This is a genomic window from Lentzea sp. NPDC059081 (assembly GCF_042738015.1).
Classification (GTDB): domain Bacteria; phylum Actinomycetota; class Actinomycetes; order Mycobacteriales; family Pseudonocardiaceae; genus Lentzea.
Window position 1 is genome coordinate 1 of the sequence record NZ_JBHYGW010000028.1, and the last position, 54,378, is coordinate 54,378.

A 54,378-nucleotide genomic window follows, 5' to 3' on the forward strand; every position below is an offset into this window, starting at 1 on the left:
GGCGTGCCATCAACCCGCTAACGGCGCTGGGCGGTCTTTGATCAGTTGGCGGGGTCCGGGGCAGAGCCCCGCGCCCGAAACAGGAACCCGAACGCCAAACAGCACCCACCCCAACCCACGCGACCCAAAAGATCCGCGAGAACCCCAGCGCTACGACACCACAACACCCGCAGCGAGCAGCTCCTCCACAGCGGCATCACGAGTGGTCACGGCCACCGCCGCCGTGAGATCCACCAGCACCCGAGTGCGGAACCCGTTGCGGTGCGCGTCCAGAGCCGTGGCCCGCACGCAGTGGTCGGTCGCGATGCCCACGACGTCCACTTCGGTCACACCCTTGGTCGTCAGCCAGCCCGCGAGGTCGTTCTCCGCCTCGAAACCCGAGTAGGCGGCGGCGAACCGGCCCTTCGAGAAGACCTGCTCGATGCCGGACACGTCGAGCTCCGGGTGGAACGACGCGCCGGGCGAGCCCGCCACGCAGTGCACCGGCCACGAGTCGATGAAGTCCGGCGTCAGCGAGAAGTGGTCGCCGGGGTCGACGTGGTAGTCCCGCGTCGCCACCACGTGGTCGTACGCCGACGCGGCGATGTGCCGCGAGATGGCGGCCGCGACGGCGGCGCCACCCGCGACGGCCAGGGAACCGCCTTCGCAGAAGTCGTTCTGCACGTCGACGACGATCAACGCCTTGGTCATGTCAGCCTTCCAGGTAGATCGTCGGGATCGCGGGCTCGCCGCGCGAGAGCTTGAGACCTTCCCACGGCACGCTCACCAGAGCCGCGCGCAAGCGTTCGCGGCTCTGCTCCAGGGTCGGAACCTCGTCGGTCGTGCGGCCGTCGCGCATCAGCGGGAGCTGCACGAGCCGGTCGTGCTCGGCCAGCTCCGGCTCGGACGAGGCCTGGAACACGACCTCCTCGATGGCCGTGCCGGTGTCCTTGTGGCGGCGCAACGCCTTCTTCCAGCCGCCGCGCGACTGCTTCGAGGTGCTGCGCTTCTCGACGTGCCTGCCGTCGACCTCGACCAGCTTGTAGACCATGCCCGCGGTCGGGGCGCCGGAGCCGGTCACGACCGACGTGCCCACGCCGTACGCGTCCACGGGCTCCGCGCGCAGGGCGGCGATGGCGTACTCGTCGAGGTCGCTCGACACGACGATCCGGGTGTTCTTCGCGCCCAGCGAGTCGAGCTGGTCGCGGGCCTGCCTGGCCATCACGCCGAGGTCGCCGGAGTCGATCCGGATCGCGCCGAGCTCGGGGCCCGCGACCGCGACGGCCTTCTTGATGCCCTCGGAGATGTCGTAGGTGTCGACCAGCAACGTCGTGCCGACGCCCAGCGCCTCGATCTGGCTGCGGAAGGCCTCTTCCTCGGTGTCGTGCAGCAACGTGAACGCATGCGCGCACGTGCCGGCCGTGGGGATGCCGTGCCTGCGGCCCGCTTCGAGGTTGGAGGTCGCGTGGAAGCCCGCCAGGTAGGCCGCGCGGGCGCACGCCACGGCGGCTTCCTCGTGCGTGCGGCGGGATCCCATCTCGATCATGTGCCGGCCGTTCGCGGCGCTCACCATGCGGGCGGCGGCGGACGCGATGGCGCTGTCGTGGTTGAGGATCGAGAGCGCGAGCGTCTCCAGCACAACCCCCTCCGCGAAGGACGCCCTGACCGTCAGCACCGGGGATCCGGGGAAGTAGAGCTCGCCCTCGGGGTACCCGTCGATCTCCCCGGAGAACCGGTAGTTCGCGAGCCATTCCAAAGTCGAATCGTCGACCACGGCGTTGCGGCGCAGCTGGTCGATCTCCTCCTCGCCGAAGCGGAACTCCTCGATCGCTTCGAGCAGCCGGTTCACCCCGGCGACGACGCCGTAGCGGCGGCCGTCGGGCAGTCTGCGGGCGAAGACCTCGAACACGCACGGACGGTCACCGGTACCGTCACGCAGCGCGGCCGCGAGCATCGTGAGCTCGTAGTGGTCTGTCAGCAACGCCGTCGAGTTCATGGTCACCAACCCTAAGGTCGCATCCGGTTTAGTCGCATGCGGTCTCCGCCACTGCGGCGAACATGACACCATTGGCGGTATGACCACGCCCGTCGAACAGGAACGGACGCAGCCAGAGGCCGTCGGCGCGGAGATCGCCGCGGAGGACCGGCCCTGGCAGACCGTGGTCTGGAACGACCCGGTCAACCTCATGTCGTACGTGACGTACGTGTTCCAGAAGTTGTTCGGCTTCAGCAGGGACAAGGCGACCAAGCTGATGCTCGACGTGCACCACAAGGGCAAGGCGATCGTGACATCGGGCACCAAGGACAAGGTGGAGGCCGACGTGGCGAAGCTCCACGCGGCAGGGCTCTGGGCGACCATGCAGCGGGCCTCGTGAAGCGGTGGATCCGCGACGGTGACGTCGTCGTCGGCCGTCTCGACCAGCAGGAGGCCGCGGTCGTGCGCGGTCTGGTCAGCCAGATCCAGGACATGCTGCTGGCCCGCGCCGAGGAGGCGCCGCAGGACGAGCTCGCCGAGCTGACGGGCATCAGAACAGGCCCGTCGGAGGCTCCGGACGACCCCATCCTCGGCCGGTTGCTGCCCGACTTCCACCGGCTCGACGACGACGCGCCCGACCCGGACGAGGTGAACTCGGCGGCGGCGTTGCGCTCCCTGCACGAGCCGGAGCTGCTCGACCACAAGACCGGCGCGGCCGAGACCGTGCTGCAGACCTGCTCGCCCGACGGCGGTGAGATCCGGCTCTCCATCGGTGAGGCCGAGGCGTGGCTCGCGTCGCTCAACGACGTGCGGCTGGCCCTCGGGACGGCGCTGGACGTGACGGAGGACATGCCGGACGAGCTGCCGCCGGAGGACCCGCGCTCGCCGCACCTCGGCGTCTACCACTGGCTGACCTGGGTGCAGGACACCCTGGTCGAGGCGATGATGCCGTGATCCCCGGCGTGCTCGTCGGGCACCACCACCGCGTCGAACCCGGTTGGGCGACCGGGACGACCGTGGTGCTCGTGCCCGCCGGGGCCGTCGGCGCCGTCGACGGCCGTGGCGGTGCGCCCGGCACCAGGGAGACCGACCTGCTGGATCCGTCGAACCTGGTTCAGCAGGTGCACGCGGTGTGCTTGAGCGGCGGCTCCGCCTACGGGCTCGCCGCGGCCGACGGCGTGATGCGCTGGCTGTCCGAACGCTCGATCGGGTTCCGGGTCGGCGCCGAGCCGCACCACGTCGTGCCGATCGTGCCGGGTGCCGTGATCTTCGACCTGCCGATGTCCGAGTGGGGCAACCGGCCGGACGCGTCGTTCGGCCACGCGGCCTGCGAGGCGGCCGCCGAGGAGTTCGAGCTGGGCTGCGTCGGCGCGGGTGCCGGTGCGCGCGTCGGGTCGTTGAAGGGCGGTGTCGGCGTCGCCTCGACGACGGTCGGTGCGCACCAGGTCGGCGCGCTGGCCGTGGTGAACGCGGCCGGTGAGGTGGTCGACCGCGCGTCCGGCCTGCCGTGGCTGCCGTCGCTGGGCACCACCGCCGTCGCGCTGCCCGAACGCAAGCCGGACGGCCTCAACACCACGATCGGGGTCGTCGCGGTGGACGCGGAGCTGTCCAAAGCGGAGTGTCAGCGGCTCGCGATGGCCGCGCAGGACGGCCTCGCCCGCGCGGTGCGACCAGCGCACTCGATGTTCGACGGCGACACGGTGTTCGCGTTGGCCACGGGTGCGGTGCCGCTGGCCGAGCCGCGCGCGTTCGCGTTGGACGCTTTGTGCACGGCCGCTGCCGACATGTTCGCCGAGGCCGTGGTGTCCGGTGTGCGCGAGGCGACGACGTTGAACGGTGTGACCGCATTCCGCGACCTCTGAGCGGGTAGTCCTCCGGCATGGCCGATGTCATCGATCAAGCAGCAGGAGTCGTCACCGAGCTCGCCCCGCCCGGTGCGGCGCGCGAGATCCCCGGCAGGGAGCTGGCGGTGGTCGCACCCGCCGGGCTCTTCGTCGCGTCGTTCCTCGTGCCGCCGGGGTTCGGGAAGGTGCTGATGAAGCTCGGCGTGGCCGTCACGCCCCTGGCCGCGTGGGCGGAGCTGGCCGCGTGGCGCGGCCTCGACCAGGCACAACGGCGGCGCGGAGTGGCGTTGCTGGGCCTCTACCTCGTGGTGGTGCTCAGCAGGCGTCGATGAACGCCTTGAAGCTGTCGACGTTGCGCTCGACCTGCTCGCGCAGCGTCCTCTCCACCACCTTCCTGCCGAGCTTGAGCAGCCCGGACAGCTCGAACTCGTTGTCGCAGACCAGCAGGGTGTGCTGGTCGTCGACGACCGAGTACCGGTTGGTGATGGTGTGCACCATCCCGGTCGTCGCGTAGCGGGAGATCCGCTCGTCGGCGGTCGCGGACAGCACCGTCTCCTCGAGCGTGAACTTGCGGTACTCGAGCGTCGCGGTCGAGCCGGCGGCACCGGGCGTGTCGCCGTGCTGGGTGATGCTGACGAGGTCCGGCTGCCAGTGGTGCAGGTGGCCGGGGTCGGACGTGAGCACGCGGACCCGGTCGATGGGCTTGTCGAGCACGACTTCCTTGGTGAACCTCATCCGAGCACCTCTTCCCAGGCGTCGCTGATCTGCTGCGCCTGGACACCCGCCGCGACCAGGTCCTCGTGGGACGCGGTGGCGATCCAGTCCTGCGCGGCGCCGTCGGGCAGGCTGCCGTCGAGGAACTTCTCCAGCGCGTTCAGGCCCATCTCCCAGCCCGCGCCGAGGCCCCACGTCGTCGGCGAGGCGTTCGGGATGAGCTCGCCGGGCACGGGGGAGTGCGAGAGCGTCAGGACGGTGGAGTCGCCCTGGTCTTCGAGCGCGACGAGCACCTCCGTGACGCCGCCGCCCATCTCCCAGGTCAGGCCGATCTCGCGGGGCCGGTCACAGCGGACGATCTCGCCGCCCGCGTTGCCCTCCAGCTGGTAGCGGCCGCCGACCCGCAGGTCGCCCGTGATCGGCAGGAACCACCTGACCAGGCGTTCCGGGGTGGTGATGGCGTCCCAGACGTCCTCCCGCCCCGCCTTGTAGTGCCGCCGGACGACGAGCTTGCCGTCCTCGAAGCTGCGATCAGTCACCCTCTGCCTCCAGCCTGCGTTCCCGTTTGCCGCGCGCCAGCTCGGTCGCGAGCGCGTCGAGGTGCGGTTCCCAGAACCGCCGGAAGTGGTCGAGCCACGCGTCGACCTCCCGCAACGGGTCGGGCGCCACCGCGTAGACCCGCCGGGTGCCCTCCGGCCTGACCTGGACGAACCCGGCCGAGCGCAACACCTTCAGGTGCTGCGACACGGCGGACTGCGTGATCCCGAACTCCTCCTGGACCGCCGCGCCGACGTCACCCGCCGCCCGCTCGCCGGTCGCGAGCAGCTCGAGGATCCGCCGGCGCACCGGGTCGCCGAGTACGTCGAACGCGTGCACGGCGGCCACTGTAGTAGTCGTCCCTAATATAAGCCAGATCTAAATCAAGCAGGGTGACGTGGGTATCTCGCATACCGAGACAACTCCTGCCAGCCCGTAGGATTGAGCGCGTGCTGGTGATTCGCCGTGACCTGGTGGACGCGATGGTGGCCCACGCGCGCCGCGACCATCCCGACGAGGCGTGCGGGGTGATCGCCGGGCCGTACGGGTCCGACCGTCCCGAGCGGTTCGTCGAGATGGAGAACGCGGAGCGGTCGCCCACGTTCTACCGGTTCGACGCCGCCGAGCAGCTCAAGGTGTGGCGCGAGATGGACGCGAACGACGAGGTGCCGGTGGTCATCTACCACTCGCACACCGCGACGGAGGCGTACCCGTCCCGCACCGACATCTCGTTCGCGGGCGAGCCGGAGGCCCACTACGTGCTGGTCTCGACGCGTGACCCGATCGAGCACGAGCTGCGGTCGTACCGCATCGTCGACGGTGTCGTGACCGAGGAACCGGTCAAGATCATCGAATCCTGAGTTACGTTTCTGCGGAGGTAGAACCATCATGGCCGTCACCGTGTCGATCCCGACCATCCTGCGCACCCACACCGGGGGCGAGAAGTCGGTGTCCGCCACCGGCACGACGCTCGCCGAGGTCATCGACGACCTGGAGAACAACCACGGCGGCCTCAAGGCCCGCCTGGTCAAGGAGGGTGCGCTGCACCGCTTCGTCAACGTCTACGTCAACGACGAGGACGTGCGCTTCGCCGGCGGCCTCACCGCTCCGGTGAAGGACGGCGACAACGTCACCATCCTCCCGGCCGTCGCGGGCGGCTGATCTCCCCATGGCCCGCTACGACTCGCTCCTGGACGCGCTCGGCGGCACCCCGCTGGTGGGCCTGCCGCGGCTGTCGCCGTCCGAGAACGTGCGCATCTGGGCGAAGCTCGAGGACCGCAACCCGACCGGCTCGATCAAGGACCGGCCAGCGCTGGCCATGATCGAGGCGGCGGAGCGGGACGGCGTGCTGCGTCCCGGCGCGACGATCCTGGAGCCGACGTCCGGCAACACCGGCATCTCGCTGGCGATGGCCGCGAAGCTCAAGGGCTACGGCCTGGTCTGCGTGATGCCGGAGAACACCTCGACCGAGCGCAAGCAGCTGCTGCAGGCCTACGGCGCCCGGATCGTGTTCTCGCCGGCCGCGGGCGGGTCGAACCAGGCCGTCGCCACGGCCAAGGAGCTCGCCAAGCAGAACCCGGACTGGATCATGCTCTACCAGTACGGCAACCCGGCGAACGCGGAGGCGCACTTCCGCGGCACCGGCCCGGAGATCCTGGCCGACCTGCCCACGTTGACGCACTTCGTGGCCGGGCTGGGCACCACCGGCACGCTGGTCGGGGTGGGGCGGTACCTGCGCTCGGCGAAGCCCGACGTGCAGATCATCGCCGCCGAACCCCGCTACGGCGAGCTGGTCTACGGGCTGAGGAACCTCGACGAGGGCTTCGTGCCGGAGCTCTACGACGAGTCGGTGCTGACCGGCCGCTACTCGGTCGGCTCGTACGACGCGCTGCGCCGCACCCGGCAGCTGCTGGAGACCGAGGGCATCTTCGCGGGCATCTCGACGGGCGCGATCCTGCACGCGGCGCTGGCCGTGGCGCAGAAGGCGGAGGTCGCGGGCAAGACCGCGGACATCGTGTTCGTGGTGGCGGACGCGGGGTGGAAGTACCTGTCGACCGGGGCTTACGCGGGGACGTTGGACGAGGCCGCCGCGAAGCTGGACGGGCACCTCTGGGCTTAGCCCGACGATCTTGTCGGGGGTGCCGAGTACGTTGTGACGCAGGGGTTCCCGGCTCGGGGGGACGCCTGCGTCAGCGTGCGCACGGGCCGTTCACACGGGCGCGGCTCAGCTCGGCGGCGAGACACCGGGCGGCTGCTTCCGGCTGGGGCTCGGGCTTCCGGCTGGGCACCGGGGCGGTGGCCTTCGGCTCGGTTCCCCTGCTGGGCCGGCCACGTCGGCCACACCGCGTGGCGGACTCGCGGTTCCCGCGAACGGCTCGCCGACGCCCTTGGCCGATCCCCGACGCCTACCCCACCGCCGACCCCGCCGAACGCAGCCGCCCCCGGCGTCAGCCCGCGAACGCGACGCCCGGCAGCCCGGTCCCCACCCCGGGCAGCACCAGCACCGACCCGTTCAGCTCCCGCTCCGCCAACGCCTGGTCCGACAACCCGACCCGAGCCGACGTGACGTACAGGTCCGTGAAGTCCTGCCCGCCGAAGCAGCAGGCCGTCGGGTTGTCCACCGGCAGCGCGATCTCCCGGTCCAGCTCCCCGGCCGGCGTGTAGCGGCGCACCGCCCGGCCGCCCCACAGCGCGACCCACACGCACCCGTCGGCGTCGACGCACAGCCCGTCCGGCCAGCCGTCGGTGTTGCCGACGTGCGCGAACGGGCGGCGGCGAGCGATGGTGCCGGAGTCGTTGTCGAAGTCCAGGACGTCGATGCGGCGGGTCGGGGTGTCGATGAAGTACATGAGCGACGCGTCGGGACTCCAGCCGACGCCGTTGCTCGTGTTCACCTCGTCGACCATGACCTTCGCGGCGCCGTCGCCGGTGACCCGCGCGAGCCAGCCCTCGTCCGCCGCCTGGTCGTAGCGCATCGTGCCGGCCCACAGGCGACCCGAGGGGTCGATGCCCGCGTCGTTGCCGCGCACGCCGTCGCGGGCCCAGTAGACGAGCCAGCTCTTGTTGCCGTCTCGGTCGATCAGCGCGATGCCGTCGCGCAGGTTGCAGACGATGCCGCCGTGCGCGCGTGGCTTGGCAGCGCCCACGTGCTGGGGCACGGAGAGCACCGCGTCGTCGTCTCTCGCGGGCGCGTAGCGGTGCACCTCGGAGGCGAGGATGTCCACCCACAGCAACGTGGAGCTGCTGTGGTCCCACGTGGGGCCCTCGCCGAGCTGGGCCGATGCGCGCACCGCTACTTCAATCGACACCTGATCAGCTTATGTCCACGTACTCTGGACTTGTGGACCGCACTGCCGCCCTCGCGAAACGGGTCATCCCGCCGCACCCCGTGCTGTCGCTGCTCGTCGTGGCCGGGTTCGTCGGCTTCCTCTACGTCGTCGAGGCGTTCGACGTCGCCACCGGTGGCTCGCTCGAGGACGACGGCGTGCGGCCGCGCGACTTCAGCGAGTGGGACAACCTGCTGTGGATGCCCCTGATCCACGGCGACTGGAGCCACCTCACCGGCAACGCGGTTCCGTTGCTGCTGCTCGGTTTCCTCGCGAGCTCGGGTGGGCTCAAGCAGTTCTTCCAGGTTACCGCCGTCATCTGGCTGACGTCCGCGCTCGGCGTGTGGGTGTTCGGCAGCCCCGGCAGCCACATCGGCGCGTCCGGGCTCGTGTTCGGGTTCCTCGCCTTCCTGCTCGTGCGCGGGCTGTTCGCGCGCTCGTGGCTGCAGCTCGTCATCGCGGTCGGCGTGTTCGCGTTGTACGGGGCCGCTTTGTGGGGTGTCCTGCCCGGACAGCCGGGTGTGTCGTGGGAAGGCCACCTGTTCGGCGCAATCGGTGGAGTAATGGCGGCGTGGGGTGTCTCGCGCGACAACCGCAGGACCAGCTCACCGGCTACATTCACGGCGTGACGATCGGGATCATGGACTCGGGCGTCGGAGGCCTCACGGTCGCCCGCGCGATCATGGACCAGTTGCCGGGCGAGTCGATCCACTACATCGGCGACACGGCGAACGGTCCCTACGGGCCGCTGCCGATCGCGCAGGCCCGCAAGCACGCGCTGGAGGTCTGCGACCGGCTCGTCGACGAAGGCTCGAAGATGCTCGTCATCGCGTGCAACACCGCGTCCGCCGCCTGTTTCCGCGACGCCCGCGAACGCTACGACGTGCCCGTGGTCGAGGTGATCCTCCCCGCGGTGCGGCGTGCGGTGATGACGACGCGCAGCGGGCGCATCGGCGTGATCGCCACGGTAGGCACGATCAACTCGCACGCCTACCAGGACGCGTTCCAGGCGGCGCGCGACGCGACGGTGACGGCGGCGGCGTGTCCCCGGTTCGTCGACTTCGTCGAGCGCGGCATCACCTCGGGACGGCAGGTGCTCGGACTGGCCCAGGCCTACCTGGAGCCGTTGCAGCGCGCCGACGTCGACACGGTCGTGCTCGGCTGCACGCACTACCCGCTGCTCACCGGCGTGATCCAGATCGTCATGGGCGAGCACGTGACGCTGGTGTCGAGCGCAGAGGAGACGGTCAAGGACGTCGTGCGGCTGCTGACCGAACGCGACGAGTTCGCGTCGGAACCGCCGGTGCACCGCATCACGTGCACCGGGCCGCCGGAGCGGTTCGCGAAGCTCGCCGCCCGGTTCCTGCCGACCTTCGAACAGTGGGGCTGACGTGCTGCTGACCGTGCTCGGCTGCTCCGGCAGCATTCCCGGACCCGGCGCGGCGGCGTCGGGATACCTCCTGGAGGCCGACGGGTTCACGTTGGCGCTGGAGTTCGGCAACGGGGTGCTGTCGCGGTTCCAGGAAGAACGCCCGCTGTTCTCGATGGACGCCCTGCTGCTCTCGCACCTGCACCCGGACCACTGCATCGACGTGTCGTCGTTGTACGTGGCGCGCAAGTACCACCCGACGCCGCCGGAACAGCCGCTACCGGTCTACGCGCCCGCCGAGGCGCCTTCGCGGTTCGTCGCCGGCTACGCGCCCGATGCCGCCGAACGGTCGTCATTGGACTTCAGCGACGTCTTCTCCTTCCACCCGCTCGGCGCCCCGGTCCACATCGGACCGTTCATCGTGGAGCCCGCCCTGGTGGCACACCCCTGTGAGGCCTACGGGTTCCGCATCTCGCACGGCGGAGTGTCCCTCGCCTACACCGGCGACAGCGGGCCCTGCGAGGCGCTCGACTCCCTGGCGTCCGGCGTGGACGTGCTGCTGAGCGAGGCGAGCTGGACGCACACCCCGCAGCGCCAGCCGGACCTGCACCTGTCCGGGCGGCAGGCGGGCGAGCTGGCGGCCCGCGCGGGCGTCGGACGGTTGCTGATCACGCACGTACCGCCGTGGACGTCGCGCGAGGACGTGCTGAAGGAGGCCGAGTCGGCCTTCGACGGACCGTGTGAGCTGGTCGTAGAGGGCGGCCGGTACGAGGTGGTGGGGGAGCGGACATGATCAACGTGGAGCGCGTCGGCGAGCACGAGTTCGTCGCGAAGAACGACAGAGGCGCGTCGGTGCGCATCGGCCGCAAGGGCCAGGAGGGTTCGTTCAGCCCGGTGGAGCTGCTGGTGGCGGCCGCCGCCGGCTGCGCGCTCGTGACGTCCGAGACACTCGTGCTGCGCCGAACAGGCACGGACGAGCTCTCCGCGACCGCGGACGCCGTCCAGTCCGAGAGCGGCAACGAGGTGATCTCCATCCCGGTGACGCTCTCGTACGACCTGTCCGGCGTGGACGACCCGGAAGCGCTCGAAACCGTCGTCCGGCGCGCCGTGGAGCAGTTCTGCACGGTCACGCGGACGTTGAAGCAGTCGGCGACGGCGCCGCTTCAGCTCCCCGTGCCCCTCCAGACGGCCCCGGACCCGCTGTGACCGGTGCGCACGGTCTGCACGGTCGCCCCGACCGCGAGCAGCACCACCAGCACGGACACCACGACTGAGATCACCCGCCACGTCTTCGTGGTGGGTGCGTCGGCCTGCCGCTCCCTGTCCGCGAGCCGCCCCGCGACCAGCAGCGCGATCACCGCGACCCCGAACCCGAGTGCGATGGGCAACAGCAGGTCGCCGAGCTCGGCGTGCGCCTGGATGGCGGGGTTCTGCACGCCGTTCTTCTCGAGCGCGCTCATCAGGTCCTCACCGGCCTGCTTGGCGGCGGGAACAGCGGCGACACCGGCCAGCGTGACCCCGAGAACAGGCCACGCGTACCTGCGCCGCCAGCTCGGGACCAGCGCGATCGCGACCGCGCTGAGCGCCGCGAGGGGCAACAGCACGACCACCGCGTGCACCAGCAACGGGTGAAGCGGAATACCGTCGATCGTCAGCATGTCTCTCCCTACGCCATGGCGCTCCGCAGGGTTCATTAGGGTAGGCCCCGTGGTGCGAAGCGATGGCCGATACGACGACGTGTTGCGTGACATCCGAATCACGCGTGGATACCAGACCTGGCCGGCGGGCTCGGTCCTGATCGAGTTCGGGAACACCCGCGTCCTGTGCGCGGCGAGTGTCACCGAAGGCGTCCCCCGCTGGCGCCAGGGCTCCGGCCTCGGCTGGGTGACCGCCGAGTACGCGATGCTCCCGTCCGCCACCCACTCGCGCAGCGACCGCGAGTCGGTGAAGGGCAGGATCGGCGGCAGGACGCACGAGATCTCCCGCCTGATCGGCCGCTCGCTGCGCGCCTGCATCGACCTCGCCGCTCTCGGCGAGAACACCATCGTCATCGACTGCGACGTGATCCAGGCAGACGGCGGCACCCGCACCGCGGCGATCACCGGCGCCTACGTGGCCCTGGCCGACGCCGTGACGTACCTGGGCGCCGCCGGCCGCCTGGCCGACCCCTCCCCGCTCTCGTGCGCCGTGTCCGCCGTCTCGGTGGGCGTGGTCGACGGCCGCGTCCGCCTGGACCTGCCGTACGAGGAGGACTCACGCGCCGAGGTCGACATGAACGTCGTCGCCACCGACGCGGGCACGCTGATCGAGGTCCAGGGCACCGGCGAGGGCGCCACCTTTGCGCGCTCCACTTTGGACCGGATGCTGGACATCGCCCTGCAGGGGTGCGCCGAGCTGAACCGGATCCAGGCCCGCGCGTTGGCCGAGCCCTATCCGGGTGTGCTGCCGGAGCCGAAGTCGGGTGGCAAGCGATGAAGCTCCTGCTGGCTTCGCGCAACGCCAAGAAGCTTCGTGAGTTGCAGCGGATCGTCGTCGCCGAAGGGTTGGCGGGGATCGAGGTGCTGTCTTTGTCGGACGTGCCGTCGTTTCCGGAGGCTCCCGAGACCGCGCCGGACTTCGAGGGCAACGCGCTGGCCAAGGCTCGTGACGCCGCTGCTGCTACCGGACTCGTGTCGGTCGCGGACGACTCCGGGCTTGCCGTCGACGAGCTGAACGGCATGCCGGGAGTGCTGTCCGCCCGGTGGTCCGGCCGCCACGGCGACGACGACGCGAACCTCGACCTGTTGCTGGGCCAGCTCGGCGACGTGCCGGACGAACGCCGTGGTGCGGCGTTCGTGTCGGTGGTGGCTCTTGTTGTTCCTGGCGGCGAAGAGGTCGTGGTTCGCGGTGAGTGGCGTGGCTCGTTGCTGCGGGCTCGGCGGGGGACCGGTGGCTTCGGCTACGACCCGATCTTCGTGCCCGAGGGGTTCGAGATCACCTCGGCTGAGATGACGGCTGAGGAGAAGGACGCGGAGTCGCACCGGGGGCGGGCGTTGAAGCTGCTGGTCCCGTACCTGCGCAAGCTGGGCTAACCGATCCACTCGATGCGCACATCGGGGCCGAGACTATCGACTCCGATGTGCGTGTTGAGTCGATGCAATCTCAGTCTCAGCTGTCTTCCCTTGAGCGGCCGCAGGTCGATCGGCCTGCTCGAGTTGCCGATGAAGATCGAATGCAAGTGCGGCAGCGGAGGAAGTGCGTCCAAGTTCGTCCACCGGCTGCAAGTGAGCCGACGCAAGCGGGACACTTCTGTGATCACGTTCAAATCGCAGCTGTCCGCCACCGGGCTCAAATAGAGGTGCCGGAGCGTTCGGCCGCGTAAGAATTCCAGATTCGTCCACGGCTCTTGTTGATACAGGCCCAGTGACCGCGCGATTGGAGGCAGGCGTTCGAGGTTCACGAACCTCCTGGCGCCCAGAAGAAACACCTGGCGTGGCGTTGTCTCGCTGAGCGGGCTGACGTCCGCCTCTCCTTCCACCACTGCGTCGAGATCGCGAAGTCCTGTCGTCCACCGGATGAATCTCAGATCCGATTGCATTTCGTGTCGTGGCAGGACCGCGTCGGTGCTCACCAGGTGCTGAAGTCGTGGCAGATGGGGGAGTTGGCGTGCGGACTTGATTACGGCTCGGCCGCGAACAAGGGGTGCATCGGCCAGCACTTCTTCCGCGTAGATCTTGGGGTCGAAATGCTGCCATGCGTCGAGTAATTCTCTCTGTACGCAGGTTCGGCTATCACGTGCGTAGCCGGCCAGGCGTGCCATCGACTCAGGCGAACCAACCAGCCCACTGCTGCGAACCGTTGCGCTCGCCGCAGCATCAGACAGACCTGATAGGTCGCCGGGAAGGTAGCGGAGCACGCGAGGACCGATGGTGGCCAGAGACGCCGTCTCCTTGGTACTGCGCGGCGGTACCAACCGGCCCCTGATCATCGAGTCGACGCGCTCGTGGATTCCCGGGTCGATGTCCTTGATGGTTTCGAGGCATGCGGCGGCGAGCAGCCGTAACCGACGGCTGTGCCGTCGTTCCCGGTCGGCTCGGTCGAGCACCTTGGTCAGCAGATCGCTCACATCTGCCCGCCGGCCGTGGCCGCAGGCGAGCACGATCGTCTCGGCCCAGGAGTCGAGGTGGGCGTGGGAGACCAACGTGTCGACGTGGTCGTCCTCCATCGCCTCCTCGCCGGCGAGGTACTCCTGGAACGTCCGGTGCACGAAGTCGACGCGTCCCAGCACGGGTTCGCGGATGACGCCGCTGCGTTCCAGCAGGTGTGTGACGATCGCGTCCGGTTCTCCGTCGACGTTGGGCATCGAGCGAATCTTCCGGGCGACGTGCTCGTGGACTTTCGCAGTCGGCAGCTGGCTGCGGCCGCCGAGGGTGAGTCGCCAAGCCAGGTCGCGCAGCAGGACGGTCTTGTCGGAAGCGGTGAGGAACCGGGCGATTCCGCGTTCCGCGTCACGCAGGTCCAAGAGCATGGTGAGCGCCGCGGAGTAGAGCTCCATGCGGTTGTGCGGGAGTTCGGAGACGCGACCCAGGTTCAGCGCGCACAACATGGCGCACAGCAGCGGCGATGAGGCCAGGGCACGGAGGTGTTCGCGGCTGTCGAGTTGGCGGACGAGCCGTCGTTGCGCTTCGTCCGGGGCTTCGGCGGCCTCGTGCCAGCGCTGGATGAACGCTTTCACGTCGGTCGAGCTCATCTGTTCGAGCACCACCGACGAGAACCGCTGTTCCTCCAACCACTTCTCGTCTGCGGCCGACGGTCGGGCGGTGACCACGAAACGCGTGTCGGGGAAGGCGTTGACGAGTTCGCGCAGCCATTCTCGAACCTTGTGGCGTTTTGGCGGAGGGACCTCGTCGACGCCGTCGACGAGCACTAGTCCGCGGCCCTGCTGGAGCACGCGGTGGGCCCAGCCGGTCGGCATGAGTCCGGCGAGCGGCCCGGTCACGAACGCTTCTGGTTGTGGCAGAGGGGAGTCGGCGTAGGAGCGCAGTCTGATCGGGAACGGGACGAGTCCGTTCCACGGCTGCAAGTCGTCGACGAAACCGTTGCGGGCAGCGGTGATGGCCAGCCAGTCGAGAAGGGTGGTCTTGCCCGATCCGGCTTCACCGCGGATGAAGGTGCGGTTGTCGAGCGCGGACTCCACTCGGACGCCGGAGTGCGTGCGGTCGTCGGTTTCGCCGAACCATTCCCGTTGTCGTCGTTGGGATCCCGACACGGTCAGGCTCAGGTAGGCGACGCTCAACGCCAGACGCGGCCGGTCTCGCATGGAGAGGCCGAGTAGTTCCAGGCGGTCCAGGTTCGCGGCGATGTAGCGCAGGTACTCGTCGCGGAACTCGTCGTCGTTGTCCGTGCCCGCGGGTGCGTACAAAGACGTGCGGGGAAGGCGAGACAGGACGTCTTCCAACAGCGCGGTCTGGGCGGTGGCGCGGGAGAGCACCTCGGCCAGAGCACGCGGTTGGAACGACGGCAGGTGCCTGATGATCTGCACCAGGTAGCGGCACGACTGGTCCAAAGCGATGTCGTAGCAGCGGCCGAGGTTCTGGCGCGGCAACGAGCGGCGGATGCGTTGGGCCAGGACTTCGGGGTCGGCGTCGTCGGCCAGCAGGGCAGCGTCGGACAGGTCGACGGAGGCCAGCGCTTCCGCGACCGCGGTCAGGGCGTCGTCGTTGTCGGGGAAGCGTTCCAGGACGGCTTCCAGCTGTTCGGTCACCTGGTGGCCGATGTGCTGGATCAGGGTGTCGAGCTTGGCTCGTTGGGTGGGCTTGGCGAGTTCCGTCGCGGCCAACTCCGTCAGGGACAGAGTGCGGTCGTCGGACTGGGCGGCCAGCCACTCGGTGGCTGCGCGCAGAGCTACGGACTGGCCCAGGCGGTTGACGGCGGCGATTTCTAAGCCCACCCAAACGAGATTAGACGGCGGTGTGGGCGTGGGAGGCCACCGACACGACGCACACGCCCGCCGCGATCAGGGCCATGCCGGACAGCATGGCGAGGTTCAGCGGGTCGGCGAACAGGACGCGGCTCGTGATGGCCACCAGGGCGATGCCGGCGCCTGCCCAGATCGCGTAGGTGATGGCGACGGGCAGGCCCATTCTGATCACTTGCGATTCCAGGTACAGCGCGGTGAGGAAGCCGGCGGCCAGGCCGGCCACGGGCCACGGTTTTGTGAAGCCCTCGGAGTACTTCAGACAAAGGGTCGCGAAAACTTCCGCGCCCACGGCGAGGGTGAGCAGGATCCACTTCAGCATTGAATTTTCCCAGCACGAAATGCACGCAGCGCTTGGCATGCGTGTATGACTACGAACGGTGGACTTGGGCAGAACGCCCTGGTCAGCCGCCTCGCGTGGGGAAGTGGACGCGCAAGACGAAATCAGACGGGATGTCGGGACCGCTGGGTGCCGTCAAGCGACACACGGTGTATCACCCTCACCGGAACAAGGGGCGGCATTGTGCTCGCCCTGCCCTCGACCATACCCGAAGAAGAGGCCGTCGCCGCAAGTTCTGCGGCGACGGCCTCGGATTTCACGCGAAAGATCGTGCTAGGCGGGGAGTTCGCGCAGCAGTTTGGCCACGTGGCCGGTGGCGCGGACGTTGTACATGGCTTTGACGATCTTGCCGTCGGGGCCGACGAGGAACGTCGAGCGGATGACGCCCTGGACCGTCTTGCCGTAGTTCTGCTTCTCGCCGAAGGCGCCCCACTCGGTCAGGACCTTCTTGTCCGGATCGCCGAGCAGCGGGAAGTTCAGGCCCTCGGTGTCGCGGAACTTGGCGAGCTTCTCCTGCTTGTCGGGCGAGATGCCGACGACCTCGTAGCCCGAGTCGGCCAGGACGCCGAGGTTGTCGCGGAAGTCGCAGGCCTGCTTGGTGCAGCCGGGCGTGCTCGCGGCCGGGTAGAAGTACACGACCACGGACTTGCCGAGGTAGTCGGACAGGGACACCGGCTTGCCCTCGCTGTCGGGCAGCGTGAACGCGGGCGCGGTGTCTCCAGGTTCGAGACGACTGGTCATGCCCGGAAGACTATTCCCGGTTCTAGGCGTTGCCCTCGAAGACCGTGGGCGCGTCCTGGCCCTGTCCGCCCGGCTGGATGGTCAGCTGCATCTGCGCGGGGCTCTCGGACACGGCGAACGCCAGCTGGATCTGCGTGTCACGGCCCGGTGGGACCTCCGCCACGGCGGCGGCGAGGCCGTTGAGGCCCTGCACGGAGTCCACCAGCTCGGCGGCGGGGTTGCCGTCGGCTGTGGCGCGCACGGAGAGCTGGGAGGGGCGGTAGGAGGCCTTGGAGCCGTTGTAGACGGTGATCGTGAACACCGCGGTGCGCTTGGCGGGCGGGATCGCCGTCTCGGACGGCGTCAGGGAACGCGGGGCGGACACCACGACCGACAGACCGGAGGCCCACACGCGCTGGGTGCCGAAGGCGGCGGCACGGGACGCGCTGGGCGTCTCGGCTCGCTGTTCCACCGTCAGGTTCTCGTCCGGGGTGACGGCGACGCTGGGGCCCGCACATCCCGCCACGGCCAGCAGCAGGCACAGGCCCGCGGCCGTTTTGGCGAACTTCACGAACTCCCCTTTCCCACCCCGGCGGTGGGTGTGTGCGACTCCCGTCAACTGTGACGGTGCACGTGGGGGTGGGGCGAACGAAAGTGGCCTCTGAAGCGGACCTGGTGCCGGGCCGTGGCCGACTCGTGATGGGCGGCGTGGGCGGCGCCACAGAGTGCGCCGGCCCCACGCCGTCCTGCGATCGAAACCGCTGGGTGAAGCTAGGGAGCGCGTCGGGGGGCGTGCGCGCTCACACCGATCATCGCCCACCGCGTCTCAGGCGCTACAAGCGGAGCCGATAATCACCCGTTCAGAGCAGTAGCAGTGGTACGAAACGTGAAGCTCAGGCGTAAGCGGCTCACGTATGTGCGGCTGAACGGCCTAGTGACGGCGTCCGTTCGGCGATCTCGCTGAGGAGTTCGAACGAACGCAGACGGTCACCGTGGCCGTGCACGATCGTCGTCACCATGAGCTCGTCGGCCGCCGTCGACTCCATCAACTCGTCGAGCCCGGCGCGGACCGTTGAGGGGGATCCGATGATCTGGGTGGCCATGCGGTCCTCGATCACCAGCTCGTCGATCTCGGTGTACGGGTAGTCCGCGGCCTCCTGCGGCGTCTCCAGCGGACCGGGACGGCCCTGGCGCAGCCGCACGAATGAGAGCGCTCCCGGACCGGCGATCCAGCGGGCGTGCTCGTCGGTGTCGGCCACGATCACCGAGGCGCACACCATCGCGTAGGGCTCTTGGAGAATTTCGGACGGCCGGAAGTTGCGGCGGTACAACTCCAGCGCCGGCAACGTGTTCTGCGCGCTGAAGTGGTGGGCGAACGCGAACGGCAGTCCCAGCAGGCCCGCGGCCTGCGCGCTGTACCCGGACGAGCCGAGCAGCCAGATCGGCGGCTTGTTGCCCGCGGCGGGCACGGCGTTGAGCTCGGCGCTGCCCTCGAAGTACTTGATCAGCTCGGTCAGCTCCTGCGGGAAGTTCTCCGCGGACAGACCGGCTTCGGTGCGCCGCAACGCCCGCGCCGTCTTCTGGTCGGTGCCGGGCGCGCGGCCGATGCCGAGGTCGATGCGGCCGGGGTGCAGGGCCTCGAGCATGCCGAACTGCTCCGCGACCACCAGTGGCGCGTGGTTGGGCAGCATGACGCCGCCCGAACCGACGCGGATCGTCGACGTCGCGTCCGCGATGTGCCCGATCAGCACCGCGGGCGCGGACGACGCGATTCCCGGCATGTTGTGGTGCTCGGCGAACCAGTAGCGGTGGTAGCCGAGACGTTCCGCCTGCTGAGCGAGCTCCCGCGAGTTCCGCAGCGCGGTCGTCGCATCCGCTCCCGACGTGATCGGGGCGAGGTCGAGAACGGACAGAGGGATCTCACTGAGACGGCTCATGCATCGATCAACACCGATACTTCGTGACTTCTTCCGTGAGCCGCGTAACTCGTTTCGCCGCGTCCGCGTAGGTCGTGCCCTCCGGGTGCAGCGTCAGCACCGCCACGATGCTGAACCCGCACGTCCCGGACGTGTGCATGGCAGGCGACTTCGTGTCGAGCTCCCACTGGATGCGCGGGCGCGGGCGGTCGACGCACGGCTTCACCGGGTCGCCGAACCCGGACCAGCCCTGCTTGAACGCGGGCCACCACGTCGCGGACGGCAGCCCGAACGACTGGTCGAACCCGTCCGAGGCGCACTTCTCCGCCCGGTGCAGGTGACCCATGATCGTGAACCGGACCTTCGGGTCCGCCCTCTCCAGCAGGTACCGGTAGATCTTCACGACGTCGGACGCGCTCACCGCCGTGTACCCCCACATGCCCCGGTTCTCCGGCGGCCTGGTGTCCTCGAGCCCGATCCGCTCGGCCGTGCGCACCACGAGCTGTTCCCAGCCGTTCTCCACCCAGAGCTCGCTCGCGGCGTTGTCGTCGCTCACGCGCAACATCGGCTCGATGCGCGGGTCGTCGCCCCGTGTCTCGAGCTGTTCGATCGCGATCAGGATCTTCACCAGGGATGCCGACCTGATCGGCTTGTGCACGTCTTTTCCGGTCAACGTGTGTGTGATCCGGTCGTAGACGGCGTACGAGGCTGTCGTCGTAGGGACAGGTGCCGCCAGAAGTGCAATCGTCAGCAGAAGGTGCACGACCCCGGAACCTAGTGGGTGGGTGAGCTGTCGGTCACACCGTTGGAAGAACGGGGATTTCCCTTCTGTTGTTCGTGATGTGACGGATGTGGTGGTGATCGGCGCGGGACAGGCGGGCCTGTCCGCCTCGTACTTCCTGCGGCGCCGCGGTGTCGACCACGTGGTGCTGGACGCGAACGACGCACCCGGCGGCGCGTGGCTGCACCGTTGGCCCTCGCTGCGGATGCGGACCGTGCACGGCATACACGAGCTGCCGGGCATGCCCTTTGAGCAGCCCTCACCCGACGAACCCGCGAACCAGGCGATCCCGTCGTACTTCGCGCGCTACGAGGCGTTGCACGACCTTCCGGTGGTGCGACCGGTGAACGTCACGCAGGTGCTCGACGACGGCGCACTGCTGAAAGTCGAGACCTCGCAGGGCGTGTGGACCGCGCGCGGCCTGATCAACGCGACTGGCACGTGGCGGCGTCCTTTCTGGCCCTACTACCCCGGCCAGGAGACATTTTCGGGTCGTCAGTTGCACACCGCGGACTACGACGGACCTTCTTCGTTCGCCGGTAAGCGGGTCGTGGTCGTGGGCGGCGGGGCGTCGGCCACGCAGTTGCTCATGGAGCTCGCTCCTTTCGCTGCGGAGACGCGTTGGGTCACGCGTCACGAACCGGTGTGGCGGGAGGGACCGTTCACCGAGGACTACGGACGCTGGGTCGTGGGGATGGTCGAGGAACGCGTCCGGGCCGGACTGATCCCGCGCAGCGTCGTCAGCGTCACCGGACTGGCGCTGAACGACCAGACCCGTACCGCCGTCGAGTCCGGGGTGCTGGCGCGGTGGCCGATGTTCTCGCGGATCACACCGGCCGGTGTGGAGTGGGCGTCCGGGGAGCGGTTCGACGCCGACGTCATCTTGTGGGCCACCGGGTTCCGGCACGACCTCGACCACCTGTCGCCGCTGCACCTGCGTGCGGCTGGGGGTGGGATTCGGGTCGACGGGACTCGGGTGGTGTCGGATCCGCGGATCCACCTCGTCGGGTATGGGCCGTCGGCCAGCACCATCGGGGCGAACCGGGCTGGGCGGGCGGCTGTGCGGGGGTTGGTGGGGTATTTGAGGATGGGGAGTGAAGCGGCGGCTCGGTAGGGGAGCTGACTGGGGTGGGTGGGGGTGTGCGGCCGGGCTCGCGGGGGTGCGGGAGGGTTTGGGGGCTGGGGCGAGGGCTGCGGGGGCCTCCTGGAGCGTTCGAGGGGCGAATGGGACGGTGGCGGTGGTGTGAGCCGTCGCGGGCCCGTGTTGTGGCTTGGCGGCGAGCCGCGGCGGAACCGGTGGTGTGGCGGGGAACGGTGTGGCGGCGGCTCGGCGGGGAGCCGGTGGGGTTGCGGCGGCTGGGGGTTGGGTGAGGTTGGCGTGCCGATCCCGCGAGCCGGTGTTGTGGCTCGGCGGAAGCTGCGGCGGCTGCAGGTGAGCTGAGATCCGACTGCCGTCTGGAGTGGTGGGAGAGCGGGCGAGTCGGCGAGGTCGAGGTGAGCCGCTGTGGAACCCGGCGTGGTCGGGAACGGCATGGCGGCGGCTCGGCGGGAGCCGGTGGGGTTGTGGAGGCTGCGGGGCGGGTGAGGTTCGCGAGCCGGTCTCGTGGGCGGGCTGGGGGACGAGGGCTGCGGGTGGGCTCCTGGAGCATTTGAGCGCGAGTGGGGCGGTGGTGTGAGCCGGCGTGGGCCGGTGTTGTGGCTTGGTGGGGAGTCACAGCGGAACCGGTGGTGTGACGGGGGCGGTGGGGGAGCTGGTGAGGTTTGTCGCGGCTGCGGGCCGGGCTGGTGCGGGTGTGAGAGGCGCGCGTTGAGGTTGGCTACCGGCGCCGTGCGATGCGATGGGTGTCAGGTGCGGGAGGTGGCGCGTTTTTTCGTTGCTCGGAGCGTCACGAAGAGGGCGAGGGCCGCTGCTGCCAGGATCAGGACCGCTGTCGAGGCCAGGCCCACGTACTGCTCGACCAGGTGCCAGTTGTCGCCCAGCAGGTAGCCCGCGAGGATCAGCGTTGTGTTCCACAGGAGGCTGCCCGCTGCCGTGTAGGCGATGAAGGGTGCTAATCGCATGCGTTCCACGCCGGCCGGGATCGAGACCAGGCTGCGGAAGACCGGGATCATGCGGCCGAAGAAGACTGCGCGGTGACCGTTGCGCAGGAACCAGGCCTCTGTTCTGTCCACATCGGACACGCGGAGCAGGGGCATCCGCGTCGCGATGCGGCGGACTCGGTCGCGGCCCAGTGCCGCACCGACCCAGTAGAGGAGCAGGGCGCCCACGACCGAGCCGAGGGTGGTCCAGAGGATGGCGTCCAGCAGCGACATCCTGCCCTGGCCCGCGGTGAAGCCCGCCAGCGGCAGGAAGACCTCGCTGGGCAGGGGTGGGAACAGGTTCTCCAGTGCGATGGCGAGGGCCGCTCCGGGGGCGCCGGCTGTCTCCATCAGGGCGGTTAGCCAGTCGACCGGGTTCATGGTTTCCACGGTACGGATGGGGACGGGGGTGGACATGGGGGTTGTCCGCAGTGTTGGGGTGGGGGAAACCTCACCTCGGGGTTGCGGGAAACCGTAAGTGGGCGCGTGCCCCAGGTCCTCAGAGGACGCGGTGGGCACGGGAAAGCCGCGACGCGGCGAGAGCGTCAACCGGGTGTGGGAAAGCCGCGTGAGTGTCGGCCGGCGGGCGGAAAAGCGCGAGGACACCGACGGGGCGGGTGGAGGCGCCGCGGGTCAGGGCCCGCGGCACATCCGCCGCAAACGCGCTGATCAATGAGGTCGGGGGGACTCGAACCCCCACTGGCTGGGACCTAAACCCAGTGCCTCTGCCAATTGGGCTACGACCCCTCGCGGGGCAGCCTATCGGCCCCTCGTGCGCACGCTCTCCCGGGTCGCTCGAAGCCGCGCCCGCCGCCGTCCACTACGGTTGGCGGTAGAACCGCTGCTAGGAGGACATGTGGCTCGCGATCCCGACACCATCCAGCGCGAGATCGAACAGGCTCGCACCGCGCTGGCCGCCACCCTGGACGAGCTCAGCGAGCGCGCCAACCCGCAGAAGCTCGTCGAGCAGGGCAAGGCGTCCGTGCTCGACGTGCTCAGTCAGCCCAAGGTCAAGTACACGCTGATCGCGGTCGGCGCGGTGGTCGGCTTCGCGCTGGTGCGCAAGCTGTTCCGCTAGGCGTGCACCAACGGTAGGAGCACCTGCTCGACGACCTTCTCCACGAACGGCTCGTCGAGCGGGTCACCGGTGAGCATCAGCCGGTAGATGAGCGCGGCGCCCGCGATCTCCACGGCCATGCCGCGCGGGGCGTCCGCCTTCAGCTCGCCGCGGTCGGCGGCGCGGTCGAGGATGCCCCGCAGCACGTCGCGCTGCGAGATCAGGAACGTCTCCCGGAACGCCGTCGCCAGCTCGGGTTCGTGGGGCAGCTCGCCCACGAGCGCCTGGGCGGCCTTGCCGATCGGTCCGGAGAGGAACGCGGCGAACGACGAGAGGAACTCGCGCAGGTCGCCCGCCAGCGAGCCGGTGTCCGGTGCCGCGAGGTTCTGCGTGGCGAGCTGGGTGCACGTGTCGATCACGAGATCGAGCTTGGACTCCCAGCGCCGGTAGATCGTGGCCTTGCCCGCCCTCGCGCGGGCCGCCACGGCGTCCATGGTGAGGGCCCGGTACCCGACCTCGGCCATCACCTCGAGCGCTGCCTGACGTAATGCGTCGTCCCTGCTGGCGTCGCGAGGACGGCCCCGCTGGGGGGTCCTGCCCTCGTTGAACGCCGTTGTCGACACGGCCATGCCACCTCCTCGTGCAAGGGCACGGCTCATGCGTGTCTCCCCGCCCCTTTGGCGGAACATCCTAGGCGTGTTGCCCGTCCCGTAGGGCGAGCAGCACCCGGTTGTTGCTTCCTGGTGTAGTTAGTTGTTTCTTGCGCGATATGGCCTGTGGTCAGGATGAACGACCTGCGGCGGAGCGTCCGGACGGGCCTGGAAAGCGCTTTTTCGTAACTGCGGGCGTCTCGCTTGGCAGTGCTCCGGGCGAGCTGTCGGAAACCTGAAGACGTGGTGTAACGCAGGTCACAATCAACCGCATATATCGAGCATGAAAGCAACCTGGCTCCTGCCGGTCCTGGCGGCCGCCGCACTGGCGTTGCCACTCGGCGCCGGTGACGGGATCGCGGGCGTCGCGCCCGGACAGTCCACTGCGGACGCACCTGAGTCGATGCCGGTGGCCATGGGAGGCCTCGCCCTGCTGGCCGGCGTAGTGCTCATGTCCCGGCGAACCCGCCACTGACCCGTGCGACGGCGAGCTGTGTCAGGTACCGCTTGACGATCCGGCCGCCGAACCGCGTGTCGACCAACGCCGCGATGTCCGCGACCAGCCGGTCGCGGTCGGGCAGCGCGATGTGGTTCGAGTACGTGAGGAGCAGGTCCACGTAGGTCTCGGCGGAGTAGGCGCGGTCCCACTCGTACCGGTGGAACTCCGGCTCGCCGAAGAGCGGGCTCTCGTCGAACTCGCACGGGACCGCCGAGGCGGACGGCTGCCGGAAACCGGGCGTGGTGTCCGGGTCCCAGCGTTCGTAGATCTCCTGCACCTCAGCGAAGAACCGGTCCGTTCCGCCCGCCACGTGGTGCGTGGAGATCACCGCCAGCGAGCCGCCCCACCGCAACGCCGCGGCGCACCGGGCCATCCGGGTGGCGGGATCGAGCCAGTGGAACGCCGTCGCGGACACCACGAGGTCGAACGGGTCCGGCGGCAGCGGCCACACGTCGAAGTCCGCCACGACCACGTGCGCGGCCGGGGCGTGCGTCCTGGCCACCGCGGCCAGCTCGGGGCTCAGCTCGACCGCCGTCACCTCGCCCAGCGCCGTCAGCGGCAGGGTGGCCTGGCCGGTGCCGGGGCCGATCTCCAGGATCCGCGGACCGCTCAGGCGGGTGAACAGCTCGGCGGGGTAGTCGGGACGAGCGCGGTGGTAGCGGGCCGCGTCTCCTCCGAACGTGGTGCGCAAACGCTCGCGATCGGTCACCCGCCGAATTCAAGCGAGCGCGACGGCAACGCGTCCATCCCGTTTCGCGCGAAGCCCGCCCACAGGCCCCGCATCGTCCGCGCCAGATCGGGATCCGGCTTCTGCCCCGCGAGCATGCCCGCGCCCAGCCAGGCGTCCGGGTCGAACACGAACGGCAGCTCCATGCAGTGGCACGCGCCCAGAGGGGCCCCCTCGGCACGCCACTTGAAGTTGTAGGTGGCGGCCTGGCCACCCGCCGCCGTCCAGTCCTCCGCCAGCTGACGGGCCGGGCCGGCGAAGATCAGCTCCGTCACCATCTCCCAGTACTCGGGACCCGGCACGTACGGGCTGCCGTCGTCCGCGGTGTGCCCCACGAGCAGCTCGACGCGGGAGGCCGCCGCGGCGAGGCCGGTCTCGCCGAGCTCCGGGGCGAACGGCATGCCGCCCGACTGCGAGAACCGCGGTCCCACGTCCGCGATCGCGGCCTGCTGAGCCGCCAGGACCTCGTCCACGGGCGTCGAGGCGTCGGCGGACACGAGCTCGCGCAACGCCTCCGCCATCGCCGGGCGGTCCGGACCGCGGGTGCCCAGCGGCGCGCTCTGCAGGATCGCCCGGTGGAACAGGTCCTCCGTGTCGGTGAGCATCAGCGCGTAGACCGAGTCGGCGCCCGCGGACTGGCCGAACGCCGTCACGTTCGCCGGATCGCCGCCGAACTCCGCGATGGTGTCCCGCACCCACCGCAACGCGGCGAGCTGGTCGAGCAGGCCCAGGTTGTCCCGCAGGTACCCGAAGACGCCGAGGCGGTAGCTGACGCTGACGACCACGACACCCTCGGACGCCAGCAACGACGCGTCGTACTTCGTCGACTCACCGCTGCCCGTCACGTAGGCGCCGCCGTGGAACCAGACCATCACCGGGAGCCCGGCGGCGTCGGCCGGAGCGGTCACGCTCAACACCTGGCAGTGCTCGTCGAACGACAGGCCGTCGACCGAGCTGCCGACCACGGACGCGAGCGCCGACGGAGGCTGCGGACAGGCCGGGCCACGCCGGGTCGCGTCGCGCACACCGTCCCAGGCGACCGGTTCGGGCTTCGCGAAACGGGCAGCGGTCGCGTAACGGATGCCACGTGCGCGCACGAGCCCGTCGGTGTTGATCAGCACGTTTTCGATACTAAGCACGGGTAACCAATTGCACAGCCTCTCGATTCGGCGCGATCGGCCGCGCTGGAGCACGATGCAGAGGTCATCGATGAAAGGGAGGCACCCGGTGCGGGCTACGACGATCTACGGCACCCGTGACATCCGCGTGGAGGAGGTGCCCGACGCGGCCGTCGTGGAGCCGACCGACGTCGTCGTGCGGGTCGAGCTCGCGTGCATCTGCGGCAGCGACCTGTGGGCGTACCGCGGCGTGGCCAAGCGCGAGGGCGGGCAGCGGATCGGGCACGAGTTCCTCGGCATCGTCGAGGAGGTCGGCGCCGACGTGCGGTCGGTCAACGTCGGCGACCGCGTGATCGCGCCGTTCGTGTGGAGTGACGGCACCTGCGCGTACTGCGAGGCCGGCCTGCAGACGTCGTGCCTCAACGGCGGTTTCTGGGGTGCCAAGGGCAGCGACGGCGGTCAGGGCGAGGCCGTGCGCGTGCCGCTCGCCGACGGCACGCTGGTCCGGGTTCCCGCCGACGCGCCCGCCTCGCTGCTGCCCGCGTTCCTGAGCCTGTCCGACGTCATGGGCACCGGTCACCACGCGGCCCTCGGCGCCGGTGTGCAGCCGGGCAGCACCGTGGCGGTCGTCGGGGACGGCGCGGTCGGGCTGTGCGGTGTGCTCGCGGCCAAGCGTCTCGGCGCCGAGAGGATCATCGCGCTGGGCAGGCACGAGGACCGCGCGAAGGTCGCGAAGCTCTTCGGCGCCACGGACCAGGTCGCCGAACGCGGTGACGCCGCCGTCGAGCGGATCAAGGAGATGACCGGCGGCCTCGGCGCGGCCTGCGTCCTGGAGTGCGTCGGCACCGAGCAGTCGTGGGAGACCGCGATGGGCATCGTCCGCGACGGTGGCCGCATCGGGTACGTCGGCGTGCCGCACGAGATGCCGGGGCTGCCGCTGCGCAAGCTGTTCGGCCGCAACGTCGGCATCGGCGGCGGCGTCGCGCCCGCGCGGGCCTACCTGCCGGAGCTGCTGGCGGACGTGCTCGCGGGACGGATCGACCCCGGCCCCGTGTTCGACCGGACGGTCTCGCTCGACGACATCGCCCAGGGCTACCAGGCGATGGACGAGCGGACCGCCCTCAAGGTCATCGTGCAGCCGTAGCCTTCTCGGCCGTGAGCACGTAGTCCTCGGCGCGCACGCGCTTGGTCCGCATCCAGTACCGCCAGGTGAAACCCGGCCACACGGTGCGGTTCACGCCCTGCGCGTCGAGGTACCAGCTCTGGCAGCCGCCCTGGGTCCAGACGCCCTTGGTGAGCTTGCCCTGGATCTCGGCGTTGAACTCCTGCTGGGCCTCCAACCGCACGTCGAGCTCCGCTGCGCGGTGTTGGTCGAGGAGCTCGAGGCACTGCGAGATGTACCGGATCTGCGACTCGATCATGAAGACGACCGAGTTGTGGCCGAGTCCGGTGTTGGGGCCCAGCAGGAAGAACAGGTTGGGGAAGCCCGAGACCGTGATGCCGAAGTAGGTCTCGATCCCCTTCTCGCGCCACTGCTTCGCGAGGTCGACGCCGCCCTTGCCCTGGATGTCCAGGTAGTCGAACGAGTCGACGACGTGGAACCCGGTGCCGTAGATGATGACGTCGACCTCGTGCTCGACACCCGCACCGTCCACGACGGACTTCTCGCGGACCTCGGAGATCTTGTCCGTCACCAGGTCGACGTTCGGGCGGCCGAGCGCGGGGTAGTAGTCGTTGGAGATCAGCACGCGCTTGCAGCCCATCGTGTAGTCGGGCTGGAGCCTGCGGCGCAGCCGGGCGTCCGGCACCTGCTTCTTCATGTGCCGCAACGCGACGCCCTGCGCGAACTTCATGATGCGCGGGTTCACCGCGAAGCCCAGCGCCGACGACTCGCGCACCCAGTAGACGAAGTCGCGGTAGAGCCGTTGTGTGAAGGGCAAGGCGCGGAACAGCTTCTGCTCGCGGCCGGTGATCTCGCGGTCCGCCTTGGGCATGATCCACGGCGGCGTGCGCTGGAAGATCTTCAGCGAGCCGACCTGGCCGGCGATCTTCGGCACGAACTGGATCGCGGACGCGCCCGTGCCGATGACGGCGACGCGCTTGCCGGTCAGGTCGAGGTCGTGGTCCCACTGCGCGCTGTGGAACGTCCTGCCGGTGAACTTCTCGATGCCCGGCAGCTCCGGGACGTTCGGGATGTGCAACGCCCCGACGCCCGCGACGAGGGCCTGCGCGGTGTAGGTGTCGCCCTGTTCGGTCGTGACGTGCCAGCGCTTGGCCTCGTCGTTCCACTGGGCGCCGGAAACCTTGGTGTTGAAGCGGATGTGCGGTCGCAGCCGGTACTTGTCGGCGACGTGCTGCAGGTAGTCGAAGATCTCGCCCTGCCGCGCGAACATCCGCGACCACCTCGGGTTCAGCTCGAACGAGAACGAGTACATGTGCGACGGCACGTCGCACGCGCAGCCGGGGTAGGAGTTGTCCCGCCACGTGCCACCGAGGTCGGCGGCCTTCTCGAGCACCACGAAGTCGTGCTCGCCGCGGCGCCTCAGCTCGACGGCCATGCCGAGGCCGGAGAAGCCGGTGCCGATGACGAGCACTTTCGTCTCTCGGTGCATGGGGGAGTCCCTCCGCTCGCGGTGGCTACTTTTCAGTAGGTTACCCCGAGTAAGTTACGAGCGGTAGACTCCGTTCGTGACTGCTCCGCGGCGCCGCATGCCCAAGGCCCAGCGCATGGCCCAGATGCTCACGGTCGCGGAGGAGATCTTCGCCGAGCAGGGGTACCTGGCCACGTCGATGGACGAGATCGCCGAACGCGTCGGCGTCTCGAAGCCGATGCTCTACGAGTACTTCGGCTCGAAGGAGGGCCTGCTCATCGGCTGCATCCACCGCGCGCGCACGGAGCTGCGCGAGAAGACGGCGGCGGCGATCGCGGGCGCGACGGGCCCGGAGGAGTTCCTGCGCCTGGGGCTGCTCGCGTTCTTCGAGTTCATCGACGAGCACCGCCGGTCGTGGGCACTGCTGCGGCAGGAGGCGGCCGTGGCCGTGCCGTCCGCGCAGGAAGAGGTCGAAGGCATCCGGCAGCAGCAGACGGACATGATCGGGGCCGTCCTGGCGTCGTTCTCGCCGGACATCGACCCGCTGGAGGCCGAGGCGTTCGCGGAGATCGTCGTCGGTGCGACGGAACGCCTGGCGGTGTGGACGGAGCGCAGGCCCTCGGTGGGGCCCGCGCTCGCGACCGACTACGTGATGAACGTGATCTGGCCGGGTGTGGCCGGGCGGCTGCTGAAGGTCAGCTCGCTGCCCTGACCCGCTCCGCGCGCATGGCGGTGACCGCGGGCAGGTCCAGCGGGCCGACCTTCGTGCCCGTGGCCCACTCGATCAGCATGTCCGCGAGCGCCGGGTTGCGGGGCAGCACCGGACCGTGCAGGTAGGTGCACACGATCTTGCCCTGCACCGCGCCCTCGACGCTGCCGTCGTTGCCGGTGCCCACCTTGACGTGCGCGAGCGGGCGCGCGGCCGGGCCCAGCACCGTGCGGCCCTGGTGGTTCTCGAACCCCGTCAGCACGCCCTCGAACAGCCCGTCGGCGGGCTCCGCGAGCACCTCGCCGATCGCCCGGCTGCCGCCCGCGTGGGACGTCGAGTCGATCAGCCCCATGCCGGGGTGCGTGACGTTGTCGGCACGGGTGAAGCTCTCGCCGAAGATCTGGATGCCGGCGCACACGCCCAGCACCACGGCGTCCTTCGTGACGGCGCGCTGCAGGCCGGGGTGCTCGCGCAGGTGCTTCACCGCCAGCGTCTGCGCGGTGTCCTCACCACCGCCCACGACGTAGATGTCGCACGAGTCCGGCACCGGCTCGCCGTAGTTGATCGGCACGATCTCGGCCTTGATCCCGCGCCACGCCATGCGCTTCTGCAGCACCACGGCGTTGCCGAAGTCGCCGTACGTGCCGAGGAGATCCGGCAGCACGAGCGCGATCTGGACAGTCGACTCACTCATCAGCGGCAGCCCTGGCATTCAAGTCGCGGAACGCGGTGTAGTTGGCGATGACCTCGACCGCGCCCTGCGGCATCTGGTCGACGGCCTTCAACGGGTCGGGCACGATCGTGTGCTCGACCTCGGCGTAGGTCAGGCGGACGGCGAGGTCGGTCGCGCGCTCGCCGGACGCGATGACCGTGCGGCCCTGCAGCCGTTCGAACGGGACGTCCCACAGCCAGCTCAGGTCGCGGCCGTCGGCCTCCTGGGCGTTGATCACCAGGACGGCCGGGTGGTTGGCCTCCTTGACGACCGTGAGGGTCTCGCTCCAGCCCGCCGGGTTCTTGCTGAGCAGCAGGCGCGCGCTGCGGCCGTTGCGCTGGATCGTGCGGTAGCGGCCGCTGACGTTGGAGACGCCGCGCAGCCTGCGCACGGCCTCCTCGGTCGGCACGCCCATGGCGTGGGCGGCGGCGGACGCCATGACGGCGTTGGCCTGGTTGAACTTGCCGGGCAGCGTGAGGCGCAGCTCGAGCTTCTGGTGGTCCGGCGTGATCATCGCCTCGTCGGCGGTGATCCAGTTCGGGTGCGGGCGCGCGAGGTCGCAGCCCGTGCAGTGCCAGTGCTCGCCCTGCCAGCGGATCGGGTTGCCGCAGCGGGGGCAGCTCGCCGAGTCGTGGTGCCAGCCGGTGCCGGTGGCGACCCAGACGACCTTCGGCGCGTTCCAGGCCGCGCTGGTGACCATCACGTCGTCGCAGTTGGCGATGATCGTGCAGTCCTGCAGCTTCGAGATCGCGTCGCGCAGCGAGCGCTCGATGGTGCGGACCTCGCCGACGCGGTCGAGCTGGTCGCGGCTCAGGTTCAGGATCACGGCGACGGACGGGGTGCTGGCGCCCGCGACGGCGGGGAAGTAGGCCTCGTCGCACTCCAGCACCGCGTACGGCGCGTCGGGCTGCTTCGAGAGCGCCGTGACGTGGCCGTCGGGCATGTTCGCGCCGCTGTGGTTCGTGGCGACCTCGCCCAGCGCGCCCACGGCCCGCGCCAGCATCATCGTGCTGGTGGTCTTGCCGTTGGTGCCCGTCACGACGGCGACCCTGCGGCCCTGGGTGAGGCGGTTGAGGGCCTGCGGGTCGAGCTTCAGCGCGACCCGGCCGCCGATCATGCCACCGGCGCCGAGGCCCATCTTCTGCGACAACGTGGAGCTCAGGTTGCCCAGCTTCACGGCGGCTGCGGTCCGCAGGGGGAGGCGGGCGGGGGAATCGTTCACCCTGGCGACTCTACCGGCGGGCGGAGTTGTGCCTCGTGGGCGGTCGTTGCGTTGGTGTGAACGGGGTTCGGTACAACTACCGGCTCGGTGCGCGCGGGGTCCGGGCGGGCTCGACGGCGGAGAGCCGGCGCCGTCTGGTGGAGCCTCGTTCCCGGTTCGCGCGGGCCGTCCTACCGACTCAGGGCGCGCAAGGTGCGGATCAGTTCCACCGTCGGCAACTGGCACAGCTGTGCCATGTTCTCCAACGCCGGCAGGTCCAGGTGGACCTCGGGCGAGACACCTGGCGCGAGCGCGTGCAGCCGTCCGGTCGCCCACCGCTTGAGCGGCAGCAGGCGCGGGTTGTCCGTCACGGCGACCGCCGCGAGGCTGAGCGTCAGGTGGCCGGCGGGAGCGTCGCCGAAGAAGCGTTCGTGCACACGAGCGAGGACTTCGTGTGCCGGAACGTCCAGGGCGTGGCAGATCTCCACCAAGCGCACGACCGAGCATTGGCGGGTGCCCAGCTCGTAGGTGGCCAGCGTCTGCAGCGAGATCTCCGTCTGCAGCCGCCGGTTGAGCTCCTTGCGGGTCCACCCGCGTTGCTTGCGAAGGCTGCGGATCTCATCACCGAGCACGCGCTGGTACGCCGCTGTGTCGATTTGGCCTGTCGCAGTTTGCACTCTGGTCCTCCACCCCGTGAGCGGGTCTCACGGTGATGGAAGGCGCAAGTTCTTCGTCGCTTACGCAACTTGCCCGGATTATCCCCCGAATGGGCGATACTTCTCTACTCTGGGTATCAGTTCACGCAGCGCACGCCGTCGGCGGTGATGGGTTTGGGTGCGTTCGGGTCGGGTGCGGGCTGCTGCCGCGCACCGTCCAGGTTGAGCGGCGGGGAGGCCGCGAAGCCCTGGGCGCCGGGGCCCGAGTAGTCCGAGCCGAGGAAGACGCGGGCCGTCCCGGCGGGGATGTTCACGTCCTCCTCGATGTTCATGCCACCCAGGGCGCCCTGGACGGCGTTGGCGCCCGCCTCGCCGCCCTTGCCGTAGCGGACGACCGACTTCTTCATCGCCTCGGCGTTGCCCGTCGGGCCCGCCTTGAAGCCCTTCGCGACCAGGGACTGCTGGACCTGGGCCGCCAGGCCGGGGACACCGGAGGCGTTGCGGACGTCGACGGTCACCGTCGAGTTGTCGAACTTCGGGTCCGGCGGGGTCGAGGACGCCGGGGCCTTGCCGAGGTTCTTGACGAACGCGCGCACCTCGGACTCGTCCACCTCGACCGCGGACCCGTCCTCCGGCGTCTTCAGGTCGGGGTTGCCCGTCGGGATCGTCTGGAACGTCATGTTGCCGCCCGTCATGTCCTTCATCTGCAGGGCGAACTTGGTGATGTCCCAGCCGTCGTCGAGCACGATCGCGCCGCTGACGGCCTTGATCATGTCGTTGCGCTTGGTGCTGTCGGTGAGCACGCCCGCCGACAGCATCTTCTTCGCGAGGCCCGCCATGAAGACCTGCTGGCGCACGACGCGGTCGAGGTCGCCCAGCGGCAGGCCGTGGCGCTGCCGGACGAACGCGAGGGCGTTCTTGCCCTCGATGGTCTGCGGGCCCGCCTTGAAGTTCGCGCCGGAGAAGCTGTCGCGGACGTTCTCGTTCAGGCAGACGTCGATGCCGCCGATGGCCTTCGTGATGTCGTAGAAGCCGACCAGGTTGACCTCGGCGTAGTGGTCGATGTTGCTGCCGGTGAGGTCCTGGATCGTCTGGATCAGGTTGTTCGCGCCGGCCTTGCGCGACTCCATCTCGACGTCCTGCGGGCTCTTGCCGCTGCCCTGGAGCTTCTCGGCCGCGTCGTTCTTGGCGAAGCCGTAGGCTGAGTTGATCTTGTGTCGCCCGTAGCCGCCCGCGATCCGCACGTAGGAGTCGCGCGGGAACGACACGGCGTAGGCCTTGCCGCTGTCGTTCGGGATGTGCAGGAGGATGAGCGTGTCGGTGTTGAACCCGCCGTCGTCGCTGCCGCCCGCCTGCAGCTCGTTCAGGATGTTCTGCGGCAGCGGGTTGCCCTTGGAGTCGGTGCGGCTGTCCATGCCGACGAGCAGGATGTCGATCGCGCCGTCGGCGGGGCGCTCGCCCGCGTCCGCGAGGTTCAGGTCCTGCTTGGTGAGGCCGTCGGTCAGCGCGGTCAGGTTCTGCCACGCGACGCCGGTGACCACGAGGATCGCCGCGGAGACCATGCTGACGAAGATCTTGGCGCCGATCCCGGCACCGCTCTTGACCGGGCGGCGGGCGGCGGCGGGCCTCGGTCGCGGCCTCGGTGCCGGCGACTTCACCTTCGCCGGGGTGGTGCGGACCGTCGGGCGGTCCGCCAGCGAGCGGGGACTGGCCGGGGTGTTGCGCTCACCCGTGCGCGCCGGGGTGCGGCGGGGTGGTTCGCCGCGGCTCGGTGAGCGCCTCGGGGACTCGCTGCGGCTCGACGTGTCCCGCTTCGGCGGAACGGCGTCCCGCTTCGGGGGTTCGCGGCGCGGCGGCTCGTCCCGCTTCTGGGACTCTCTCTGGGGCTCCCGCCTGGGCGGATCCGACTTGCGGGGGTCGCGGCGCGGGGGCTCGGAGCCACGCGGTGGTACCTGCGGGCGGCGGGGTTGACCCGCCTGGGAACGCGGGGTGGCGGAGGGTCGCCTGGGAGTTCCGTTCGGTTCTCCTGGCCGCGGCGGCCGGTTGTCCACACCCACTCCTCTCGCTACTTCCGGGTACACCGAGTAGACGCGCGGGAACGCCACCCGGTTGTGCAAAGCGTGACACAGTGTCGGAGGGCGCTCGATCCAGGGCCCGTGACCAGGGGTTTTGTCTGTTTCGTAGACTCGTCGCCGTGTTGACGATGCAGGACGCGCTGCTCGCGCTGACGAAGTACTGGACCGACCGAGGTTGCATCGTGGTGCAGCCGTTCAACACCGAGGTCGGGGCGGGAACGCTCAACCCGGCCACCGTGCTGAGGGTGCTGGGTCCGGAGCCGTGGCGCGTCGCGTACGTGGAGCCGTCCGTGCGGCCCGACGACGCCCGTTACGGCGAGAACCCGAACCGGCTGCAGACCCACACCCAGTTCCAGGTGATCCTCAAGCCCGACCCCGGCGACCCGCAGGAGCTCTACCTCGGCTCGCTGGAGGCGCTGGGCATCGACGTGCGCGCGCACGACGTCCGGTTCGTCGAGGACAACTGGGCCTCGCCGGCGCTCGGCGCGTGGGGCCTCGGCTGGGAGGTCTGGCTCGACGGCCTGGAGATCACCCAGTTCACGTACTTCCAGCAGGCCGGCGGCATGACGCTCGACCCGGTGTCGGTGGAGATCACCTACGGCATCGAGCGGATCATGATGGCGCTGCAGGGCGTCGATCACTTCAAGAAGATCGCCTACGCGCCCGGCATCTCCTACGGCGAGGCGTTCGGCCAGGCCGAGTACGAGATGTCGCGGTACTACCTCGACGACGCGGACGTGGAGGCGAACAAGCGCCTCTTCGAGGAGTTCGCCGCCGAGGCCCGCCGCATGCTCGACGCGCGCCTGCCCGTGCCGGCGCACAGCTTCGTGCTGAAGTGCTCGCACATCTTCAACGTGCTGGACGCGCGCGGCTCGATCTCGACGACCGAGCGCGCCCGTGCGTTCGGCCGGATGCGCGGCCTGGCGCGCGAGGTCGCCGGGCTGTGGGCGGAGCGCAGGGCCGAGCTCGGGCACCCGCTCGGCGTGGCCGCGTCGCCCGCTCCGGCTGCCGCGCCGTCGTCGTTCGCCGACGTCGTCGCGCCGGCCACGCTGCTGTTCGAGATCGGCACCGAGGAACTGCCGCCGCACGAGGTGCTGCGGACGGTCGACGCCGTGCGCGAGGCGGTCTCGTCGAAGCTGGGGGCGACGCGGCTGACGCACGGTTCGGTGACGGTGCATGGCACTCCACGCCGGATCATCGTGCAGGTGCCCGCCATGGCGCCGAGTGAGCCCGATGCCGAGCGCACGGTCCGTGGTCCGCGCGTGTCCGCCGCGTTCGACGGCGACGGCAACCCCACCAAGGCCGTGCAGGGCTTCGCGCGCGGCCAGGGCGTCGAGGTCTCCGCGCTGGGCCGCGTCGCCGAGAACGGCGTCGAGTTCGTGGCGCTGACCAAGACCGACGCCGGTCGCGGTGCCGTCGAGGTGCTCAGCGGGCTGCTGGCCGAGGTCGTGTCGGACCTGCGCGCCGAGAAGAACATGAAGTGGAACGACCCGAAGCTGTCGTTCACGCGGCCGATCCGCTGGCTGCTCGCGCTGCTCGGCTCGACCCCCGTGCCGGTGGCGGTGTCGTCGCTGGAGTCCGGCACCTCGACCCGCGTGCACCGCACGGCGTCCGAGCCGGTCGTCGAGGTGTCCACCGCGGACGGTTACCTGGAGTTCCTGTCCTCGCACGGGATCCAGGCCGACGCCTCCGCGCGGTCGGCCGCGATCGTCGCCGCGGCGCAGGAGCTCGCGGCGTCGGTCGGCGGTGTCGTCGAGGTCGACGGGCTGCTGGACGAGGTGACGAACCTGGTCGAGTGGCCGACGCCGATCCTCGGGTCGTTCGAGGAGCGGTACCTGGAGCTGCCGGCGCAGATCCTCACCACCGTGATGCGCAAGCACCAGCGGTACCTGCCGGTCCGGTCGGCCGACGGCGCGTTGCTGCCGCACTTCGTGGCCGTGGCGAACGGGTCCGTCGACGCGGACCTGGTCCGCGCGGGCAACGAGGCCGTGCTGCGGGCGCGGTACGAGGACGCGGCGTTCTTCTGGCGGGCGGACCTCAAGACGCCGCTGGAGGAGATGAAGGCCGGGCTCGCGAAGCTGACGTTCGCGGACAAGCTGGGGTCGATGGCGGACCGTGCGGGTCGTATCGCGTCCTTGGCCGGGCGGTTCGCCTCCGTGGTCGACGTGGACCGGGAGACGCTGGACCGCGCCGGTGCGCTGGCGAAGTTCGACCTCGGCTCGCAGATGGTGATCGAGCTGTCGTCGCTCGCCGGTGTGATGGCGCGGGAGTACGCGGCCCGTGCCGGGGAGACGTCCGAGGTGGCGTTGGCGCTGTGGGAGATGGAGCTGCCGCGCTCCGCCGGTGACGCGCTGCCGTCGTCGGTGCCAGGGGCGTTGTTGTCGCTGGCGGACCGGTTCGACCTGCTGGCCGGGTTGTTCGGGATCGGTGCGCAGCCGACCGGGTCGTCGGACCCGTTCGGGTTGCGGCGGGCGGCTCTCGGCGCGGTGACGGTGTTGCGGGCGTTCCCGGACCTTCGGGCGATCACGTTGCCGGTGGCGTTGTCGTTGGCCGCTGAGGGGCTCGAGGTGTCGGCCGAGGCGTTGGAGACGGCTCGGGAGTTCGCGGTGCGGCGGTACGAGCAGGCGTTGCTCGATGCCGGGCATGAGCACCGGTTCGTTCAGGCCGTGTTGCCGTTGGCGGATTCGCCTGTGTTGGCGGATGAGACGCTTTCGCAGTTGGAAGCGTTGGCTGGTGACGAGTCGTTCGACGCGTTGGTGGCTGCGTTGCAGCGGGTTCGGCGGATCGTGCCTGCGTCTGTTGAGGGCTCTTACGACGCTTCGGTGTTGGTCGAGCCGGCTGAGGTGGCGTTGCACTCGGCGTTCGACGGCGTGCCGCGGGATGTTGTCGGGCTGGCGGCGTTCGTTGGTGCTGCTGAAGGGTTGACCGGGCCTGTCAACACGTTCTTCGACGAGGTGTTGGTGATGGCTGAGGACGAGAAGGTCAAGGCTGCTCGGTTGGGGCTGTTGGCGTCCATTCGGGACTTCGCTGCGCCGGTGCTGGATTGGACTCAGTTGTAGGGCGTTCCGGCGTGGTCGCTGTGCGAGTTCCGGCGTGGTCGCCTATTGCGGTCTGGTGCCTGTTCCAGCGTGGGCGTGCACCTCGGACGAAGACCTGGGTTCATCGCCGCTCCGCGACGATCCGCGATTGGGGCTTGACTTCGGGGCCCTTGCGAGGCGCTGGTTCGGCCGGAAAAGGCCGGATGCTTCGCACCCGGCCGATCCACAAGTGGTAGCACCTCGCACCCAAAGTCAAGCCCCAATCGCCAAACCACGAGTGGGTGCACCGCTACCCATCGGCGCAAGGTCTGCACGGCTCGCCTTCGGCATCGCGGTCGCGAGTGCGTGGGGGGTTGTTACTGCTCGCCTTCGGCATCGCTTGGGGCCTCGGCTTCGCCGTTGGCGTGTGGCGCGCGAGGGGTGCGACGTGCGTTTGTGTCTGGAAACGAAGAGGAGGGCGTCCCCTGCAAGGGCGCCCTCCCGTTCGTTCCGGCGTCAGCTGATCACTTGATCTCGAAGCTGTCGCCGTACACCTTCCACTTCAGCGGCGTCTTCAGGTCGAAGTTGCCCGCCTTCAGCCACACGCGCTGGGCCGTTTCGATGCGGGAGACGTCCTCGTGGGCCGCTTCCTGCTTCATCGCCCACACACGGGCGTCCATGAAGGCGTTCAGCCACGTGGTTTCGTTGCCGCCCTGTGACGGGGGCTTGGCCTTGCCCAGGGCGCGCTTGCGGATGTTGCTGAAGCTCGTCTTGTCGCCGCCGTCGCCGTGCACGACGATCGCGTCGTAGTAGGCGAACTGGCCCAGGGCTCGTACGCCGTCGGCCTTGCCCTGTGCCACTGCCGGGTTGAAGTACACGCGGTCGCGTTCGGACTCCTGAGCCGCCTTGAAGACGGAGTCCTTGGCCGCGGTCTTCCAGTCCTTGGTGTAGTTGGGGTCGAGGCCCGAGTGCGAGTCGGTGCCGTCCACCTTGCGCAGTGCGGGGAGGTACTTCTCCAGCACGTTGCCGGGTTTGCGGGTCTTGTAGAGCTCCACCAGGTCGAGCATGTCGCCGGTGCCGCTGCAGAAGCCGATGATGCCGGCCGTGTAGCCGCGGCCGTCGTCGATGTCCTCGATGTAGCCGAACTGAGCTTTCCAGTCCGTCGAGGAGTTTTCCGCGCTCGACACGATCTGCATCGCGATGTCCTTGAGCGTGGGGTCGTCGAGGTTGGCCGCCGAGGCGGTCCCGACGGTGGTGGTGATGAGCGCGGCGCACGTCAGCAGTGCGGCCGCGATGCGACCAGTGAGTTTCACGAATTTTCCCTCCGGGGCAGGGATGTGGGGTCCCGGGCGGCGTGGAACCCACGGTAAGGGGTTCAGACCTTTATTGGCAAGAGTCTTTACTAATTCGCGAAACGGACATAAGTGTCGTAGAGCACGATCCGGCGGAAACGCTTGCAGTGCAAACGCTTCCGCCGGATCGGTGTGCGGCTAGTGGGTCTCGGCCGCGCACTTCGTGTCGTTCGGGCGCTGGCCGCCGAGCAGGTACTCGGTGACCTTGTCGTTGGCGCACTTGTTCTTGCCGATCACGTACGCGCCGTGGCCGCCCTGGTCGACCGTCAGGATGGCGGCACGGTCACCGAACGCGCGGCGGGTCGTGAGGGCGCCGGCCAGTGGCGTCGCGGGGTCGCGCTCGTTCTGCACCAGCAGCACGTTGCGCGGGCCCTTGTCGGACGGCAGGACCTGCTTCTCGACCGGCTTCGGCCAGAACGCGCACGGCTGGATGTTCGCTGCCGCCGCGCCGAACATCGGGTGGCGGAGGCGGTCGACCGCCACGTTGCGCTCGTAGGTGCCGACGGACGACGGCCACTGCGAGTCGCCGCAGATCACGTTCAGGCGGCCCGCCAGCAGGGCCTGGACGCGCGGGAACTCCGGGTACTCCTGCGGCGGCTGCGGCTGGCCGGTGTCGAAGGCCTTCCACGAGGCCGCGAGCTTCGAGAAGGACTCGTCAGTCGTGGAGTAGAGGGCGGTGAAGGTGCCGAACCGGAACAGCCTGCCGTCGATGCCCTCCACTGAGGGCTGCTTGTCGAGTCGTGCGGCCAGGTCGAAGAACTTGGCGCGCACCTGCTGCGGCGTGGTGCCGAGGTTGTGCTCGGGGTGCGCCGCCGCCCACTTCGCGAAGTCGGGGAACGTGTCCTCGACGCCGCGGCCCATCAGCCGGCCGCCCTCGACGTCCCAGCCGGTCTTCGGCAGGTTGCTGTCGATCACGACGCGGTCGGCCGTCCTCGGGAACAGCGTGGCGTACACCGAACCCAGGTACGAGCCGTACGAGTATCCGAGGAACGACGCCTTCTTCTCGCCCAGCGCCCCGCGGACCGCGTCCAGGTCACGCGCGATGTTCGCGGTCGTGTTGTACGGCAGTGCTTCGGCCGACGACGACCTGAGGCACTGCTCGGCGATCTGCTTCACCTCGGCGGCGCGCTGGCGCACCTCGGCGGAGTTGTTGGCGTACGGCGGCACGCTGCCGTCCGCCATCTGCTCCTCGGACATGTCGCACGTGGACGGTGAGCTGTAGCCGATCCCGCGCGGGTCCATGCCGATGATGTCGTACGCGTCCTGCACGCTCTGGGGCAGTCCCAGCGCCTTGAGCACGAACGGGAACGTGAGGCCCTCGCTCGGCCCGCCGGGGTTGGTCAGCAGGATGCCCTTGCGCTTCTCCGGGTTCTTGCTGGCCAGCCGAGAGATCATCACCTCGGTCTTGCGGCCCTCGGGCTTGCGGTAGTCGAGCGGCACGCTGAGCGTCCCGCACTCCAGGCCCTCCAGTGCCACGTCGGCCGGGCAAGCCGCCCACTTGACCTCCACGGCCGGCGCCGCCGACGACACCCCCGGCGTGATCACCAGCGCTGCCGCCGCGGTGACCACCGCGGCCAGCGACAACGTTTTTCGCATTAGCAAATACCTCCCCGACGACGCACCCTCGCGGTGCGCCAGAACTGTGGAAACGTCAGCCGTTCATGCGGACGAGAACGTCCAGCTGGGCCTTGTTGTAGAGATCGGCGATCGTCTTGACGATCGTCTGCGCCACGAACTTCTCGCTGTGCGGCGAAGCACCGCGCATGCGCGTCGGATCCGGGAACGCGGCCTGCATCTCCCGCACCACCGGGTCCACGCGCATGCGGTCGGCCAGGTCCTGCCGGGTCTCCTCGTCCGCGTCCGCTGGCAGCTCGTCGAACTCGACCAGCACCGGCACCTTCGCGTAGGTCTTCAGCGCCTCGGCGTACGAGGACAGCGCCTCCGGCGTGAGCAGCTGGGCCATCACGACGGTGAACGCGCGATCCTGCGGTGACAGGTCGGTGTTCGCGAGCGTGGCCGCGATCTCCGGCGGCAGGTCGGTCGGCGACTCCTGCCGCAGGATCACCGCGATCTCGCGGCGCACCCGTTGCAGCCGTTCGACCGTCGCCGCCAGTTCGGCGTCGAGCTCGCGCAACGCCTCGCCCGGATGCTCGTCCTCGTCACCGAGATCGGCGATCTGCGCGAGCGACAACCCGAGGTCGGTGAGGCGCTTGATCCTCAGCACCCGCACGAGGTGCGTCACGCCGTAGCTCTTGTAGCCGTTCGCCTTGCGTTCGGGCTCGGGCAGCAGACCCACGTCGTGGTAGTGCCGGATCGTGCGCAACGTCGTGCCGGCGAGATCGGCCAGCTGGCTGGTGCTCCACCCCACGACGTCTCCTCTCCGCTCTCGGTTGGACGAGATCCAGTTGAAACCATGCCGCTGCGGCACGGTCAAGCCGGGGAGGAAGGGTTCAGACGAAGGTGAGTGCCACGGTCTACTTTCGTCGCAAACAAAAGGCTCCCGGTCGCGACGACCGGGAGCCGATTGCTGTCCAGTTGGGACTTACAGGAACTGACCACCGCGGGTGACGGCGCCGTAGGCGTCCACGATGCCGTGACCGTAGAAGCCGTTGAACTTCGCGTCACCCTCGCAGGTGGCGTCGAACTCCGGCGTGCGGCCGACGTCGACGTACGACACGGTGCGCGGGTTCGGGCAGGCGCGCTGGATCGCCGTCTTGTAGAGCACCTTCTCGACCTTGTCGGGGTCGAGGGTCAGGCCGGGACGGCCCTTGTCCTTCTTGCCGTACTGGCTGACGATCAGCGCGGCGACACCGGTGGCGTGCGGGGCGGCCATCGAGGTGCCCTGCAGGTACTGGTAGTAGCCGACCTTGTCGCCCTGCACGGCCTTCTTCACGCCGGCGGCCAGGCCGTCGGGCGTGATGTTGCCGGCCTCGTCGATCGCGCCCTCGGCGAGAGCGACGTTGCGCGGGTAGGTGGACAGGATCAGGTTCTCGTTGGTGCGGTACCACGGCGTGCCGAGGCCGTCGCGGAAGTAGCCGCCGGGAGCCGAGATCGCGGTCTGCTCGACGCCGTAGTTCGAGTAGTCGGCCTTGCCGGTCGACGGGCCGAGAGCCGACACCGAGATCACGTGGTTGCCCTCGGTGGGCAGCGTGAGGCAGGTGGCGTTGTCGACGGGGCGAGGACGGTTGTGGCCCGGCGGGTAGTTCGGGCTCTGCGTGTCCTGGCGGGGCTTGCCCAGGTCCTCGTGGTTGTTGCCGGCGGCACCGATCAGCGTGACGCCCTTGCGGTGCGCGTAGTTCAGCGCGCGCTGCACGGACGCGATGATCGTGCGCTGCTCCAGCTGCTCCTCGGCCGAGGCCGTGGGGTCGTTGGCGCAGTTCATGTACCACGGGTCGACGTAGAACGACATGTTGATGACGTCGAGGCCGATGTCGGCGCCGTAGGTGAGGGCGTCGACGACGGGCTGCAGGAAGAACGAGCCCGCGTCCTGGCCGCCGCGGATGTTGACCAGCGACACGTTCGGCGCGACACCGGAGATGCCGAAGCCGTTGGCGGCGGCGCCGATCGTGCCCGCGACGTGCGTGCCGTGGCCGCCGTCGTCCCAGTTGGCCGGGTCGACACAACCGCGGAACTCGCACGGGCCGTCGAACACGCCACCGTCGGCGTCGTTCGGGATGTCGACGGTGAAGTTGCGCGAGAGCTCGTTGTTGAAGTTCGGCGCGATGTCCGGGTGCGAACCGTCCACACCGGTGTCGAGGATGCCGACGTACACGCGCTTGTCACCGGCCTGCTTGGCACGCGCGATGTTGGAGCGCACCAGGTTCAGGCCCCACAGGTCGCCGTCGAGCGGGTCCATGCCCGCGGTCGACTGCGCCGGCGCCGGAGCCTTGTTGGGCTGCGCCGCCTTGTTCTCCTTCTCGACGTTCTCCCGCTTGGCCTTCTCGGCCTTCGCCGCGGGGGAGTGGCCGATTGGCTTGGCCCTGGCCGCGCCGACGATCTCGCTCGAAGCCGAGACCTTCTCGACGAACCCGTTCGCGGGCGCCTTGACGGTCAGCAGGCCGACGGCGTCGTTGCTCCGCACGACCTCGCCGCCCGCCCTCTGCACGGCGTCGATCGCGAAGTCGCGGTTGCCGGGGGCCTCCAGCAGAACGGTGTACTCCGTGTCCTTCTGCTGCCCCGAGGCCGAGGCCGGCGCTGCCCCCGCAGCCGACGTACCCGCGGCGACCAGCGACACCGTCGCCACCACCGCCATCACGGTTCTGCGCGTTCTCACCTAGCTGTCTCCTCACACCCGGTCAGGGCTGGATCCAACACACCGGACGGACCCCGATGCCGCCCAAGTCCGACACACTCGCACGAAAACGCCATCCAGCATCAGCGCCTTTCGTACGGAATCGAACTGTAGTCGATCAACAGCGGAGGGTGATGTTATAGGAACGGATCTTGACTTGTCGATTATTCGAAGATGGACTTCGCGTTTATGCGGAGACGGGTAATGGCAACGTCGGCATGCCTTCTCTTTCTGCTCTCTGCCTGCGGTGATGCGGGCAAGGGCGCACTGACGCTGCCTTCGCGGGGACCCAAGCCAATCGTCGGGGTCATCCTTCCCGACCAAACGAGCTCCAGTCGTTGGGAGGAACAGGACCGCCCTCTTCTGACCCAGGCCTTCAACTACGCGGACATCGAACCGTTCATCGAGAACGCGAACGGCGACGAGACGAAGTTCGTCCAGATCGCCGAGGAGATGATCCGGCGCAAGGCGAAGGTCATCGTGACGACGCCGATCTCACCGGCGGGTGGTCTCGCCGTGCAGAAGAAGGCCAAGGAGGCGGGCATCCCGGTCATCGACTACGACCGGCTGACGCTCGGCGGCCAGGCGGAGTACTACGTGAGCTTCGACGGCGTGAACGTCGGCCAGCTGCAGGCCGAGGGCATGCTGAGCTGCCTCGGGGAGAGACAGGGCGCCCAGGTCATCGAGATGGAGGGCTCGCCCACCGACCACAATGCCACGCTGTTCGCGCAGGGGCACAAGTCGGTGCTCGGGCCCAAGTACGAGAGCGGCGCGCTCAAGCTCGTGAAGACCCAGCCGGTGGACGGCTGGAAACCCGACATCGGCGGCCCGCTGTTCGAGCAGATCCTGAACGGCAACGGCGGCAAGGTCGACGCCGTGATCGCGGCCAACGACGGTCTGGCCGGCGCGGTCGTCGAGGCGCTCAAGAAGAAGAACCTGGCGGGCAAGGTGCCCGTCACCGGTCAGGACGCCACCGTCGAGGGGCTGCGGGCCATCCTGCGCGGCGAGCAGTGCAACACCGTCTACAAGCCGGTGCGCGACGAGGCGGAGGCGGTCGCGAGGCTCGCCATCGCGGTCGCGCGCGGTGACCTGGAGGGTGCCGACGACCTCGCCACCGGCAACCTGCGAGACCCCGTCGCGCGGCGGGACATCAAGTCGGTGCTGCTGGGCGCGACGCTGATCAAGAAGGACTCCGTCCGCAGGCTCGTCACCGAGGGCGTCGTCAAGGCGCAGGAGCTCTGCACCCCAGACCTGGCCCAGGTGTGCACCGCCCAGGACATCGTCGTGGGCTGACAGGCGGTGGAAAAGGCGTTCCGGGCTGTCGGGAACCGATCTTGAACGCCTTTCCTCCCCGTGCTTCCGTGCCGAATCGAGCCGTAGTCGACCGGCAGCGGAGGGTGATGTTATGAGAACAAATCTTGACTTAACAAGATTCAAGAGCTGGACTCCGCGTTTATGCGAAGACGGGTAATGGCATCGTCGGCGTGCCTGCTCTTTCTCCTCTCGGCCTGCGGTGACGCAGGTCAGGGTGCTCCGACGCTGCCGGCGCGCGGTCCCAAACCAATCGTCGGGGTAATCCTTCCCGACCGAACGACTTCCGCGCGCTGGGAAGAACAAGATCGGCCGCTGCTCACGCAGGCGTTCAACTACGCGGACATCGAACCGTTCATGGAGAACGCGGAAGGCGACGAGGCCAAGTTCGCCCGGATCGCCGACGAGATGATCCGCCGCAAGGTGAAGGTCCTCATGATCACGCCGTTGTCGGCGGCGGGCGGGCTCGCGGTCCAGAAGAAGGCGAAGGCCGCGAACATCCCGGTCATCGACTACGACCGCGTGACGCTCGGCGGCCTTGCGGAGTACCACGTGGGCTTCGACAGCGTGAACGTCGGCCAGCTCCAGGCCGACGGGCTGCTGAGCTGCCTCGGGGACAAGGCGGGCGCCCAGATCATCGAGATCGAGGGCGCGCCGACCGACCACAACGCCACCCTGTTCACCCAGGGCCAGAAGTCGAAGCTCTCCTCGAAGTACGACAGCGGGGCGCTCAAGCTGGTGAAGACCCAGCCGGTCGCCGACTGGGACAACGTGCTCGGCGGCCGGTTGTTCGAGGAGATCCTCAACGGCAACGGCGGCAGGGTCGACGGCGTGGTCGCGGCCAACGACGGCCTGGCCGGCGCGGTCATCGAGGTGCTCAAGCGCAAGAACCTCGCGGGCAAGGTGCCGGTCACCGGTCAGGACGCCACGATCGAGGGCCTGCGGGCCGTCCTGCGCGGCGAGCAGTGCAACACCGTCTACAAGCCGGTGCGCGACGAGGCCGAGGCCGCGGCCAGGCTCGCGATCGCGGTCGCCCGCGGTGACCTGGAGGGTGCCGACGACCTCGCCACCGGCAACCTCCGCGACCCCGTGTCCCGGCGGGACATGAAGTCGGTGCTGCTGGGCGCGACGCTGATCAAGAAGGACTCGGTCAGGACCCTCGTCACCGAGGGCGTCGTGAAGGCGGCCGAGCTCTGCGCGGGCGACCTGGCGGCGGTGTGCGCGAGCCAGGACATCGTCGGCGGCTAGCGGCGTCTCCGAGACCTGGGCCGGTGGCGCGGCACGACGAGGTGCCGCGTCACTGGTCCGGCAGGTCGTGGCGGCCGGAGATGAACTCCTGGACCGCGATCTTGGCGCGGATGATCGGCTGCCGCAGCCGCGCCTCCCTGCGGTAGGCCCGGGAGAGCTTGCGGGAGCCCTCGGAGTAGCGCCAGCGCGCCCACGGCGACCCGGGCCTGGCCAGCCGCACCGCGCCGATCGCGGGCACCACCGGCACGAGCAGGCCGAGCAGCCCCGTCCAGATCTTGCCCTTGAGCAGCGCCACGATCGCGAGGCACAGGTTCACGCCGATCGCGATCACCCGCAGCGTGAACGTGTCCGTCGGCGTCGTGTCCGGGTTGAGCTGCAGCACCTCGTCGTAGCCGAGCGGCCGGGCGCCGAGCAGGAACGTGCCGGTCAGGCCCACGGCGAGGAAGACCGCGTCGACGGACAGCCTGCCCGCCTTGGTCCAGTACACGTCCCGCAGGTGCAGGATCAGCGCGAACTCGTCCAGCACCAGCGCCGCGCCTACGCCGACGACCGCCGCGGCGGCGCACCGGGCGCCGTACAGGTCGTCCGGGATGATCAGGCTGCTGACGCTGGACAGGAGCAGCAGCACCGTGCCGAAGACGACGTGGTGCACGTGCGTGTCGCCGTGGACGATGTTGCGCGGCCACCACCGCACCTTCGCCCGGATCATGCGCACGCTGATGCGGATGAACACGAACGTGGTCACCAAGCCGATGAAGAAGAAGAGCAGGCGTTCGCTGCCGGTCAAGCACAGCCCCTTGTGGGTCGAGGACCCACCAGGTTACCCGTTGCGGTTGACGTCCCCGTGGACCTTGCCGATCTGGAACACGGTGCCGTGCACGGTTCCGGTGAGGCTGTTGGTGATCACGTCACCGCCCCGGGAAGCCTTGCGCGCGGGGGCGTTCTCCAGGTGTTCGCGGACGACCGCGTGCAGTCCGCGCACGGCCTCCGGGGCCACGCTGACCTTGATCGACAGTGTCGTCTGCTGGGGCACGAGCACCTCCGCGAAGGTCGTTCGGGGTCTCACGTTAGCAGTCAAATTGACGGCTCGACTGGAAGCGGGGAGGCGTGGTTGACTGTCCATGGTCGTACGTTTTCGTGTTCGTGGTACCACGCTCGCGCAAAACGAGGTCGCGAGCGTGAGGGTTCTCCAGGTTCCGGAGAAGTCGCTGTTCCGACTTGACCCGGTGGTCGCGAACGCGATCCGGCACCTGTTAGAGGAGAAGTAGCAAGATGGCAGTACAGGGCGTCGTTAAGTGGTTCAACGCGGAGAAGGGCTTCGGCTTCATCTCCCCCGACAACGGCGGGGCCGACGTGTTCGTCCACTACTCCGAGATCCAGATGAACGGCTACAAGGCTCTCGAGGAGAACCAGCGGGTCGAGTTCGAGATCGGTCAGGGCCAGAAGGGCCCGCAGGCCCAGGGCGTTCGCGCCGTCTGAGCCTGATCGGTCAGCACATCTGATCTGACGCCGAAGCCGCTTGTCCTGAACTGGACAGGCGGCTTCGTCGCGTCTTGTGCCCGCTCGATCGCGATCAGTAGCTTCAGCCCATGGGGAGACTGGTCGTGGCGGCGCTGTTGCTCTTCGTGGCCGGGTGTTCCGGCGGTTCCGACGCGGTTCCCGGTGGTGGGAGCAAGATCGACGCGTTGCTGGCCAAGGCACCCGTGTACTCGGGCCAGGTCACGCCGGGCTCGGCCGTGGACCGGATCAAGAAGCGCGGGAAGCTGCTGATCGGCGGGTCCCAGGACGCCCCGCTGCTCTCCCAGCTCGACCCGGTCAGCGGCGAGGTCACCGGCTTCGACGCCTACCTCGGCAAGCTCCTCGCGCAGTACGTCCTGGGCAAGCCGGACACCGAGCTGCTGAGCGCGACCTCCGAGACGCGCGAACCGTTGCTGGGCAACGGCACGGTCGACGTGATCATCCAGACCTACACGATCACGCCTGCTCGCAAGGAACGCGTGTCGTTCGCCGGGCCGTACTACCAGTCCGGTCAGTCCATCGCCGTGCGCAAGGGCACGTCCGGCATCGCCACACCCGCCGACCTGGCGGGCAAGACGGTCATCGTCGGTGCGAACACGCCCGGTGTGAAGGCGGTGCGCGACGCGGCACCGACGGCCCGGATCGTCGAGTTCGGCTCCGACCCCGAGTGCCTGACCGCGCTCAAGCAGGGCCGCGGCGAGGCCTACGTGCAGGACCAGGCGATCCTCGTGGCCGACGCGTCGAAGGACTCCGAGCTGCAGCTGGTCGGCGAGCCGTTCACCGAGGACCCGTACGGCATCGGCATCAAGCACGGCGACGCGGAGTTCACGAAGTTCGTCGACGACTGGCTGCGCGAGATCGGCAAGTCCGGTCTGTGGCAGGACGTCTGGAAGCAGACGATCGGCACCGTGGTGACCGGCGACGCGCCGGCGCCACCCGCGATCGCCTCATGAGCCTTGTCCTCGAAGGCTTTCTGAACACCGTCGCCCTGACCCTGCTCTCGTTCGCCGGCGCGTTGCTCGTCGGGCTGGTCGTCGCCGTGCTCCGGATCGTGCCCGTGCCGTTGTTGCGCGCGGCCGGTGCCGTCTACGTCGAGGTGTGGCGCAACATCCCGCTGCTGGCGTGGCTGGTGCTGTTCGTGTTCGGGCTGCCCGAGGTGGGGGTGAAGATGCCGTTGTTCTGGACGGCGTGCGTCGCGATCGCCCTGTACGAGGCCGCTTTCGTGGCGGAGGCGCTGCGGTCGGGCGTCAGCTCCGTGGCCGCCGGGCAGGGGGAGGCCGCGCGGGCGCTGGGGCTGTCGTTCCGGCAGTCGCTGTGGTACGTGGTCCTGCCGCAGGCCGCTCGGCGGGTGGTGCAGCCGCTGGCGAACATCGCGATCGCGCTGACGATGGCGACGGCGCTGGCCGGGGTCGTCGGCGTGGTGGACATGACCCGTGCCGCGCAACGGATCAACCTGGAGCTCGCCCAGCCGTTGCTGGTCTTCACCGGCGTCGGGCTCTGCTACCTGGTGATGGCGGCCGGCATCGGGGCCGGCGCGCGGGTGCTGGAACGGCGGCTGGCCTGATGTTCGACGCGCCCGGTCCCCGTGCCCGCCGCCGGATCCTCTGGGTCTCGGTGGCGTCCGGCGTCGTGCTGCTCGGGCTCGTGGCGCTGGGACTGCGGCAGTTCGCGGCCGGCGGGCAGCTGGACCCGGTTCGGTGGAGGCCGTATCTGACCTGGCCGATGTGGCGTTATCTGCTCGAAGGCCTGGGATCGACGGTGGTGGCGGCGTGCGCGACGGGGGTGCTGGCGATGGCGGGTGGGTTGCTGCTCGCGTTGCGGCCCAACCGGTTCACGCGCGGCTACGCCGAGGTCATGCGCACGGTCCCGGTGCTGCTGCTCGTGTACGTGATGCTGTTCGTGCTGCCGTCGTTCGGCGTGAACCTGCCGGTGTTCTGGAAGCTCGTGGTGCCGTTGGCGTTGTCGCACGCGGCGTCCTACGCGGTGATCTTCCGGGCCGGCGTGGAGTCGGTCGACCCCGGTCAGCGCGAGGCGGGGCTGTCGCTCGGCATGGCGGACGGCGTGGTGACGCGGTTCGTGGTGCTGCCCCAGGCCGTCCGGCACATGACACCGCTGCTCGTGACCCAGGCCGTGAGCTTGTTGAAGGACACCTCGCTGGGGTATGTCGTGTCCTACACCGAGCTGTTGTTCAACGGGCGGGTCCTCGCGAACTACAACGGTCTGCTGGTCCAGACGTACCTCGTCGTCGCGTTCGTCTACCTCGTGGTCAACCTGGCGCTGTCCCGGTTGGCGCACCGGCTGGAGGCAACCCGTGCCCGCACTGCTCGCTGAGGTCACCCGGTCCGGCTTCGTCGAGAGCCTGCACCACGGCAGCGTGGTCGGGCTGCTGCCGTCCGGTGACATCGCCGTGTCCGTCGGGGCCGTCGAGGACCCGGTGCTGCCGCGGTCGTGCATGAAACCGTTCCAGGCGCTCGCGTGCCTGTCCGCAGGGGCGCCGCTGGCGGGTCCGGCGCTGGCGATCGCGGCCGGGTCGCACACGGGGGAGAACCGGCACGTCGAGCTGGTGATGCAGGTGCTGGGCGGGTTGCCGGTCGGGCTGCTGCGGTGTCCCGCCACCTGGCCGGAGGACGAGCAGACCCGGCAACGGCTGACCGAGCCGTCGCGGGTGCGGATGAACTGCTCGGGCAAGCACGCGGCGATGCTGGCGGCGTGCGTGGCGGCGCGGTGGCCGACGCAGACCTACCTGGAGCTGGCACACCCGTTGCAGCAGCAGGTGATGCGGACGGTCGAGGACCTGGCCGGCGAGGCCGTGACGCACACGGCGGTCGACGGGTGCGGTGCGCCGGTGTACGGGTTGTCGTTGCACGGCTTGGCACGTGCGATGCAGGGGCTGGTGCGCACGCCCGTCGCCGATGCCATGCGCCGTTTTCCCGAGTACGTCGGCGGAACCGGGCACGTGAACACCGTCGTGATGCAGCTGCTGCCCGGTGTCGTCGCCAAGGGCGGTGCGGAGGGGGTGCTCGTGCTGGCGACGGCCGCCGGGCACGCGGTCGCGGTGAAGGTGCTCGACGGCAACCCCCGTGCCACGACGGCGATCGGGCTCACGGCGCTGGCCTCGCTCGGGTTCGACGTGTCACCCGCGAAGGAACACCTGTCGGTGCCGGTGCTCGGCGGAGGGCAGGTCGTCGGGGAGGTTCGCGTGGTGTTCCAGGGCGGCCGCTAGAACGTCTCGGGGACGTCGAGCATGCCGAGCTGCGCCATCACGGTCGCGGTGTCGCCGTAGACCCGTTGGCAGACAAGGACGTCCTTGTCGAACAGGAAGAAACCGACCATCCTGACCTTGAAGGCCCTGCCGGTCACCTCCTCGCCGGTGAGGCTGCCGAGGTGCGTGCCCTGGAGCTCGAACTCGACGACGACGGCGTCGTCGGCGTGGTGGACGTCGACGACCAGGGTGCGCTGGTCGGGGAACGCCGCACGGGTGCGCTGCCAGTACGCGCGGACCTCGTCCACCCCGTCGAGGACCTGACCGGAAGCCATGATCTCGTACCGAGGACGGGGGAACGTGGTCAAGGAGGTGTCGAAGTCGTGGTCGTTCTGCGACTCCATGTGCTCCAAGACGATCGCTTCACGCAGCGCCCTGAGCGCCTTGGACTCGGTCATGCCGACGGATCCTCCTACGTACGCCGTACGTCGCAGGGAAGCTACTCCAGGTCACGGGGTCTTCGCCAGTGTCCGTGAGTCGTGAGCCGCTGACCCGCGACCGCATCGTGGACGCGGCCGTGCGGGTGATCGAACGCGAGGGCGTGGAGGCCGTCTCCATGCGGCGCATCGCGTCCGACCTGGGCGCGGGCACCATGTCGCTGTACAACCACGTGCCGAACAAGGCCGTGCTGGTGGACCTCGCGGCCGAGCGGATCATGGCGCAGGCGCGGCCGTACCAGGTGGACGGTGACGACTGGCGCGACCACATCCGGGCGCACGCGCGGGCGGTGCGCGAGCTGGCCCGCCGGCACCCGCGCGCGTTCGTGCTGCTGGCGACGCGGCGGCTGAGCAGCGATGCCGGGTTCCGCACGATCGAGGCGGCGCTGGCGAACTTCGCACGCGCCGGGTTCGAGGGCGAGGTCGCCGTCGGGATGATGCGGGCGATGGTGTCGTACCTGCTGGGCACCGTGATGCGGGAGGTGGCGACGTCGCCGGAGCTCGGCGGGATCGCGTTGTCGCCCTACACCGGTGTCGACGCGGCGGCGTTCCCGTTGTCCGCCGGGGTGCTGGACGAGCTGGGGACCTACGACCACGACCAGGAGTTCGAGTTCGGTCTCGAGCTCCTGATCGCGGCGCTGGAGAGGTACCGCTCCGATTAGGTCCTGTTCTGGCAGTTGATCTTCAGGTCGCCCCAGTCGGCGTGGTCGTAGGCGTTGCCGTTGCCGCCGTCGGTGACGACCAGCCGGACGGTGGTCGCTCCCGTGACGTCCGCGTCGAGCGCCCTGGCGGCGTCGGTGGCGGTGACCGGTCCGCTGTCGTGGACCTTCCGGCCGTCCGCCCAGACCTCGTAGGTGACGGAGCTGGCGGGGTCGGCCTTGCGGTCGTCGATGCCGATGGTCGCGGTCACCTTCGTGCAGGCGCCGCCGGTGTAGTACTCGAGCCGTGCGGGGGCGTGCGTGCCGAGGCCCTTCGCGAACACCGTACCGCGAATGGTGATCGGGCCGCCGTCACCCGCCGCCGTCTCGCCGTTCGTCGTGTCGATCTCGACCGGACCCCAGCCGTTGGTGCTGCGCAACCACTTCAGGTCGCTGACGAAGTTCTCGCCGCTCGGGGCCGGACCCGGGACGTACGCCTCGACGGAGTGCTTGCGGTGCACCGGGTTCTTCTCGTTCGGACTGTGGAAGGCGAAGCTCGCCTCGATCGGCACGCGGCCTTCCTGCGCGCCGGGAGGAGCGGTCACCTGCCAGGTGGTGGTGAACGCTTTCCGTCCTGCCACAACGGTCGCGGTGCTCGGCGTGGTGGCCCGCGCCGTCCAGCCGCGGGGAACGGTGAGGCTCGCGCGGACCTTCGCGATCGGCAGCAGGCCGGAGTTGGTCACCGAGGTCGTGTAGGTGACCGGCCTGCCCGGCTGGGCGATCGGCAGCGCGCCGGGGTAGAGGAGCTCGCCGGACGCGGTCGCGGTGACGGCCGGTGGGTAGCGGTACCAGTCGTTCGCCGGACTGACGCGGAACATCGCCGAGCCGTGCGCGGGCAGTGCCGCGGTGATCGAGCCTGCGGTGTGGGTGGTGGTCTTGGCCCAGAGGTCGCGGAGCTTGTAGCCGGTCGCGTTGGTGAGCCCCAGTTCCGACGTGGTGACGGACGCTGTGGTGGCGCTGTCGTTCTCGTTGAACAGCAGGACGGCCTTGTCGCCGTTGCTGAGCGGCTTCGCGATCACGTGGACGCCGCCGTCGTCGCGCACGACCCGGCCCTGCACGCCGAGCTTGTCCTGGTCGACGGCGATGACCTCGCGGTTCTCCAGGACCTCGAACGTCTCGGGCGTGGCCTTGCGCAGGTCGGTGCCGATCAGCAGGGGCGCGGCCATGATCGACCAGAGGCTGAAGTGGCTGCGGTACTCGACGTCCGTCATGCCGCCGTTGCCGACCTCCAGCATGTCCGGGTCGTTCCAGTGGCCGGGGCCCGCGTGGTCGGCGAGGTCCATGTTGCGCTTGGCGATCGACAGCATGGAGTCCCAGGTGTCGGTGATGTCACCGGTGGTGCGCCAGAGGTGGCCGACGTCGCGGGCCCACTCCCACGGCTTGTTCTCGCCCCACTCGCAGATGCTGAACACGATCTTGCGGCCGGTGGCCTCCAGCGCGTCGCGCATCTTGGTGTAGCGGTACTTCGCGTCGACGCCCTGGTTGTTGCAGTTGTCGTACTTCAGGTAGTCGACGCCCCAGCTCGCGAACAGCCTGGCGTCCTGCTCCTCGTGGTCGAGGCCGCCGGGGAAGCCCTCGACGTCGCAGGTCTTGGTGCCGGCGCTGGTGTAGAGGCCGAACTTGAGGCCCTTGCCGTGCACGTAGTCGGCGACGTGCTTGATGCCGTTGGGGAAACGCGCCGGATCGGGGACGAGGTCGCCGCTCTGGTCGCGTTCGGGCAGGGCCCAGCAGTCGTCGATGTTGACGTACTCGTAGCCCGCGTCCTTGAGCCCCTTGGTGACGAAGAGGTCGGCGATGCCCTTGACCATGTCCTCGTCGAACTCGTCACGGCAGTGCGTGCTGTTCCAGTTGTTGAAGCCCATCGGCGGGGTGAGGGCGAGGCCGTCGTCCTTCAGCACGTGCTGGGCCTGGGCCGACGGTGTGACGAAGGTGCCGGCGATGACGGCGGCCGTTACCACTGCTGTGCGCCACTTCGATCTGCGTTGATCCACGTGCACGCGCTCCTCTTGACCAGGGACTCGTCAGGGCGGCGGCGGTCGTGCTCAACACAGCACATGTTCGAACACGATCAGACACATGGAAACGTTCGGTTCGGGTGGGCGTCAAGAGGCCATCAGGTCCCTCGACGCCCACCCGCTGGTCAGGGGCGCATCTCGTAGCGGCCGGAGAGCTGCGCGACCTGCTGCCAGACGGCGTCGAAGCGGGCCTGGTCGACGTGCGGCTTGCGGATCTGGGCCAGTGCCCACTGCTGCTGGGCCTCGGTGCTGCTCGCCTTGCCGTGCAACGCGGTCGCGTAGCCGGCGAAGTCGCGGACCAGGACGTCGAAGACCTGGTCGAGCACGGCGGGGTCGGTGCCGGTGATCTTGGCCTGCTCCAGCACCAGCTGGCCGTAGACGACCAGGGTGAAGAGGTGGCCGAGGTTCAGCAGGAAGTCGAGGTCCTGCTGCTGGGCCTCGTCGGGCGCGGCGGTCGCCAGGAGCGTCTTGATCGCCTTGGCCTGCTCGTGGAACAGCGCCACGTTCGGCAGGTGGGCGTGCTCGGCGTAGATCGGCTCCCAGTCGTGGAACTGGATCTTGCCGAGGCCGCGCGCCGGGCCCTGGTGCCAGAAGAAGTCGTCGTCGGTGGCGTCGTGACGGGTCGGGACCTCGTCGTACGCCTTGGGGTTGAAGAAGTAGTTCGGCATGAACTTCAGCACCAGCGCGAGGTTCACGTGCACGGTGCCTTCGAGCTTGGGCAGCGCGCGGATGTCGGCGGTGGCGCGGGTGAAGTAGGTGTCCTTCTCGAAGCCCTTGGCGGCGATGACGTCCCAGAGCAGGTCGATGACGTGCTCGCCCTCGCTCGTGACCTTCATCTTGGTGATGGGGTTGAAGAGGAGGTAGCGGCGGTCGTCCTCGTTCGCGCTGCGGAAGTAGTCGATGCTGCGGTCCGCGAAGAGCTTCATCGCGGCGAGGCGGGCGTACGCGTCGACGAAGTTCTGGCGGACGTGCGGGAAGTCCGTGACCGGGTTGCCGTAGAGGATCCGGTTGTGGGCGTGGGTGATCGCCTCGTAGAACGAGTGCTCGCTGATGCCGATGGTCGCCGTGCAGAGGTTGAACTTGCCGACGTTGACGGTGTTCAGCGCGGCGGAGAAGGCGTCGGGGCCGCGGTGGAGGATGTCGGCTTCGGTGAGGGGGTAGTCCTCCAGGCGGAACTCGCTGACGAACATCTGGCTGTCGACGACGTTCTTGACCAGCTTGAAGCTCTCGTGCTGGCTGTCGACGGCGAAGAAGACGTAGTCGTCGCCCTGCTTGCCGAAGACGCTGACCATGCCGGCGACGTTGCCGTTGCCGATGTAGTACTTGCCGCCGTTGGCGACGTAGCCGTCGTCGGTCCTCGTGACGATCATGTCGGTGTTGTAGACGTCGGCGCCGTGCTCCTTCTCGGAGAGGCCGAACGCGAACACCGCGCCGCTGTCCAGGAGATTTGCGGCCTTCTGCTTGGCCTCCTCGTTGCCGCTCATCCAGATCGGGCCGAGGCCGAGGACCGTGACCTGCCAGGCGTACCAGTACTGCAGGCCGTAGAAGCCGAGCACCTCGCTGAACGCGGCGTTGCGGGCGGCGTCCCAGCGCTTGGTGCCGTCGACGCTCGCCGGCGTGCAGAAGGTGGCGAAGAGCTTCTCCCGCTTCACGAAGTCGAGGAACTCCGCGTACCAGACCTTGTCCTGCGCGTCGGCG

General features: G+C 69.2%; 59 protein-coding genes and 1 tRNA gene (1 of these 60 only partly in view). 28 read left to right on the forward strand and 32 right to left on the reverse strand.

Annotated features, from left to right (window positions below):
* Positions 1-150: 150 nt before the first annotated feature.
* Together ACFWV3_RS37415 and ACFWV3_RS37420 are read right to left on the reverse strand one after the other, a co-directional pair.
* On the reverse strand, positions 151-690 hold the full coding sequence (locus tag ACFWV3_RS37415; protein WP_382418658.1) for an isochorismatase family protein: 540 nt from the start codon (positions 688-690) through the stop codon (positions 151-153).
* A gap of 1 nt (position 691) precedes the next feature.
* Entirely contained in the window at positions 692-1,975 is a 1,284-nt protein-coding gene (locus tag ACFWV3_RS37420) for a nicotinate phosphoribosyltransferase (protein ID WP_382418754.1), read from the reverse strand.
* 79 nt (positions 1,976-2,054) lie between these two features.
* Here ACFWV3_RS37420 and clpS point away from each other — a divergent pair, with 79 nt between their 5' ends.
* Genes clpS through ACFWV3_RS37440 form a run of 4 tightly spaced genes read left to right on the forward strand, consistent with a single transcriptional unit; the run spans position 2,055 to position 4,130 of the window.
* Complete coding sequence (clpS, locus tag ACFWV3_RS37425; RefSeq protein WP_030469591.1) at positions 2,055-2,354, forward strand: ATP-dependent Clp protease adapter ClpS; 300 nt, start codon at positions 2,055-2,057, stop codon at positions 2,352-2,354.
* The gene (locus ACFWV3_RS37430) at positions 2,351-2,908 is read left to right on the forward strand and encodes a DUF2017 domain-containing protein (RefSeq protein WP_382418659.1); all 558 of its coding nucleotides are present in this window, start codon (positions 2,351-2,353) and stop codon (positions 2,906-2,908) included. Before clpS ends, ACFWV3_RS37430 begins: the two co-directional genes overlap by 4 nt.
* Positions 2,905-3,816, forward strand: a complete 912-nt coding sequence (locus tag ACFWV3_RS37435; RefSeq protein WP_382418660.1) for a P1 family peptidase — start codon at positions 2,905-2,907, stop codon at positions 3,814-3,816. Before ACFWV3_RS37430 ends, ACFWV3_RS37435 begins: the two co-directional genes overlap by 4 nt.
* Before the next feature lie 17 nt (positions 3,817-3,833).
* Positions 3,834-4,130: a hypothetical protein gene (locus ACFWV3_RS37440; RefSeq protein ID WP_382418661.1), complete on the forward strand. Its 297-nt coding sequence runs from the start codon at positions 3,834-3,836 to the stop codon at positions 4,128-4,130.
* Here the strand turns inward: ACFWV3_RS37440 and ACFWV3_RS37445 are convergent.
* From ACFWV3_RS37445 to ACFWV3_RS37455, 3 genes are read right to left on the reverse strand one after another with little or no spacing between them, the layout of a single operon-like run.
* On the reverse strand, positions 4,114-4,533 hold the full coding sequence (locus ACFWV3_RS37445) for an SRPBCC family protein (RefSeq protein WP_382418662.1): 420 nt from the start codon (positions 4,531-4,533) through the stop codon (positions 4,114-4,116). The genes ACFWV3_RS37440 and ACFWV3_RS37445 overlap by 17 nt on opposite strands.
* Complete coding sequence (locus ACFWV3_RS37450) at positions 4,530-5,051, reverse strand: SRPBCC family protein (RefSeq protein ID WP_382418663.1); 522 nt, start codon at positions 5,049-5,051, stop codon at positions 4,530-4,532. Before ACFWV3_RS37450 ends, ACFWV3_RS37445 begins: the two co-directional genes overlap by 4 nt.
* On the reverse strand, positions 5,044-5,388 hold the full coding sequence (locus ACFWV3_RS37455) for an ArsR/SmtB family transcription factor (protein WP_382418664.1): 345 nt from the start codon (positions 5,386-5,388) through the stop codon (positions 5,044-5,046). The genes ACFWV3_RS37450 and ACFWV3_RS37455 overlap by 8 nt, the downstream gene beginning before the upstream one ends.
* Positions 5,389-5,498: 110 nt before the next feature.
* On the opposite strand from ACFWV3_RS37455, the gene ACFWV3_RS37460 reads away from it, so the two are divergent.
* The 3 genes from ACFWV3_RS37460 to ACFWV3_RS37470 are packed head-to-tail and all read left to right on the forward strand — an operon-like array spanning position 5,499 to position 7,168.
* Entirely contained in the window at positions 5,499-5,909 is a 411-nt protein-coding gene (locus tag ACFWV3_RS37460; protein WP_330852565.1) for a M67 family metallopeptidase, read from the forward strand.
* Between the two features lie 28 nt (positions 5,910-5,937).
* On the forward strand, positions 5,938-6,210 hold the full coding sequence (locus ACFWV3_RS37465) for a MoaD family protein (protein ID WP_382418665.1): 273 nt from the start codon (positions 5,938-5,940) through the stop codon (positions 6,208-6,210).
* 7 nt (positions 6,211-6,217) lie between these two features.
* The gene (locus ACFWV3_RS37470; protein ID WP_382418666.1) at positions 6,218-7,168 is read left to right on the forward strand and encodes a PLP-dependent cysteine synthase family protein; all 951 of its coding nucleotides are present in this window, start codon (positions 6,218-6,220) and stop codon (positions 7,166-7,168) included.
* A 328-nt stretch (positions 7,169-7,496) separates the two neighbouring features.
* On the opposite strand, the gene ACFWV3_RS37475 is transcribed toward ACFWV3_RS37470, so the two are convergent.
* A complete protein-coding gene (locus tag ACFWV3_RS37475; protein ID WP_382418667.1) occupies positions 7,497-8,357 on the reverse strand; it encodes an SMP-30/gluconolactonase/LRE family protein in 861 nt (286 codons plus the stop codon).
* A gap of 32 nt (positions 8,358-8,389) precedes the next feature.
* On the opposite strand from ACFWV3_RS37475, the gene ACFWV3_RS37480 reads away from it, so the two are divergent.
* The 4 genes from ACFWV3_RS37480 to ACFWV3_RS37495 are packed head-to-tail and all read left to right on the forward strand — an operon-like array spanning position 8,390 to position 10,950.
* Positions 8,390-9,004 carry a rhomboid family intramembrane serine protease gene (locus tag ACFWV3_RS37480; RefSeq protein WP_382418668.1) on the forward strand — a complete coding sequence of 205 codons (615 nt, stop codon included), beginning with the start codon at positions 8,390-8,392 and terminating at the stop codon, positions 9,002-9,004.
* A gap of 11 nt (positions 9,005-9,015) precedes the next feature.
* Positions 9,016-9,765 carry a glutamate racemase gene (gene murI, locus ACFWV3_RS37485; protein WP_382418755.1) on the forward strand — a complete coding sequence of 250 codons (750 nt, stop codon included), beginning with the start codon at positions 9,016-9,018 and terminating at the stop codon, positions 9,763-9,765.
* A gap of 1 nt (position 9,766) precedes the next feature.
* Complete coding sequence (locus tag ACFWV3_RS37490) at positions 9,767-10,537, forward strand: MBL fold metallo-hydrolase (RefSeq protein WP_382418669.1); 771 nt, start codon at positions 9,767-9,769, stop codon at positions 10,535-10,537.
* Positions 10,534-10,950 (forward strand): OsmC family protein, encoded by a 417-nt coding sequence (locus ACFWV3_RS37495; RefSeq protein ID WP_382418670.1) that lies wholly within the window; start codon positions 10,534-10,536, stop codon positions 10,948-10,950. Before ACFWV3_RS37490 ends, ACFWV3_RS37495 begins: the two co-directional genes overlap by 4 nt.
* Here ACFWV3_RS37495 and ACFWV3_RS37500 read toward each other — a convergent pair.
* Entirely contained in the window at positions 10,908-11,402 is a 495-nt protein-coding gene (locus tag ACFWV3_RS37500; RefSeq protein ID WP_382418671.1) for a DUF2231 domain-containing protein, read from the reverse strand. The two genes, ACFWV3_RS37495 and ACFWV3_RS37500, sit on opposite strands and share 43 nt — an antisense overlap.
* 49 nt (positions 11,403-11,451) lie before the next feature.
* Here ACFWV3_RS37500 and rph point away from each other — a divergent pair, with 49 nt between their 5' ends.
* Together rph and rdgB are read left to right on the forward strand one after the other, a co-directional pair.
* Positions 11,452-12,219 (forward strand): ribonuclease PH, encoded by a 768-nt coding sequence (rph, locus tag ACFWV3_RS37505; protein ID WP_382418672.1) that lies wholly within the window; start codon positions 11,452-11,454, stop codon positions 12,217-12,219.
* Positions 12,216-12,815 (forward strand): RdgB/HAM1 family non-canonical purine NTP pyrophosphatase, encoded by a 600-nt coding sequence (gene rdgB, locus ACFWV3_RS37510; RefSeq protein WP_382418673.1) that lies wholly within the window; start codon positions 12,216-12,218, stop codon positions 12,813-12,815. Before rph ends, rdgB begins: the two co-directional genes overlap by 4 nt.
* Here the strand turns inward: rdgB and ACFWV3_RS37515 are convergent.
* The 6 genes from ACFWV3_RS37515 to ACFWV3_RS37540 form a co-directional block, all read right to left on the reverse strand.
* Complete coding sequence (locus ACFWV3_RS37515; RefSeq protein WP_382418674.1) at positions 12,812-15,673, reverse strand: NACHT domain-containing protein; 2,862 nt, start codon at positions 15,671-15,673, stop codon at positions 12,812-12,814. The genes rdgB and ACFWV3_RS37515 overlap by 4 nt on opposite strands.
* Positions 15,674-15,683: 10 nt before the next feature.
* A complete protein-coding gene (locus tag ACFWV3_RS37520) occupies positions 15,684-16,022 on the reverse strand; it encodes a DMT family transporter (RefSeq protein ID WP_382418675.1) in 339 nt (112 codons plus the stop codon).
* A 291-nt stretch (positions 16,023-16,313) separates the two neighbouring features.
* Positions 16,314-16,781, reverse strand: coding sequence for a thioredoxin-dependent thiol peroxidase (gene bcp, locus ACFWV3_RS37525; RefSeq protein ID WP_382418676.1), 468 nt, complete (start codon positions 16,779-16,781; stop codon positions 16,314-16,316).
* 22 nt (positions 16,782-16,803) lie between these two features.
* A complete protein-coding gene (locus tag ACFWV3_RS37530; RefSeq protein WP_382418677.1) occupies positions 16,804-17,331 on the reverse strand; it encodes a hypothetical protein in 528 nt (175 codons plus the stop codon).
* A 337-nt stretch (positions 17,332-17,668) separates the two neighbouring features.
* Positions 17,669-18,697 (reverse strand): LLM class flavin-dependent oxidoreductase, encoded by a 1,029-nt coding sequence (locus ACFWV3_RS37535; RefSeq protein WP_382418678.1) that lies wholly within the window; start codon positions 18,695-18,697, stop codon positions 17,669-17,671.
* A 7-nt stretch (positions 18,698-18,704) separates the two neighbouring features.
* On the reverse strand, positions 18,705-19,349 hold the full coding sequence (locus ACFWV3_RS37540) for a hypothetical protein (protein ID WP_382418679.1): 645 nt from the start codon (positions 19,347-19,349) through the stop codon (positions 18,705-18,707).
* Between the two features lie 169 nt (positions 19,350-19,518).
* Here ACFWV3_RS37540 and ACFWV3_RS37545 point away from each other — a divergent pair, with 169 nt between their 5' ends.
* A complete protein-coding gene (locus ACFWV3_RS37545; RefSeq protein ID WP_382418680.1) occupies positions 19,519-20,571 on the forward strand; it encodes an FAD-dependent oxidoreductase in 1,053 nt (350 codons plus the stop codon).
* A gap of 731 nt (positions 20,572-21,302) precedes the next feature.
* On the opposite strand, the gene ACFWV3_RS37550 is transcribed toward ACFWV3_RS37545, so the two are convergent.
* The gene (locus ACFWV3_RS37550; RefSeq protein WP_382418681.1) at positions 21,303-21,917 is read right to left on the reverse strand and encodes a DedA family protein; all 615 of its coding nucleotides are present in this window, start codon (positions 21,915-21,917) and stop codon (positions 21,303-21,305) included.
* Positions 21,918-22,209: 292 nt separating this feature from the next.
* A tRNA-Leu gene (locus tag ACFWV3_RS37555) sits at positions 22,210-22,283 on the reverse strand.
* Positions 22,284-22,392: 109 nt separating this feature from the next.
* On the opposite strand from ACFWV3_RS37555, the gene ACFWV3_RS37560 reads away from it, so the two are divergent.
* On the forward strand, positions 22,393-22,614 hold the full coding sequence (locus ACFWV3_RS37560) for a DUF3618 domain-containing protein (protein WP_382418682.1): 222 nt from the start codon (positions 22,393-22,395) through the stop codon (positions 22,612-22,614).
* Here the strand turns inward: ACFWV3_RS37560 and ACFWV3_RS37565 are convergent.
* Positions 22,611-23,222, reverse strand: a complete 612-nt coding sequence (locus ACFWV3_RS37565; RefSeq protein ID WP_325515737.1) for a TetR/AcrR family transcriptional regulator — start codon at positions 23,220-23,222, stop codon at positions 22,611-22,613. The two genes, ACFWV3_RS37560 and ACFWV3_RS37565, sit on opposite strands and share 4 nt — an antisense overlap.
* Before the next feature lie 304 nt (positions 23,223-23,526).
* Here ACFWV3_RS37565 and ACFWV3_RS37570 point away from each other — a divergent pair, with 304 nt between their 5' ends.
* Positions 23,527-23,718 carry a hypothetical protein gene (locus ACFWV3_RS37570; RefSeq protein ID WP_382418683.1) on the forward strand — a complete coding sequence of 64 codons (192 nt, stop codon included), beginning with the start codon at positions 23,527-23,529 and terminating at the stop codon, positions 23,716-23,718.
* On the opposite strand, the gene ACFWV3_RS37575 is transcribed toward ACFWV3_RS37570, so the two are convergent.
* Both ACFWV3_RS37575 and ACFWV3_RS37580 read right to left on the reverse strand, forming a co-directional pair.
* Positions 23,693-24,451 (reverse strand): class I SAM-dependent methyltransferase, encoded by a 759-nt coding sequence (locus ACFWV3_RS37575; protein WP_382418684.1) that lies wholly within the window; start codon positions 24,449-24,451, stop codon positions 23,693-23,695. The genes ACFWV3_RS37570 and ACFWV3_RS37575 overlap by 26 nt on opposite strands.
* On the reverse strand, positions 24,448-25,590 hold the full coding sequence (locus ACFWV3_RS37580; protein ID WP_382418685.1) for a carboxylesterase family protein: 1,143 nt from the start codon (positions 25,588-25,590) through the stop codon (positions 24,448-24,450). Before ACFWV3_RS37580 ends, ACFWV3_RS37575 begins: the two co-directional genes overlap by 4 nt.
* Before the next feature lie 106 nt (positions 25,591-25,696).
* Here ACFWV3_RS37580 and ACFWV3_RS37585 point away from each other — a divergent pair, with 106 nt between their 5' ends.
* On the forward strand, positions 25,697-26,731 hold the full coding sequence (locus ACFWV3_RS37585) for a zinc-dependent alcohol dehydrogenase family protein (protein WP_382418686.1): 1,035 nt from the start codon (positions 25,697-25,699) through the stop codon (positions 26,729-26,731).
* Here the strand turns inward: ACFWV3_RS37585 and ACFWV3_RS37590 are convergent.
* Positions 26,715-28,199 (reverse strand): flavin-containing monooxygenase, encoded by a 1,485-nt coding sequence (locus ACFWV3_RS37590; RefSeq protein WP_382418687.1) that lies wholly within the window; start codon positions 28,197-28,199, stop codon positions 26,715-26,717. The two genes, ACFWV3_RS37585 and ACFWV3_RS37590, sit on opposite strands and share 17 nt — an antisense overlap.
* Positions 28,200-28,314: 115 nt before the next feature.
* On the opposite strand from ACFWV3_RS37590, the gene ACFWV3_RS37595 reads away from it, so the two are divergent.
* Positions 28,315-28,890, forward strand: coding sequence for a TetR/AcrR family transcriptional regulator (locus ACFWV3_RS37595; RefSeq protein WP_382418756.1), 576 nt, complete (start codon positions 28,315-28,317; stop codon positions 28,888-28,890).
* On the opposite strand, the gene ACFWV3_RS37600 is transcribed toward ACFWV3_RS37595, so the two are convergent.
* From ACFWV3_RS37600 to ACFWV3_RS37615, 4 genes are all read right to left on the reverse strand, one after another.
* Positions 28,874-29,581: a type 1 glutamine amidotransferase gene (locus tag ACFWV3_RS37600; RefSeq protein ID WP_382418688.1), complete on the reverse strand. Its 708-nt coding sequence runs from the start codon at positions 29,579-29,581 to the stop codon at positions 28,874-28,876. The two genes, ACFWV3_RS37595 and ACFWV3_RS37600, sit on opposite strands and share 17 nt — an antisense overlap.
* On the reverse strand, positions 29,574-30,821 hold the full coding sequence (locus tag ACFWV3_RS37605) for a MurT ligase domain-containing protein (protein ID WP_382418689.1): 1,248 nt from the start codon (positions 30,819-30,821) through the stop codon (positions 29,574-29,576). The genes ACFWV3_RS37600 and ACFWV3_RS37605 overlap by 8 nt, the downstream gene beginning before the upstream one ends.
* 170 nt (positions 30,822-30,991) lie before the next feature.
* A complete protein-coding gene (locus ACFWV3_RS37610; protein WP_382418690.1) occupies positions 30,992-31,477 on the reverse strand; it encodes a helix-turn-helix domain-containing protein in 486 nt (161 codons plus the stop codon).
* Positions 31,478-31,593: 116 nt separating this feature from the next.
* Entirely contained in the window at positions 31,594-33,018 is a 1,425-nt protein-coding gene (locus ACFWV3_RS37615; RefSeq protein WP_382418691.1) for an LCP family protein, read from the reverse strand.
* On the opposite strand from ACFWV3_RS37615, the gene ACFWV3_RS37620 reads away from it, so the two are divergent.
* Both ACFWV3_RS37620 and ACFWV3_RS37625 read left to right on the forward strand, forming a co-directional pair.
* Entirely contained in the window at positions 33,017-33,427 is a 411-nt protein-coding gene (locus ACFWV3_RS37620; protein WP_382418692.1) for a hypothetical protein, read from the forward strand. The genes ACFWV3_RS37615 and ACFWV3_RS37620 overlap by 2 nt on opposite strands.
* A 232-nt stretch (positions 33,428-33,659) precedes the next feature.
* Complete coding sequence (locus ACFWV3_RS37625; RefSeq protein ID WP_382418757.1) at positions 33,660-36,590, forward strand: glycine--tRNA ligase; 2,931 nt, start codon at positions 33,660-33,662, stop codon at positions 36,588-36,590.
* A 482-nt stretch (positions 36,591-37,072) separates the two neighbouring features.
* Here ACFWV3_RS37625 and ACFWV3_RS37630 read toward each other — a convergent pair whose 3' ends face one another.
* The 4 genes from ACFWV3_RS37630 to ACFWV3_RS37645 all read right to left on the reverse strand — a co-directional run bounded on the left by ACFWV3_RS37630 (position 37,073) and on the right by ACFWV3_RS37645 (position 42,152).
* Complete coding sequence (locus tag ACFWV3_RS37630; RefSeq protein ID WP_382418693.1) at positions 37,073-37,861, reverse strand: chitosanase; 789 nt, start codon at positions 37,859-37,861, stop codon at positions 37,073-37,075.
* Between the two features lie 177 nt (positions 37,862-38,038).
* On the reverse strand, positions 38,039-39,496 hold the full coding sequence (locus tag ACFWV3_RS37635; protein WP_382418694.1) for an alpha/beta hydrolase: 1,458 nt from the start codon (positions 39,494-39,496) through the stop codon (positions 38,039-38,041).
* 55 nt (positions 39,497-39,551) lie between these two features.
* Positions 39,552-40,268, reverse strand: a complete 717-nt coding sequence (locus ACFWV3_RS37640) for a MerR family transcriptional regulator (protein WP_382418695.1) — start codon at positions 40,266-40,268, stop codon at positions 39,552-39,554.
* Positions 40,269-40,442: 174 nt separating this feature from the next.
* A complete protein-coding gene (locus ACFWV3_RS37645) occupies positions 40,443-42,152 on the reverse strand; it encodes a S8 family serine peptidase (protein ID WP_382418758.1) in 1,710 nt (569 codons plus the stop codon).
* A gap of 228 nt (positions 42,153-42,380) precedes the next feature.
* Here ACFWV3_RS37645 and ACFWV3_RS37650 point away from each other — a divergent pair, with 228 nt between their 5' ends.
* Positions 42,381-43,484: a sugar ABC transporter substrate-binding protein gene (locus ACFWV3_RS37650; protein WP_382418696.1), complete on the forward strand. Its 1,104-nt coding sequence runs from the start codon at positions 42,381-42,383 to the stop codon at positions 43,482-43,484.
* 177 nt (positions 43,485-43,661) lie between these two features.
* Positions 43,662-44,750 (forward strand): sugar ABC transporter substrate-binding protein, encoded by a 1,089-nt coding sequence (locus ACFWV3_RS37655; RefSeq protein WP_382418697.1) that lies wholly within the window; start codon positions 43,662-43,664, stop codon positions 44,748-44,750.
* Between the two features lie 49 nt (positions 44,751-44,799).
* Here the strand turns inward: ACFWV3_RS37655 and ACFWV3_RS37660 are convergent, their stop codons facing one another.
* Both ACFWV3_RS37660 and ACFWV3_RS37665 read right to left on the reverse strand, forming a co-directional pair.
* Positions 44,800-45,537 carry a hypothetical protein gene (locus ACFWV3_RS37660; protein ID WP_382418698.1) on the reverse strand — a complete coding sequence of 246 codons (738 nt, stop codon included), beginning with the start codon at positions 45,535-45,537 and terminating at the stop codon, positions 44,800-44,802.
* 33 nt (positions 45,538-45,570) lie between these two features.
* Positions 45,571-45,816 carry a hypothetical protein gene (locus ACFWV3_RS37665; protein ID WP_382418699.1) on the reverse strand — a complete coding sequence of 82 codons (246 nt, stop codon included), beginning with the start codon at positions 45,814-45,816 and terminating at the stop codon, positions 45,571-45,573.
* A 206-nt stretch (positions 45,817-46,022) separates the two neighbouring features.
* Between ACFWV3_RS37665 and ACFWV3_RS37670 the strand changes: the two genes are divergently transcribed.
* From ACFWV3_RS37670 to ACFWV3_RS37690, 5 genes are all read left to right on the forward strand, one after another.
* The gene (locus ACFWV3_RS37670) at positions 46,023-46,229 is read left to right on the forward strand and encodes a cold-shock protein (RefSeq protein WP_382418700.1); all 207 of its coding nucleotides are present in this window, start codon (positions 46,023-46,025) and stop codon (positions 46,227-46,229) included.
* A gap of 110 nt (positions 46,230-46,339) precedes the next feature.
* Positions 46,340-47,221 carry a glutamate ABC transporter substrate-binding protein gene (locus ACFWV3_RS37675; protein WP_382418701.1) on the forward strand — a complete coding sequence of 294 codons (882 nt, stop codon included), beginning with the start codon at positions 46,340-46,342 and terminating at the stop codon, positions 47,219-47,221.
* A complete protein-coding gene (locus ACFWV3_RS37680; protein WP_382418702.1) occupies positions 47,218-47,832 on the forward strand; it encodes an amino acid ABC transporter permease in 615 nt (204 codons plus the stop codon). The genes ACFWV3_RS37675 and ACFWV3_RS37680 overlap by 4 nt, the downstream gene beginning before the upstream one ends.
* On the forward strand, positions 47,832-48,599 hold the full coding sequence (locus tag ACFWV3_RS37685) for an amino acid ABC transporter permease (RefSeq protein WP_382418703.1): 768 nt from the start codon (positions 47,832-47,834) through the stop codon (positions 48,597-48,599). Before ACFWV3_RS37680 ends, ACFWV3_RS37685 begins: the two co-directional genes overlap by 1 nt.
* Positions 48,580-49,491, forward strand: a complete 912-nt coding sequence (locus ACFWV3_RS37690) for an asparaginase (RefSeq protein ID WP_382418704.1) — start codon at positions 48,580-48,582, stop codon at positions 49,489-49,491. Before ACFWV3_RS37685 ends, ACFWV3_RS37690 begins: the two co-directional genes overlap by 20 nt.
* Here the strand turns inward: ACFWV3_RS37690 and ACFWV3_RS37695 are convergent.
* A complete protein-coding gene (locus ACFWV3_RS37695; RefSeq protein ID WP_382418705.1) occupies positions 49,488-49,928 on the reverse strand; it encodes an ester cyclase in 441 nt (146 codons plus the stop codon). The genes ACFWV3_RS37690 and ACFWV3_RS37695 overlap by 4 nt on opposite strands.
* A gap of 68 nt (positions 49,929-49,996) precedes the next feature.
* On the opposite strand from ACFWV3_RS37695, the gene ACFWV3_RS37700 reads away from it, so the two are divergent.
* On the forward strand, positions 49,997-50,629 hold the full coding sequence (locus ACFWV3_RS37700) for a TetR/AcrR family transcriptional regulator C-terminal domain-containing protein (RefSeq protein ID WP_382418706.1): 633 nt from the start codon (positions 49,997-49,999) through the stop codon (positions 50,627-50,629).
* Here ACFWV3_RS37700 and ACFWV3_RS37705 read toward each other — a convergent pair.
* Both ACFWV3_RS37705 and ACFWV3_RS37710 read right to left on the reverse strand, forming a co-directional pair.
* Positions 50,626-52,656 (reverse strand): NPCBM/NEW2 domain-containing protein, encoded by a 2,031-nt coding sequence (locus ACFWV3_RS37705; RefSeq protein WP_382418707.1) that lies wholly within the window; start codon positions 52,654-52,656, stop codon positions 50,626-50,628. The genes ACFWV3_RS37700 and ACFWV3_RS37705 overlap by 4 nt on opposite strands.
* A gap of 149 nt (positions 52,657-52,805) precedes the next feature.
* On the reverse strand, positions 52,806-54,378 hold the 3' portion of the coding sequence (locus ACFWV3_RS37710) for an acyl-CoA dehydrogenase family protein (protein ID WP_382418708.1). It continues 134 nt past the right edge of the window; the window shows 1,573 of its 1,707 coding nt (coding positions 135-1,707); the start codon falls outside the window, past its right edge — the gene reads right to left on this strand; it ends in the stop codon at positions 52,806-52,808.

Excerpts from the sequence above, each read along its gene's own strand:
- ACFWV3_RS37420 (WP_382418754.1), bottom strand. The coding sequence starts at position 1,975 with ATGAACTCGACGGCGTTGCTGACAGACCACTACGAGCTCACGATGCTC.
- ACFWV3_RS37500 (WP_382418671.1), bottom strand. The coding sequence starts at position 11,402 with ATGCTGACGATCGACGGTATTCCGCTTCACCCGTTGCTGGTGCACGCG.
- ACFWV3_RS37445 (WP_382418662.1), bottom strand. The coding sequence starts at position 4,533 with ATGAGGTTCACCAAGGAAGTCGTGCTCGACAAGCCCATCGACCGGGTC.
- ACFWV3_RS37495 (WP_382418670.1), top strand. The coding sequence starts at position 10,534 with ATGATCAACGTGGAGCGCGTCGGCGAGCACGAGTTCGTCGCGAAGAAC.
- ACFWV3_RS37625 (WP_382418757.1), top strand. The coding sequence starts at position 33,660 with ATGCAGGACGCGCTGCTCGCGCTGACGAAGTACTGGACCGACCGAGGT.
- ACFWV3_RS37680 (WP_382418702.1), top strand. The coding sequence starts at position 47,218 with ATGAGCCTTGTCCTCGAAGGCTTTCTGAACACCGTCGCCCTGACCCTG.
- ACFWV3_RS37670 (WP_382418700.1), top strand. The coding sequence starts at position 46,023 with ATGGCAGTACAGGGCGTCGTTAAGTGGTTCAACGCGGAGAAGGGCTTC.
- ACFWV3_RS37615 (WP_382418691.1), bottom strand. The coding sequence starts at position 33,018 with ATGGTCTCCGCGGCGATCCTCGTGGTCACCGGCGTCGCGTGGCAGAAC.
- rdgB (WP_382418673.1), top strand. The coding sequence starts at position 12,216 with ATGAAGCTCCTGCTGGCTTCGCGCAACGCCAAGAAGCTTCGTGAGTTG.
- ACFWV3_RS37465 (WP_382418665.1), top strand. The coding sequence starts at position 5,938 with ATGGCCGTCACCGTGTCGATCCCGACCATCCTGCGCACCCACACCGGG.
- bcp (WP_382418676.1), bottom strand. The coding sequence starts at position 16,781 with ATGACCAGTCGTCTCGAACCTGGAGACACCGCGCCCGCGTTCACGCTG.
- ACFWV3_RS37440 (WP_382418661.1), top strand. The coding sequence starts at position 3,834 with ATGGCCGATGTCATCGATCAAGCAGCAGGAGTCGTCACCGAGCTCGCC.
- murI (WP_382418755.1), top strand. The coding sequence starts at position 9,016 with ATGGACTCGGGCGTCGGAGGCCTCACGGTCGCCCGCGCGATCATGGAC.
- ACFWV3_RS37535 (WP_382418678.1), bottom strand. The coding sequence starts at position 18,697 with ATGAGCCGTCTCAGTGAGATCCCTCTGTCCGTTCTCGACCTCGCCCCG.
- ACFWV3_RS37570 (WP_382418683.1), top strand. The coding sequence starts at position 23,527 with ATGAAAGCAACCTGGCTCCTGCCGGTCCTGGCGGCCGCCGCACTGGCG.
- ACFWV3_RS37565 (WP_325515737.1), bottom strand. The coding sequence starts at position 23,222 with ATGGCCGTGTCGACAACGGCGTTCAACGAGGGCAGGACCCCCCAGCGG.
- ACFWV3_RS37635 (WP_382418694.1), bottom strand. The coding sequence starts at position 39,496 with ATGCGAAAAACGTTGTCGCTGGCCGCGGTGGTCACCGCGGCGGCAGCG.
- ACFWV3_RS37695 (WP_382418705.1), bottom strand. The coding sequence starts at position 49,928 with ATGACCGAGTCCAAGGCGCTCAGGGCGCTGCGTGAAGCGATCGTCTTG.
- clpS (WP_030469591.1), top strand. The coding sequence starts at position 2,055 with ATGACCACGCCCGTCGAACAGGAACGGACGCAGCCAGAGGCCGTCGGC.
- ACFWV3_RS37600 (WP_382418688.1), bottom strand. The coding sequence starts at position 29,581 with ATGAGTGAGTCGACTGTCCAGATCGCGCTCGTGCTGCCGGATCTCCTC.
- ACFWV3_RS37595 (WP_382418756.1), top strand. The coding sequence starts at position 28,315 with ATGGCCCAGATGCTCACGGTCGCGGAGGAGATCTTCGCCGAGCAGGGG.
- ACFWV3_RS37415 (WP_382418658.1), bottom strand. The coding sequence starts at position 690 with ATGACCAAGGCGTTGATCGTCGTCGACGTGCAGAACGACTTCTGCGAA.
- ACFWV3_RS37470 (WP_382418666.1), top strand. The coding sequence starts at position 6,218 with ATGGCCCGCTACGACTCGCTCCTGGACGCGCTCGGCGGCACCCCGCTG.
- ACFWV3_RS37650 (WP_382418696.1), top strand. The coding sequence starts at position 42,381 with ATGCGGAGACGGGTAATGGCAACGTCGGCATGCCTTCTCTTTCTGCTC.
- ACFWV3_RS37655 (WP_382418697.1), top strand. The coding sequence starts at position 43,662 with ATGGCATCGTCGGCGTGCCTGCTCTTTCTCCTCTCGGCCTGCGGTGAC.
- ACFWV3_RS37645 (WP_382418758.1), bottom strand. The coding sequence starts at position 42,152 with ATGGCGGTGGTGGCGACGGTGTCGCTGGTCGCCGCGGGTACGTCGGCT.
- ACFWV3_RS37620 (WP_382418692.1), top strand. The coding sequence starts at position 33,017 with ATGCTGACGAAGATCTTGGCGCCGATCCCGGCACCGCTCTTGACCGGG.
- ACFWV3_RS37675 (WP_382418701.1), top strand. The coding sequence starts at position 46,340 with ATGGGGAGACTGGTCGTGGCGGCGCTGTTGCTCTTCGTGGCCGGGTGT.
- ACFWV3_RS37590 (WP_382418687.1), bottom strand. The coding sequence starts at position 28,199 with ATGCACCGAGAGACGAAAGTGCTCGTCATCGGCACCGGCTTCTCCGGC.
- ACFWV3_RS37520 (WP_382418675.1), bottom strand. The coding sequence starts at position 16,022 with ATGCTGAAGTGGATCCTGCTCACCCTCGCCGTGGGCGCGGAAGTTTTC.
- ACFWV3_RS37685 (WP_382418703.1), top strand. The coding sequence starts at position 47,832 with ATGTTCGACGCGCCCGGTCCCCGTGCCCGCCGCCGGATCCTCTGGGTC.
- ACFWV3_RS37550 (WP_382418681.1), bottom strand. The coding sequence starts at position 21,917 with ATGAACCCGGTCGACTGGCTAACCGCCCTGATGGAGACAGCCGGCGCC.